General features: G+C 61.9%; 49 protein-coding genes, 1 other RNA gene and 1 riboswitch (1 of these 51 cut by a window edge). Of the genes, 17 read left to right on the forward strand and 33 right to left on the reverse strand.

All coding sequences use genetic code 11. The annotated features are described in order from the left end of the window. Positions 1–201: 201 nt before the first annotated feature. Together ahcY and OUZ45_RS02545 are read right to left on the reverse strand one after the other, a co-directional pair. Positions 202–1632: an adenosylhomocysteinase gene (gene ahcY / locus OUZ45_RS02540; RefSeq protein ID WP_266168348.1), complete on the reverse strand. Its 1431-nt coding sequence runs from the start codon at positions 1630–1632 to the stop codon at positions 202–204. A 38-nt stretch (positions 1633–1670) separates the two neighbouring features. Continuing rightward, positions 1671–1748: riboswitch (S-adenosyl-L-homocysteine riboswitch) on the reverse strand. Between the two features lie 105 nt (positions 1749–1853). Next, positions 1854–2327, reverse strand: coding sequence for a MarR family winged helix-turn-helix transcriptional regulator (locus OUZ45_RS02545; RefSeq protein WP_266168349.1), 474 nt, complete (start codon positions 2325–2327; stop codon positions 1854–1856). 211 nt (positions 2328–2538) lie between these two features. Between OUZ45_RS02545 and OUZ45_RS02550 the strand changes: the two genes are divergently transcribed. From OUZ45_RS02550 to OUZ45_RS02560, 3 genes are all read left to right on the forward strand, one after another. Then, on the forward strand, positions 2539–4506 hold the full coding sequence (locus OUZ45_RS02550) for a S9 family peptidase (RefSeq protein WP_266168350.1): 1968 nt from the start codon (positions 2539–2541) through the stop codon (positions 4504–4506). Positions 4507–4666: 160 nt separating this feature from the next. Then, positions 4667–7372 (forward strand): phosphoenolpyruvate carboxylase, encoded by a 2706-nt coding sequence (gene ppc, locus OUZ45_RS02555; RefSeq protein ID WP_266168351.1) that lies wholly within the window; start codon positions 4667–4669, stop codon positions 7370–7372. 79 nt (positions 7373–7451) lie between these two features. Further along, on the forward strand, positions 7452–8072 hold the full coding sequence (locus OUZ45_RS02560; RefSeq protein ID WP_266168352.1) for a TIGR00645 family protein: 621 nt from the start codon (positions 7452–7454) through the stop codon (positions 8070–8072). 545 nt (positions 8073–8617) lie between these two features. Here OUZ45_RS02560 and OUZ45_RS02565 read toward each other — a convergent pair. Then, entirely contained in the window at positions 8618–10492 is a 1875-nt protein-coding gene (locus tag OUZ45_RS02565; RefSeq protein WP_266168353.1) for an ATP-binding cassette domain-containing protein, read from the reverse strand. A gap of 346 nt (positions 10493–10838) precedes the next feature. Here OUZ45_RS02565 and OUZ45_RS02570 point away from each other — a divergent pair, with 346 nt between their 5' ends. Further along, positions 10839–11909, forward strand: coding sequence for a D-alanyl-D-alanine carboxypeptidase family protein (locus OUZ45_RS02570; protein WP_266168354.1), 1071 nt, complete (start codon positions 10839–10841; stop codon positions 11907–11909). Between the two features lie 103 nt (positions 11910–12012). Here the strand turns inward: OUZ45_RS02570 and metK are convergent, their stop codons facing one another. The 4 genes from metK to OUZ45_RS02590 form a co-directional block, all read right to left on the reverse strand. Further along, positions 12013–13212 (reverse strand): methionine adenosyltransferase, encoded by a 1200-nt coding sequence (gene metK, locus OUZ45_RS02575; protein ID WP_266168355.1) that lies wholly within the window; start codon positions 13210–13212, stop codon positions 12013–12015. A gap of 256 nt (positions 13213–13468) precedes the next feature. Further along, the gene (locus tag OUZ45_RS02580) at positions 13469–14299 is read right to left on the reverse strand and encodes a class I SAM-dependent methyltransferase (RefSeq protein ID WP_266168356.1); all 831 of its coding nucleotides are present in this window, start codon (positions 14297–14299) and stop codon (positions 13469–13471) included. A 163-nt stretch (positions 14300–14462) separates the two neighbouring features. Continuing rightward, positions 14463–15449 (reverse strand): tRNA dihydrouridine synthase DusB, encoded by a 987-nt coding sequence (gene dusB, locus OUZ45_RS02585; protein WP_266168357.1) that lies wholly within the window; start codon positions 15447–15449, stop codon positions 14463–14465. Between the two features lie 22 nt (positions 15450–15471). Continuing rightward, positions 15472–16743, reverse strand: a complete 1272-nt coding sequence (locus OUZ45_RS02590) for a nucleoside permease (protein ID WP_266168358.1) — start codon at positions 16741–16743, stop codon at positions 15472–15474. 237 nt (positions 16744–16980) lie between these two features. Here OUZ45_RS02590 and OUZ45_RS02595 point away from each other — a divergent pair, with 237 nt between their 5' ends. Then, positions 16981–17607, forward strand: a complete 627-nt coding sequence (locus OUZ45_RS02595) for a homoserine/threonine efflux transporter (RefSeq protein WP_266168359.1) — start codon at positions 16981–16983, stop codon at positions 17605–17607. 181 nt (positions 17608–17788) lie between these two features. Here OUZ45_RS02595 and OUZ45_RS02600 read toward each other — a convergent pair whose 3' ends face one another. The 26 genes from OUZ45_RS02600 to OUZ45_RS02715 all read right to left on the reverse strand — a co-directional run bounded on the left by OUZ45_RS02600 (position 17789) and on the right by OUZ45_RS02715 (position 45445). Next, positions 17789–19159 carry an FAD-binding oxidoreductase gene (locus OUZ45_RS02600; protein WP_266168360.1) on the reverse strand — a complete coding sequence of 457 codons (1371 nt, stop codon included), beginning with the start codon at positions 19157–19159 and terminating at the stop codon, positions 17789–17791. A 58-nt stretch (positions 19160–19217) separates the two neighbouring features. After that, positions 19218–20903 (reverse strand): type IV secretory system conjugative DNA transfer family protein, encoded by a 1686-nt coding sequence (locus OUZ45_RS02605; protein ID WP_266168361.1) that lies wholly within the window; start codon positions 20901–20903, stop codon positions 19218–19220. 140 nt (positions 20904–21043) lie between these two features. Then, on the reverse strand, positions 21044–22303 hold the full coding sequence (locus OUZ45_RS02610; RefSeq protein ID WP_266168362.1) for an XVIPCD domain-containing protein: 1260 nt from the start codon (positions 22301–22303) through the stop codon (positions 21044–21046). A 41-nt stretch (positions 22304–22344) separates the two neighbouring features. Next, positions 22345–22929, reverse strand: a complete 585-nt coding sequence (locus OUZ45_RS02615) for a hypothetical protein (RefSeq protein ID WP_266168363.1) — start codon at positions 22927–22929, stop codon at positions 22345–22347. Between the two features lie 156 nt (positions 22930–23085). Continuing rightward, positions 23086–24627, reverse strand: coding sequence for an XVIPCD domain-containing protein (locus OUZ45_RS02620; RefSeq protein WP_266168364.1), 1542 nt, complete (start codon positions 24625–24627; stop codon positions 23086–23088). After that, the gene (locus OUZ45_RS02625; RefSeq protein ID WP_266168365.1) at positions 24624–25151 is read right to left on the reverse strand and encodes a hypothetical protein; all 528 of its coding nucleotides are present in this window, start codon (positions 25149–25151) and stop codon (positions 24624–24626) included. Before OUZ45_RS02625 ends, OUZ45_RS02620 begins: the two co-directional genes overlap by 4 nt. Before the next feature lie 243 nt (positions 25152–25394). After that, positions 25395–26681 (reverse strand): XVIPCD domain-containing protein, encoded by a 1287-nt coding sequence (locus OUZ45_RS02630; RefSeq protein ID WP_266168366.1) that lies wholly within the window; start codon positions 26679–26681, stop codon positions 25395–25397. Between the two features lie 80 nt (positions 26682–26761). Beyond that, the gene (locus tag OUZ45_RS02635) at positions 26762–27271 is read right to left on the reverse strand and encodes a hypothetical protein (protein WP_266168367.1); all 510 of its coding nucleotides are present in this window, start codon (positions 27269–27271) and stop codon (positions 26762–26764) included. Positions 27272–27521: 250 nt separating this feature from the next. Beyond that, on the reverse strand, positions 27522–28652 hold the full coding sequence (locus tag OUZ45_RS02640; protein WP_266168368.1) for an XVIPCD domain-containing protein: 1131 nt from the start codon (positions 28650–28652) through the stop codon (positions 27522–27524). 21 nt (positions 28653–28673) lie between these two features. After that, positions 28674–29168: a hypothetical protein gene (locus OUZ45_RS02645; RefSeq protein WP_266168369.1), complete on the reverse strand. Its 495-nt coding sequence runs from the start codon at positions 29166–29168 to the stop codon at positions 28674–28676. 946 nt (positions 29169–30114) lie between these two features. Next, on the reverse strand, positions 30115–30666 hold the full coding sequence (locus OUZ45_RS20795; protein ID WP_425601660.1) for a DUF4189 domain-containing protein: 552 nt from the start codon (positions 30664–30666) through the stop codon (positions 30115–30117). 201 nt (positions 30667–30867) lie between these two features. After that, positions 30868–31368, reverse strand: coding sequence for a DUF4189 domain-containing protein (locus tag OUZ45_RS20800; RefSeq protein WP_425601661.1), 501 nt, complete (start codon positions 31366–31368; stop codon positions 30868–30870). A 10-nt stretch (positions 31369–31378) separates the two neighbouring features. Further along, on the reverse strand, positions 31379–32470 hold the full coding sequence (locus tag OUZ45_RS02650) for a TrbL/VirB6 family protein (RefSeq protein WP_266168370.1): 1092 nt from the start codon (positions 32468–32470) through the stop codon (positions 31379–31381). Positions 32471–32561: 91 nt separating this feature from the next. Continuing rightward, positions 32562–33341, reverse strand: a complete 780-nt coding sequence (locus OUZ45_RS02655) for a hypothetical protein (protein WP_266168371.1) — start codon at positions 33339–33341, stop codon at positions 32562–32564. Between the two features lie 45 nt (positions 33342–33386). Further along, positions 33387–35843 (reverse strand): VirB4 family type IV secretion/conjugal transfer ATPase, encoded by a 2457-nt coding sequence (locus OUZ45_RS02660; protein ID WP_266168372.1) that lies wholly within the window; start codon positions 35841–35843, stop codon positions 33387–33389. Positions 35844–36037: 194 nt separating this feature from the next. Beyond that, positions 36038–36346: a VirB3 family type IV secretion system protein gene (locus tag OUZ45_RS02665; protein WP_266168373.1), complete on the reverse strand. Its 309-nt coding sequence runs from the start codon at positions 36344–36346 to the stop codon at positions 36038–36040. Further along, complete coding sequence (locus OUZ45_RS02670; protein ID WP_266168374.1) at positions 36339–36764, reverse strand: TrbC/VirB2 family protein; 426 nt, start codon at positions 36762–36764, stop codon at positions 36339–36341. Before OUZ45_RS02670 ends, OUZ45_RS02665 begins: the two co-directional genes overlap by 8 nt. A gap of 199 nt (positions 36765–36963) precedes the next feature. Continuing rightward, on the reverse strand, positions 36964–37812 hold the full coding sequence (locus OUZ45_RS02675; RefSeq protein WP_425601662.1) for a lytic transglycosylase domain-containing protein: 849 nt from the start codon (positions 37810–37812) through the stop codon (positions 36964–36966). Between the two features lie 11 nt (positions 37813–37823). Further along, the gene (virB11, locus tag OUZ45_RS02680) at positions 37824–38864 is read right to left on the reverse strand and encodes a P-type DNA transfer ATPase VirB11 (protein WP_266168376.1); all 1041 of its coding nucleotides are present in this window, start codon (positions 38862–38864) and stop codon (positions 37824–37826) included. Positions 38865–38882: 18 nt separating this feature from the next. Continuing rightward, positions 38883–40154 (reverse strand): TrbI/VirB10 family protein, encoded by a 1272-nt coding sequence (locus OUZ45_RS02685; RefSeq protein ID WP_266168377.1) that lies wholly within the window; start codon positions 40152–40154, stop codon positions 38883–38885. Beyond that, the gene (locus OUZ45_RS02690) at positions 40151–40918 is read right to left on the reverse strand and encodes a TrbG/VirB9 family P-type conjugative transfer protein (RefSeq protein ID WP_266168378.1); all 768 of its coding nucleotides are present in this window, start codon (positions 40916–40918) and stop codon (positions 40151–40153) included. The genes OUZ45_RS02685 and OUZ45_RS02690 overlap by 4 nt, the downstream gene beginning before the upstream one ends. Further along, positions 40918–41886, reverse strand: a complete 969-nt coding sequence (locus tag OUZ45_RS02695; protein ID WP_266168379.1) for a VirB8 family type IV secretion system protein — start codon at positions 41884–41886, stop codon at positions 40918–40920. Before OUZ45_RS02695 ends, OUZ45_RS02690 begins: the two co-directional genes overlap by 1 nt. Positions 41887–41932: 46 nt before the next feature. Then, positions 41933–42427: a hypothetical protein gene (locus OUZ45_RS02700; RefSeq protein ID WP_266168380.1), complete on the reverse strand. Its 495-nt coding sequence runs from the start codon at positions 42425–42427 to the stop codon at positions 41933–41935. Between the two features lie 704 nt (positions 42428–43131). Continuing rightward, on the reverse strand, positions 43132–43278 hold the full coding sequence (locus OUZ45_RS02705) for a PDDEXK family nuclease (RefSeq protein WP_266168381.1): 147 nt from the start codon (positions 43276–43278) through the stop codon (positions 43132–43134). Then, on the reverse strand, positions 43275–43631 hold the full coding sequence (locus OUZ45_RS02710; RefSeq protein WP_266168382.1) for a YraN family protein: 357 nt from the start codon (positions 43629–43631) through the stop codon (positions 43275–43277). The genes OUZ45_RS02705 and OUZ45_RS02710 overlap by 4 nt, the downstream gene beginning before the upstream one ends. Further along, positions 43631–45445: a penicillin-binding protein activator gene (locus OUZ45_RS02715; protein WP_266168383.1), complete on the reverse strand. Its 1815-nt coding sequence runs from the start codon at positions 45443–45445 to the stop codon at positions 43631–43633. The genes OUZ45_RS02710 and OUZ45_RS02715 overlap by 1 nt, the downstream gene beginning before the upstream one ends. A gap of 88 nt (positions 45446–45533) precedes the next feature. On the opposite strand from OUZ45_RS02715, the gene rsmI reads away from it, so the two are divergent. The 12 genes from rsmI to murC form a co-directional block, all read left to right on the forward strand. Then, positions 45534–46367, forward strand: coding sequence for a 16S rRNA (cytidine(1402)-2'-O)-methyltransferase (gene rsmI / locus OUZ45_RS02720; RefSeq protein WP_266168384.1), 834 nt, complete (start codon positions 45534–45536; stop codon positions 46365–46367). Between the two features lie 67 nt (positions 46368–46434). Continuing rightward, positions 46435–46801: RNase P RNA component class A (gene rnpB, locus OUZ45_RS02725), an RNA gene on the forward strand. A gap of 323 nt (positions 46802–47124) precedes the next feature. Next, positions 47125–47571: a division/cell wall cluster transcriptional repressor MraZ gene (gene mraZ / locus OUZ45_RS02730; RefSeq protein ID WP_266168385.1), complete on the forward strand. Its 447-nt coding sequence runs from the start codon at positions 47125–47127 to the stop codon at positions 47569–47571. A 58-nt stretch (positions 47572–47629) separates the two neighbouring features. After that, positions 47630–48556 carry a 16S rRNA (cytosine(1402)-N(4))-methyltransferase RsmH gene (rsmH, locus tag OUZ45_RS02735; RefSeq protein ID WP_266168386.1) on the forward strand — a complete coding sequence of 309 codons (927 nt, stop codon included), beginning with the start codon at positions 47630–47632 and terminating at the stop codon, positions 48554–48556. Between the two features lie 41 nt (positions 48557–48597). After that, positions 48598–48825 carry a cell division protein FtsL gene (gene ftsL / locus OUZ45_RS02740; protein ID WP_425601666.1) on the forward strand — a complete coding sequence of 76 codons (228 nt, stop codon included), beginning with the start codon at positions 48598–48600 and terminating at the stop codon, positions 48823–48825. Next, a complete protein-coding gene (locus OUZ45_RS02745; RefSeq protein WP_266168388.1) occupies positions 48822–50654 on the forward strand; it encodes a peptidoglycan D,D-transpeptidase FtsI family protein in 1833 nt (610 codons plus the stop codon). The genes ftsL and OUZ45_RS02745 overlap by 4 nt, the downstream gene beginning before the upstream one ends. Then, positions 50651–52141 (forward strand): UDP-N-acetylmuramoyl-L-alanyl-D-glutamate--2,6-diaminopimelate ligase, encoded by a 1491-nt coding sequence (locus OUZ45_RS02750; protein WP_266168389.1) that lies wholly within the window; start codon positions 50651–50653, stop codon positions 52139–52141. Before OUZ45_RS02745 ends, OUZ45_RS02750 begins: the two co-directional genes overlap by 4 nt. Continuing rightward, a complete protein-coding gene (locus tag OUZ45_RS02755; protein WP_266168390.1) occupies positions 52138–53505 on the forward strand; it encodes a UDP-N-acetylmuramoyl-tripeptide--D-alanyl-D-alanine ligase in 1368 nt (455 codons plus the stop codon). Before OUZ45_RS02750 ends, OUZ45_RS02755 begins: the two co-directional genes overlap by 4 nt. After that, positions 53495–54700: a phospho-N-acetylmuramoyl-pentapeptide-transferase gene (gene mraY, locus OUZ45_RS02760; RefSeq protein ID WP_266168391.1), complete on the forward strand. Its 1206-nt coding sequence runs from the start codon at positions 53495–53497 to the stop codon at positions 54698–54700. Before OUZ45_RS02755 ends, mraY begins: the two co-directional genes overlap by 11 nt. Continuing rightward, positions 54700–55947 (forward strand): putative lipid II flippase FtsW, encoded by a 1248-nt coding sequence (ftsW, locus tag OUZ45_RS02765; RefSeq protein ID WP_266168392.1) that lies wholly within the window; start codon positions 54700–54702, stop codon positions 55945–55947. Before mraY ends, ftsW begins: the two co-directional genes overlap by 1 nt. Then, a complete protein-coding gene (gene murG, locus OUZ45_RS02770; RefSeq protein ID WP_266168393.1) occupies positions 55944–57038 on the forward strand; it encodes an undecaprenyldiphospho-muramoylpentapeptide beta-N-acetylglucosaminyltransferase in 1095 nt (364 codons plus the stop codon). Before ftsW ends, murG begins: the two co-directional genes overlap by 4 nt. After that, a protein-coding gene (gene murC, locus OUZ45_RS02775) for a UDP-N-acetylmuramate--L-alanine ligase (RefSeq protein ID WP_266168394.1) crosses the window boundary here: on the forward strand, positions 57035–57202 show its start. Its footprint extends 1275 nt past the window's final position; 168 of the gene's 1443 nt are visible here — the first part of the coding sequence; its start codon is at positions 57035–57037; the stop codon falls past the right edge of the window. The genes murG and murC overlap by 4 nt, the downstream gene beginning before the upstream one ends.

Here is a 57202-nt window from a genome sequence, read left to right on the forward strand (position 1 = left end):
GCAAGGGCTTACCCCTCCCCAATCCTCCCCTGCAAGCAAGGGAGGGAGCAGGTCGCCGCGAGCTTCTAGCTCCTCCCCTTGCTTGCAGGGGGAGGCTGGGAGGGGGTAAGCCCTTGCGACACCTTCTCTTTCCGCCGGCAAAAAAAAGCGCGCGGCTGACGCCGCGCGCTTCGCTTTACAGCACGCCGTAATGGCGAGCGATCAGTAGCGGTAATGATCCGGCTTGTAGGGACCTTCCACCGGCACGCCGATGTAAGCGGCCTGTTCGGGGGTGAGCTTGGTCAGCTTCACGCCGATCTGCTCCAGGTGCAGGCGGGCGACTTCTTCGTCCAGCTTCTTCGGCAGGCGGTACACGGTCTTTTCGTACTTGTCCCGGTTCGCCCACAGGTCGAGCTGGGCCAGCGTCTGGTTGGAGAAGCTGTTGGACATCACGAAGCTCGGGTGGCCATGCGCACAACCGAGGTTCACCAGGCGGCCCTCGGCCAGCATGTAGATGCTGTTGCCGGTGGCGAAGGTGTAGCGATCCACCTGCGGCTTGATCGTCTCGCGGCTCACGCCCTTGGCGGTGTTGAGGCGGTCGATCTGGATCTCGTTATCGAAGTGGCCGATGTTGCAGACCAGTGCGTTGTTCTTCATCGCCGCCATGTGCTCGAGCGTGATGATGTCCTTGTTGCCGGTGGTGGTGACGTAGATGTCGCCCATACCGAGGGTGTCTTCGATGGTGGTGACCTGGAAGCCTTCCATCGCGGCCTGCAGGGCGTTGATCGGATCGATCTCGGTGACGATCACGCGTGCGCCGAAGCCCTTCAGCGAATGCGCGCAACCCTTGCCGACGTCGCCGTAGCCGCAAACCACGGCCACCTTGCCGGCGACCATCAGGTCGGTGGCGCGCTTGATGCCGTCGGCCAGCGACTCGCGGCAGCCGTACAGGTTGTCGAACTTGCTCTTGGTGACCGAGTCGTTGACGTTGATCGCCGGCACCAGCAGCTTGCCGGCCTCCATCATCTGATACAGACGATGCACGCCGGTGGTGGTTTCCTCGGAGACGCCCTTCCACTCGGCGGCGATCTTCTTGAACCAGCCCGGACGCTCAGCGTGCACGCGCTTGAGCAGATCCTTGATCACCTGCTCTTCGTGGTTGCCGCTGGGGGTGTTGACCCAGTTGTCGCCGTCTTCGAGTTCCACGCCCTTGTGGATGAACAAGGTGGCGTCGCCGCCGTCGTCAACGATCAGCTGCGGGCCGAGGCCACCCGGATGGCTCAGCATGTCCAGCGTGCATTCCCAGTACTCCTCCAGCGACTCGCCCTTCCAGGCGAACACCGGCAGGTCACCGGCAGCCAGTGCGGCGGCCACGTCGTCCTGGGTGGAGAAGATGTTGCAGGAAGCCCAGCGCACCGAAGCGCCGAGCGCGCGCAGCGTCTCGGCCAGCACGGCGGTTTCCTTGGTGACGTGCAGCGAGCCGGACAGGCGCACGCCCTTCAACGGCTGGTCCTTGGCGTAGCGGGCGCGGATCTGCATCAGACCCGGCATTTCCTCTTCGGCCATGCGGATGCGACGGCGGCCGAGGGCGGCGAGGGAGGTATCGCGGACCTTGAAGTCCTGGGTGGCGGAATCTTTGGTAACTGCGTTCATGGCTTAGCTCCGGATGGTTGCGGCAGGGTTGCCGCATCGTTAACCGGGCGCCGTTACAGAATCGACCCGCCGAGCCTGGCCGTTCCTACATCACGGTCGCAGCGCCCCTCGGTGGGAATTTGTGAGTATAGCGGCTGTTTCAGACGAGTTCTGCCAGGGTCGCGGGTGTGGAGCAGGCGGATGTTGCCCTTGTGTCGCAAGGACTCTGAGGGGCGGCGCATTCAGGACAGTGAGGCGCCCAGTTTCTTTAGTAGTCGCGCGAGGTCGGTCCGCTCGGAGCGGGTCAACCCGGAAACCGCGTCGCGCGCCTCCGCAAACCGGACGACGACGGCTTTATCGATGAGCGTGCGCCCCTTGGGCGTCAGCGCAGCGATGAGCGAGCGGCGATCGTTGTCTTCCGGGCTACGCGAAACGAGCCCGGATTTCTCCAGGCGATTGAGGCAGGCGGTCATTGCGCCGGAGGTGATCAGCACGGACCGGCGCAAGGCCGTTGGCGTCAGCCGATACGGCGCGCCCGAGCGCCGCAGGGTGGCGAGCACATCGAGGTCGGTGTAATGCAAGTCCAAGTCACGAAGCACCGTGTTCGCCCGGGCTTCGAACGCGCGGCCAAGATGGAGTATCCGTCCGACCACAGCCATGGGCGCCACATCGAGCTCAGGGCGTTCCCGCCCCCAGTCACGCAGCAGGTGGTCCACCGGATCATCGTGGTGTGTATCGGATCGGAAGGGGTGGGTTCTTGGCATGCCTGGGTTTCTCACCAATTAATCTCAATGTAAAGTATCTTTGCATGAAGATAAATGCAGGAGTAGCATGCCTGCACTGTCGCCATCCCCCGTGGACGTCGGATAGAAGGTTGCATGGCCGTACGTAAGCGACGGGGCAAGCTCTTCCAATATGGGATGTGTCATGAACATCACTTGGTTGCTCGCTTCGCTGCTTCTGTTCAGTCCCACGGTCCTGGCCTCTAGTTCGGTCGGCCCTCCGCCTGTTATCCAACGCGTCGAGGTCGGAAACCGCATCACCGAAGGCGTACCAGATCTTCCGAAGGCGCTGATCGAGCGCATGCAGCGCTATCAAAACACACGAGCAGCCTCCTTCGGTGGATGGCTGGCGAATGGCCAGGGCATGCTCATTCGCACACGCTTCGCAGATACGCCCCAGGTGCACTGGGTGCAGTCGCCGGGCGGCGCGCGCCAGCAGCTCACGTTCTACGGCGAGCCCATCCAGGACAGCGAGGCCAATCCTGTACGCAATGGCTTCCTCTTCGGCATGGATACCGGCGGCTCGGAGTTCTGGCAGATCTATTACTTCGACCTCGATAGCCGGTCTGTACGTATGCTCACCGATGGCAAATCGCGCAATGAAAATGCCGTCTGGTCGCATCACGGCGATCGGGTCGCCTTCAGCACAACCCAGCGCAACGGTTCCGATGTCGATGTGCATGTCGTTGGGCTGGATGGTGGTGCTAGCAGGGCAGTGCTGGAACGTCGCGGCAACTGGTACCCCTTCGACTGGTCACCGGATGACCGTCAGCTATTGGTGAGCCAGTACGTTTCTGCGGAGGAATCGCGACCCTGGTTGGTGGACGTCGAACGTGGCACGGCGATGCCGATCTACGACGAAAAGCGCAAGGTCAATTACGACCAGATGAAATTCAGCCGCGACGGTAAGGGCATCTATTACACGTCGAACGAAACGGGCGAGTTCATCGCGTTGCGCTATCGCGACTTGGCTAGTGGAAAGACGCGCAACCTGACTGAAAACATTCCCTGGGACGTGGAAGACTTTGTGCAATCGAAGAACGGCAAACAGCTGGCCTTCGTGGTGAACCAGGACGGCATCAGTGTGCCGCACCTGCTCGATCTCGCTTCTGGTCATGAGGCTTCGCTGCCGAAACTGCCTGGCGGAGTGGTGGGTGCGCTGGCCTTCAGCCCGGATAATCAGCGTCTGGCTTTCGTGCTGAGTGCCGCAACTTCCCCCGGCGACGTCTACGCGCTGAACCTACACGACAATATGCTGGAGCGCTGGACTGCCAGCGAGGTCGGCGGCTTGGACGCGAGCCGCTTCGTCGAGCCAGAGTTGATCCACTATCCGACATTCGATCAGCTGGCTGGCGGTCCGCGGCATATCTCCGCTTTTTATTACAGGCCGCGGGGGCAGGGTCCTTTCCCTGTAGTGATCCAGATTCATGGTGGCCCCGAGGATCAGGCGCGGCCGAGATTTGATCCCCAGGTGCAGTTCTGGGTCAATGAAATGAACATGGCCGTGCTCATTCCGAATGTTCGAGGCTCGACCGGATATGGCAAGACCTATCTGTCGCTGGACAATGGACTCGGACGTGAAGGCCCTGTCAGGGACATTGGAGCGCTGCTCGACTGGATCGGGAGACGCCCCGAACTCGACGCGAAGCGTGTCGGTGTTTACGGAGGGTCGTACGGCGGCTTCATGGTGCTGGCATCAATGACGCACTTCAATGATCGTCTTCGCGCGGGCATCGAGCTGTCGGGCCAAAGCAACTTCGTCAGCTTTCTCGAGCACACCGAAAGCTATCGCCGCGACTTCAGGCGCGCGGAATATGGCGACGAGCGGAATCCGGAGATGCGCGCTTTTCTGGAGCGCATCGCACCGGCGAACAACGCTCGGAAAATCACCCGCCCGTTGTTTATCGCGGCGGGGTCGAACGATCCACGCGTCCCCGCCTCGGAAGGGAAGCAGATGGCCGATGCGGTGCGCGGCAACGGCGGAACTGTCTGGTACCTCGAATTCAAGGACGAGGGCCATGGCTATCAGAAGAAGCCGAACAGGGACTACTTCAACGCGGCGTCGGCCTGGTTCTGGCAGATGCAGCTGCTGCAAGGCGAAGCGCCCCGATAGGCCGCTTCCTCGTATAGGGTGTCGATCAGGCATATGCGGTGGCCGCTACGCTGGAGGGTGTCCCGGTTGAGCGTGCGCGAATCGTTTTGTGGCACTGCACAAAACCGTGGGTCCTTCAGGTAGTCTTGGACGTCCAGGCATCCGATCCCACGTGGCATTGATGAACCAGCAGCGCAGTCCTGAGTTCGCCCCGCACGACGCCCCACTGCGTGAAGACGTACGCCGGCTAGGCACTCTGGTCGGCAGCATGCTGGCCGAACAGGTCTCGCCGGATTTCTTCGATGAGGTGGAACGGATCCGCACCGCCGCGATCGCACGCCGCCACGAAGGTGCGCCACTGGCCTTGCTGGCTGGGCTGCTGACCGGGCTGGAGACGGAGCGCGCCGAAGCGCTCGCACGTGCGTTCGCCACGTACTTCCAGGCAGTGAACATCGCCGAGCGTGTGCATCGCATCCGCCGCCGCCGCGACTACCAGCGCACCGCGGGCGCGCCGCAGCCCGAGTCGCTGCAGGATGTGCTGATGCGCCTGAAAGAGCAGGGCGTGCAGGCCGGTGAGTTGCTGGAGTGGCTGGCGCGCCTGCAAGTAGAGCCGGTGTTCACCGCGCACCCGACCGAAGCGATGCGCCGTTCGTTGCTGGAGAAAGAGCAGGCCATCGTCCGCGCGCTGATCGACAACTTCGATCCCAGTCGCACGCCGCAGGAGCGCAAGGAGGACGAGGACCGCATCTTCATGGCGCTGTCGTCTGGCTGGCAGACGTCGGAGGCTTCGCCCATCCGCCCCAGCGTGCAGGACGAGCACCATCACGTCGGCTTCTACCTGGCCAACCCGATCTATCGCATCGTGCCTGCGCTATACGAGTCGCTGGCCGATGCGTTACAGCAGGTCTACGGCGTGGCCGTAGCGCTGCCGCGCCTGCTCAGCTTCGCCACCTGGGTTGGCGGCGACATGGACGGCAACCCGAACGTGGGCGCCGACACCATCGCCAATAGCTTGTCCACCCAGCGTGCCCACGTGTTGGAGCACTACGCCGCCGACATCGCCGGGCTGGCGCGCCTGCTCAGTCAAACCGAGGAGCGCGTTGCCGTCGATGAGCGCCTCGCGCAACGGTTGGCCGATTATCGGGAGCGTTTTCCGGGCGCAGCGGCCCAAGTGCGTCCGCGTCATGCTGATATGCCGTATCGCAGCTTTCTCACGATGGTCGAGGCACGCCTGCAGGCGACGCATGACGACGATCATCCGGAAGGCTATACCTGTGCGAACGAACTGCTCGACGATCTGAAGTTGATTGCGGACAGCCTGATCGATCACCGTGGTCTGCACGCTGGCGCCTATGCGGTGCAGCGTTTGATCTGGCGCGTACGCACCTTTGGTTTCCATATGGCACGGCTGGATGTACGCCAGGATTCGCGCGTGCATGACGATGCGCTTGCGGTGCTGCTCGCCGACCCAGCGTGGACGACCCGCGGTACCGAAGATCGCGTCGCGCGGCTGCACGCCTACGCCAGTGGCGAGCGTGCTTTCGATGAAAGCGCGGACGAAGGTGTCGGCGTGTTGCACGCAGTCTTCTCGACCTTGCGCGACTCTCGTGAACGTTACGGCGTCGAGGCCACGGGCCTGTACATCATCAGCATGGCGCGCTCGGCGGCTGACGTGCTGGCGGTGCTGGCGCTGGCGCGGTACGGCCAGCTCTCCGTGGATGGAAAGGTGCCGCTGGATATTGCGCCCTTGTTCGAAACCGTCGATGACCTGACGAATGCACCGGCCACCTTGCGCGCACTGTTCGACGATCCGGTCTATCGCACCCACCTCGCCTCACGCGGCGGCCGTCAATGGGTGATGCTGGGCTATTCGGATAGCGGTAAGGACGGCGGCACGTTGGCCTCGCGCTGGGGTTTGCAGCGCGCGCAGGTGGAGTTGCTGGAGGTGGCGAAGGAGGCCGGCGTGCGGTTGTCCTTCTTCCACGGTCGTGGTGGTTCCGCCAGTCGCGGCGGTGCGCGCATCGCCCCGGCATTGATGTCGTCTCCGCGGGGTTCGGTCGCCGGTGTGCTGCGTGTGACGGAGCAGGGCGAGGTGATTCATCGCAAGTACGGCATTCGCGCGCTGGCACTGCGCAATCTGGAGCAGACCGTGGGTGCCGTATTGCGCGCCAGCCTGCGGCCGCGCGAAGTCGAAGCGCGTGAGGAGGTATGGCGCGAACGCATGAGCACGCTCGCGGCGAATAGCCGGCAAATCTACCGCGCCCTGGTCGAGCGCGAAGGCTTCATCGACTACTTCCGCGCGGCGACGCCCATCGACGTGATCGAGCGGATGACGCTCGGCTCGCGGCCATCGCGTCGCCGCAGCATGCGTGGGGTTGAAGATCTGCGCGCCATTCCCTGGGTATTCGCGTGGACGCAGTGCCGCTCCATCATCACCGGTTGGTACGGCCTGGGTTCGGCGTTGGAGCAGGGGGCCGAGGCCTTCGGCGAAGACGCGTTGGCGGAGATGGCCCGCGAATGGCCGTTTTTCGCCAACATGCTGGACGACGTGGAGATGGTGCTGGCGAAGGCCGATCTCGATATCGCCGAAGCGTTCTCCCGGTTGGCCGGCCCGTTGCACGAGCCGTTCTTCCGCATGATTCGCGACGAGTTCGAGCGCACATCCCATTGGTTGCTGCGGCTCAAGGGCAGCGACGAACTGCTGCGCGACACGCCGAAATTGTCGGTATCGATCCGGCTGCGCAATCCCTACATCGACCCGATGAGCCTGCTGCAGGTGGATTTGCTGCAGCGCTGGCGCGCCGCCGGTAGCGAGGACGATGCACTGCTGCGCGCGCTGGTGGCTTGCGTCAACGGCGTCTCGCAGGGCCTGCAGAACACCGGCTGATCCTGCTGCAGTCGTTCGCTTGCGTAATTTCTCGCGAAGCCGGTAGGCTGGCCGTCCCCAAGCGAGTCTCGCACCTATTATGCAACCGACTTCACCGCGCCTAGGTCCGCTGCCGTTGCTCATCTTCGGCTCGCGCTGGCTGCAACTACCGCTTTACCTCGGCCTGATCGTGGCGCAATGCGTTTACGTGTTCCTGTTCGGCAAGGAGCTGTGGCACCTGATCCACGAGGCGCCGAAGATGAGCGAGCAGGAGATCATGCTGATCGTGCTCGGCCTGATCGATGTGGTGATGATTTCCAACCTGCTGATCATGGTGATCGTGGGCGGTTACGAAACCTTCGTGTCGCGCCTGCGCCTGGAGAACCATCCCGATCAGCCGGAGTGGCTGTCGCATGTGAACGCGTCGGTGCTGAAGGTGAAGCTGGCGATGGCGATCATCGGCATCTCCTCCATCCACCTGCTCAAAACGTTCATTGCCGCCGGTTCATTGCAGGGTCTGCCGTTCTGCTCGGCGGACATGTTGACGACCATCGCGGAAAACGCAGGCAGCGGCGCTGCGCTCAAGTGCGCCACGCTCACTCCCGAAGGTGTGATGTGGCAGACCATCATCCACATGGTGTTCATCGTCTCGGCCATCGGCATTGCGTGGACGGATCGCCTGATGCAGTCACACACGGCCAACGCCAAAGACGCGCATTAAGCGATGTCTTCGCTCCCTCTCCCCTCTGGGGAGAGGGTTGGGGTGAGGGGCGGGTGCTCGCGACACCGTTTCTACTTCGTCGTCCCGGCGTAGGCCGGGACCCAGTGACATATCGCTCGATTGTCGTGTCTGCGTGTTCTGGCTTACCTGCCGCGGGCTTTCGAACCGCTGCTGCGGTCCGAGTCACTTTTCTCTGTTTGGCCAGAGAAAAGTAACCAAAAGAGAGGCCACCCCGGTTACGCGCCCTTCGGGTTCGTGAGGACTGGCCGGGCTTTTCGACACGACGTCCCTGTCGTGTCGAAAAGGCATCGACGTCCTGTCGATGCCCCCCTTGGGGCCTGATCGTCCAGCCCTCACCGCTCCACAGGGGCCCCCAAGATCAAAAGCAGACCCTCGCTCATCTGGAGGTAGTCATATCCACATGGGTGGAAAAGGCGCTCCATGTCGACGCGAGATGTGCACAAGAGACAGGGCGCAGGCCGGGGTCCAGCACCGCCACTCTTCGGTGGTAGCGCTATCGCGAACGGCACTGCTCAGCTTATGCCTCAGGCATCCAACTCCGCCCAGCGCGCGTAAGCGGCATCCAGCTCCGCCTGCGCCTTCGCCAGCGCTTCGTTCGCCTTGATGATCGAGGCGCTGTCCTGCTGGAAGAAGGTCGGTTCGTTCATCGCGGCGCTGCGGGCAGCGATATCGTTCTCCAACGTCTCGATCAGCGCCGGCAGCTGTTCCAGCTCGCGTGCATCCTTGAAGTTGAGTTTGCGCTTGGGGGCCGCTGGGGCGACAGGCGCCGGCTCGTTACGGACCAGCCCCGGTTTTGCCACCGCCGCAGCGATCGCGGCGGCAGCAGCGGGGCGCTGGCGCAGCCAGTCGCTGTAGCCGCCCACGTATTCGCCGATCTGGCCGTTGCCTTCCAGCACCAACGTGCTGCTCACCACGTTGTCGAGGAATTCGCGGTCATGCGAGACCAGCAGCAATGTGCCTTGGTACTCGGTCAGTAATTCTTCCAGCAGCTCCAGCGTCTCGACGTCGAGGTCGTTGGTCGGTTCGTCCATCACCAGCAGGTTGGACGGCTGCGCGAACAGCTTGGCCAGCAGCAGGCGGTTGCGCTCGCCGCCGGAGAGGCGGGTGATCGGTGCGCGTGCTCGTTCCGGCGAGAACAGGAAATCCTGCAGGTAGCCGATGATGTGTTTGCGCTGGCCGTTGAGCTCGATGTATTCGCGGCCCTCGGCCACGTTGTCCAGCGCGTTGAGCGTGTCGTTGAGCTGCACGCGATGCTGGTCGAAGTAGGCGATCTGGATGCCGGTGCCGATGGTGGCCTCGCCGCGCTGCGGCTTGAGATCGCCGAGCATGATTTTCAGCAGCGTGCTCTTGCCCGCGCCGTTCGGCCCGATGATGCCGACGCGGTCGCCGCGCATGATGGTGGTGCTCAGATCCTCGATCAGCACGCGCCCGCCGTAAGCCTGGTGCACATGCTCCAGGTCGATCACCTTCTTGCCCGACGACTGCGCGTTGGCCAGGGTCATCTTGACCGAGCCGACCAGGTTACGGCGTTCGGCACGCTCGTTGCGCAGGGCCTTCAGCGCGCGCACGCGGCCTTCGTTGCGGGTGCGCCGGGCCTTGATGCCCTGGCGAATCCACACTTCTTCTTGCGCCAGCTTCTTGTCGAAAAGCGCATTGGCCTGCGCTTCGGCGTGCAGGCGTTCTTCGCGGCGGCGCAGATAGTTGTCGTAATCGCCAGGCCAACTGGTGAGCTGGCCGCGGTCGATCTCGACGATGCGCGTGGCCAGCGAGCGCAGAAAACTACGGTCATGGGTGACGAACACGATGCTGCCGGCGAACTGCTTGAGGAAGTTTTCAAGCCAGGCGATGGCTTCGATGTCGAGATGGTTGGTCGGCTCGTCCAGCAGCAGCACGTCCGGCTTGCGCACCAGCGCCTGCGCGAGCAGCACGCGGCGCTTCATGCCACCGGACAGCGCGGCAAAATCGGTGTCGGCTGGTAGTTCCAGCTTGGTCAGAACCTCGGTCACACGGCGATCGAGATCCCAGCCGTGCTGGGCTTCGATCTGCGTCTGCACTTCGCCGAGCGCGTCGAAGTCTCCCTCGTGCAGCAGGTGGTGATAACGAGCCAGCAAGTGGCCGAGGTCGCCGAGGCCTTCGGAAACCACGTCGAACACACTGCCGGACGTATCCTGCGGCACCTCCTGCGCCATGCGGGCGATGACCACGCCGCTCTGCAGCCGCACTTCACCATCGTCGGCTTTCAACTCGCCGGCGATGAGCTTCATGAGGGTGGATTTGCCTTCGCCGTTGCGACCGACGATGCATACGCGCTCGTTCGATTCGATCGAAAGATCGACATGTTCGAGCAGGAGGGGGCCGCCGATACTGAAGTCGACGCGCTGAAGTTGGATAAGAGACATCCGGGCATTTTAGGCGATGCGTCCCGGCATCGCCTCGTTATTCGCTACGACCGCGCATAGGCGAGGGCCAATGGGCTGGTGCTCAAGGGAAAAAAGATAGCGCCGATGACAAAAACTCTTTCGCCGTGCGCGGTTTGAGGGCAAGCTCGCTTGCAGCGTAGACAGAACCTTCACGGCGAGCTCTATGTTCGGAAGGCGTCACCGACTCTTCTGATATTTTAACGTCCATAAAAACATGGACTTATGTGGTTAAATTCAAGTACTATCTGTGCCCGTGGCAATGCGGTTGCAGCTCAGAATCTGTAACCGCGTGTGTGAAGCGGCGTGCCGGAAGCGAGGAAACAGGGTGGCCATCAAGTCCATAACGCCGGCCAGGGGGGCAACCTGGCGTCGAAGCCTGTTTGCACTGGTGCTTGGCGCCGTCAGCAGTGTCGTGGGCGTGGCTCACGCCGGTTATGCGGCCATCGTGGTCGACGAAAGCAGCGGCCAGGTGATTACCGCCGTCAATCCCGACGAACCCAACCATCCTGCCTCGCTGGCCAAGATGATGACGCTGTACCTGACCTTCCAGGCGCTGCAGCAGAACAAGCTCAAGCTGGATCAGGATCTGCCCGTGTCGTCCTGGGCCGCCAATAAGGCGGCCACCAAGCTCGACCTGCGCAGGGGGCAGACCATTTCGGTGGAAGACTGCATCCTGGGCATGATCACCAAGTCGGCCAACGATGCCGCTACGGTGGTAGCGGAAAGTCTTGGCGATTCGGAGAGCCATTTCGTCGAGCTGATGAACGCCGAGGCGCTGCGTCTGGGTATGTCCAACACGCATTTCGCCACGGCCTCGGGTCTGCCCGACCCCAAAGACACCACCACGGCCCGCGACATGAGCAAGCTGTCGATGGCGCTGTACCACGATTTTCCCCAGTACTCGCACTACTTCGCCACCAAGGACTTCATGTTCCGTGGCCAGCTGGTACGCGGCCACAACCGGATGATGGACAAATACCCGGGCATGGATGGGCTGAAGACCGGCTTCACCGATGCCTCCGGGTTCAATATCGCTTCGACCGCCGTGAAAGACGGTCGCCGCCTATTCAGCGTGGTGCTGGGTGGTCATACCGCTACGTCCCGCGACAAGCTGCTGGCGCGTCTGCTGGATGATGGTTTCGATGGTCGCGAAACCCCGGCGGCCTTGGTGGCGCAGGCCGCCGAGGCGCCGGCAGCGAAGGGGCGGCACGCCCATGGCGCAGCTGGGTCCAAGGCCACTGCGGTGGCCGCCGCCGGTACGAGTCCGCGACATCATCATCGCCACGGCAAGACAGGCGCGGTTGCTCGTGCTACCTGCTCGAAGAAGAAGGGCGCCGCCTGTCCGGTCGAAGTGGCAAGCACGGCGCAGAAGGCTGCTCCGGCCGCCGACAAGTAAGCGGCACCTGCTCCGGCTGGCGGGCGGCGCCAGACGGAGCCTCACAAGGCAAAAGAAAACGGGCCGCTTGCGCGGCCCGTTTTCGTGTGAGGCAAGCCCTGGCTTACTTCAACTTGGCATCCGCGCGCAGCGCGTCGGCCTTGTCCGTCTTCTCCCAGGAGAACGCGGTGTAGGTCTTGCCGTCCGGACCCTTCACTTCGTACGGCGAGCGGCCGAAGTGACCGTAGCTGGCGGTCTGCTGGTACATCGGGTGGATCAGGTCCAGCATCTTGATGATGCCGTACGGACGCAGGTCGAAGTGCTTGCGGATGAGCTTTTCGATCTTGTCGTCGCTGATCTTGCCGGTACCGAAGGTGGTCACCGAAATCGAAGTCGGCTCGGCCACGCCGATGGCGTAGGAGACCTGCACTTCGCAACGGTCGGCGATGCCGGCGGCGACGATGTTCTTCGCCACGTAGCGCGCCGCATAGGCAGCCGAACGGTCCACCTTGGACGGATCCTTGCCCGAGAACGCGCCACCGCCGTGACGGGCCCAGCCGCCGTAGGTGTCGACGATGATCTTGCGGCCGGTCAGGCCACAGTCGCCCACCGGGCCGCCGATCACGAACTTGCCGGTCGGGTTGATGTGGAACTTGGTGCCCTTGTGCAGCAGCTTGGCCGGCAGCACGGGCTTGAGGATGTACTCGCGCACGGCCTCGACCAGATCCTTCTGCTTGACGTCCGCATCATGCTGGGTCGAAAGCACCACGGCGTCGATGGCGACGGCCTTGTCGTTCTCGTAGCGCAGGGTGACCTGGCTCTTGGCGTCCGGGCGCAGCCACGACAACGGCGAGTTCTTCTTCTTGCGGACCTTGGCCTGCTGCTCGACCAGACGGTGCGAGTAGTAGATTGCCGCCGGCATGTAGTCCTTGGTCTCGTTGGTCGCGTAGCCGAACATCAGGCCCTGGTCGCCAGCGCCCTGTTCTTCCGGCTTCTTGCGGTCCACGCCCTGGTTGATGTCCGGGGACTGCTTGCCGATGAGGTTCAGCACGCCGCAGGTCTCGCCGTCGAAGCCGACTTCAGAGGAGTCATAGCCGATGTCGACGATAACCTTGCGGGTCAGCGCTTCCAGGTCGATCCAGGCGCTGGTGGTGATCTCGCCGGCGACGATGGCTACGCCGGTCTTCACCATGGTCTCGCAGGCCACGCGAGCACGCGGATCCTGCGCGAGGATCGCGTCGAGGACGGCATCGGAGATCTGGTCGGCGACCTTGTCCGGATGGCCTTCGGAGACCGATTCGGAAGTGAAGAGGAAGTTGCTCATCGCGGGTTATATCCTTCCTTACGGATAGAGAGATGAAAGAGATCCGGCATGATACATGCCGAGCCCCGGTTTTGCAGCTACAGCCTATGGGCGGGCCATGACGATTTCATGCTGATTCAGCCGTTTGGACGGCCAAGGGGCCGGCTTCAGCGCCTTTCCAGCCGGCCGTATGGGCTTTCCGAAAACGTCGGAGGATAGCTCAGACGGGTCGCAGCGGCAGGTGCGATCAATAGCAGTGCGCATACACCGCCGCGTCTCAATAAACGCTCGCCCGCGCTTGCACGAAAGCAAAGAAGAACACCGCGTTCGGGTCGTTGCGCACGGCCTGCAGCTCCTTGCGCATGCCTTCGACGGTTTCGCTATCGACTTTATTGCCCGCGATAAGAGGCTCAGCGGCCGAGAGCAGCAGTTCTTCCCAGAACTCGATCATGTGTTTGCGTCGTCCGGGTTGCCGGTTGTCCAGGTGGAAGCTCTTCACCTCGGTCCGCACGTCGTGGTAGCCGCCGGCAAGCAGCAGGTTGCCCAGCTTGGCGCCGATGAACGGGTCGCCGCCGCTGTCGTACTGATAGTCGTTGAACGCCATCCAGTAGCGCAGCAGATGTGGCGAGTAGGGGTCGAGAAAGAACGAAGAATTCAGCACTTCCGTCACGTAGATGATGGCGCCGGGGCTGAGCACGCGGCGCACTTCGCTAAGCACCCGCACGGGGCTGGGCATGTGTTCCAGCACCCAGCACAGATAGGCCGCATCGAAGCTGCGTTCGGAGAATGGCAGGTCGGTGGCATCGGCCAATTGCAGCGCATAGCGCGAGGCGCACCAGGCGGTATGGCCCAGGTTGCCTTCTGCGGCGGCAAGCTGCGCGGGGGAGCGGTCGATGCCGGTGACGTGCAGCTGGGGAAAGCGTCGCAGCAGAATTTCGGTCTGCGCGCCCACACCGCAACCTACCTCAAGCAGGCGTGTGGCGTCGCTGTAGTCGATATGGCTGAACAGGCTGGTTTCGAACATGCGTGCCTGCCGCACCAGGCGCGCCTGCTCTTCTGTCGAGAAGCCATGGATGTAGGGAAACTCGCCAGTGGCGGTGTTGCTCATGATCGGCCTCTTGTACTGAGGGCGCTATGGCGCCTGGCCGGGAGCTTAGGTCACACATTGCGTGCGAAAGGTGAGGGCGTTGCGCGGGTCGCCCACAGGGTGGGCTCCTACAGATTTCGTGTGGGAGCCCACCCTGTAGGCGACCGCTCGACAGCGATTCCCGTCAGGCCGCAGCCTGCAATCCGTCCACTTGCGCGTCGAAATATTCGCGAGTGAGTCGCAGCTGCTCCTCGGCAGTCTCGGCCCGGTTCACCACATGGCGGAACGCGGCGTTCTCCGGGCGATCCTTGGCATACCAGCCCAGGTGCTTGCGTGCGATGCGCACCCCCTGCAGTTCGCCGTAGAAAGCGTAGAGCTGCTCGAGGTGATCGACCAGGATGGCGCTGACCTCGTCCGGGGTCGGCTCGGCGAGAGTCTCGCCAGTGGCGAGGTAATGCGCCACCTCGCGGAAGATCCATGGCCGACCCTGCGCGCCGCGGCCGATCATCACGGCGTCCGCGCCGGTGACGTGTAATACGTGCTTTGCCTGCTGGGGCGTAAGGACGTCGCCGTTGGCGAGCACCGGGATACGCACCGCGGCTTTTACCGCAGCGATGGTTTCGTACTCCGCCTCGCCTTCGTATTTGTCGGCGCGCGTGCGGCCGTGCACGGCGAGCGCCGCGATGCCTGCGTCCTCGGCGATGCGCGCGATGTTGAGAGCGTTCTTGTTCTGGCGATCCCAGCCGGTACGGATCTTCAACGTCACCGGCACATCCACGGCATCCACCACCGCCTTCACGATGCGCGCCACCAGCGGCTCGTCCTGCAGCAGCGCGGAGCCGGACCAGACGTTGCACACTTTCTTGGCCGGGCAGCCCATGTTGATGTCGATGATCTGCGCGCCGTTGTCGGCGTTGTAGCGCGCGGCCTCCGCCAGCATGACGGGGTCGTAGCCAGCGATCTGCACGCTGACCGGTTCGGGCTCACCGGAGTGATCCATGCGGCGCAGTGACTTGCGGGTCTGCCACAGGCGCGGATCGGACGCGGTCATTTCCGATACGGCAAGCCCCGCGCCCAGCCGTTTGCACAGCAGGCGGAAAGGCTTGTCGGTGACGCCGGCCATGGGGGCGAGCACCACGGGCGGGTCAATGCGGTAGGGACCGATGAACATCGGCCTATTGTACCGGCGATGGTCAGTGGGCGACGCCGTTGGACGTAGCGCCTTGCAGCGCTGCTGGATCGTGCTTGTGCTTGAACAGAAACACGAACAGCACCGCCACGACTAGCGAGTACAACGAGAACGTGGTCCAGATGCCGTGCCAGTCCTTACCGTTGTGGGGATCGGTGAAGAACGCCTGGATGATCAGGCCACTCAGCGAGCTGCCCAGCACGGCGCCGATACCGTTGGTCATCAGCATGAACAGCCCTTGCGCGCTGGCGCGGATCGACGGATCGGCCTGGCCTTCCACGAACAGTGAGCCGGAGATGTTGAAGAAGTCGAAAGCCATGCCATACACGATGCACGACAGCACGATCATCCACAGCCCCGCGCCCGGGTCGCCGTAGGCGAACAGGCCGAAGCGCAGCGTCCAGGCCAGCATGCTGATCAGCATGACCGTCTTGATGCCGAAGCGCTTGAGAAAGAACGGAATGGCCAGGATGAACAACGTTTCCGAGATCTGCGAGATCGACATGATGATGGCCGGGTGACGCACGGCCACCAGGTCCTTGAATTCGTCATGCTTGGCGAAATCGTGCAGGAACGTGTCGCCGTAAGCGTTAGTCAGTTGCAGCGAAGCACCCAGCAGCATCGCGAACAGAAAGAAGATCGCCATCTGCGGATTGCGGAAGAGTGCAAACGACGTCAGCCCCAGCGTGTCCAGCAGCGATTGATGCGTCTTGCGCTCGAACTTCGGCGGGCACTTGGGCAAGGTGAACGCGTACAGACCCAGCAACAGCGCCGCACCGGAAGCCACGTAGAACTGGCCGGCCGAGGTCTCCAGGTACAGCAGGCTCACCGTCCACAAGGCGGCGATAAACCCCACCGTGCCCCACACACGGATCGGCGGGTAATCCTTGATGATGTCCTTGCCTTCGCCCTTCAGCGCGTTGTACGCCACCGCGATCGAGAGCGAGATGGTGGGCATGTAGAACATCATGTTCAACAGCATCACCCAGAACATCAGCCCGGGCGAACCGACCGTCGGCACGATGAACAGCACGATGGCGCCGCCGATATGCATCAGGCCATACAGCTTTTCCGCATTGATCCATCTGTCCGCGACCATGCCCATGATCGAAGGCATGAACAGCGAGGCGATACCCATCGTGGAGAAAATCGCGCCGAATTGCGCGCCCGACCATTGCTTGTTCTGGAACCAGTACGCGCCAATGGTCAGCAGCCACGAACCCCACACGAAAAACTGCAGGAAGTTCATGGCGATCAGGCGGAGTTTGATGCTCATCAGGGTGTCTTGATCCAATGAATGCGGTAGCTTTTCCACGGATGCCAACCCGGGCGCACGGAACGCCAGGCAACCAGCGGTGCTGGTCCTGCCTGTTCCGGCTACTCGGTGGTCCCCCGCGGGTGGCCGTGGAATGCCATGGCCCAGCCAAACGATTGGCAGCGTAGAGGAATCGGCTCGGCCGCGACAAGCTGCGGAGCCGCAAGTTATAGCGACGTCCTTGTTAAGGAGCCTCACATGAGCTTGTTTCTGACCATTGCCATCGTCCATCTGATTGCCCTGATCAGCCCGGGTCCGGATTTCTTCTTCGTCTCGCAGGCCGCAGTGAGCCGTTCCCGGCGGCAGGCGCTGTTCGGTGTCATCGGCATCACGTTGGGCATGGTGGCGTGGTCGGCACTCGCGCTGCTCGGCCTGCAACTGTTGCTTCACCGCCTGGTGTGGCTGAGCCAATTGATGGCTGTGGCCGGTGGGTTCTATCTAGCCTGGATGGGCGTGAAAATGTTGCGTGGCGCCTGGCATGCCCCAGCTGCTGAGTCTGCGGTGACGGCGCAGGTAGAACGCAGCGACCTGGCCACGCTCCGCGCCGGCCTGCTGACCAATTTGGCGAACCCGAAGGCGGTGGTGTACTTCGGCAGCGTGTTCTCCGCCCTGATCGGCGATAGCGTGAATGCCGCGACCCGCTGGGGCCTGTGGACGCTGGTGGTCGCCGAGACCTTCCTATGGTTCACCCTGGTCGCGGCATTCTTTGCGCTGCCGGCCATGCGGCGCGGCTACTTGAGGCTATCGCGCTGGATCGACGGTGTGGCCGGCGCGGTGTTCGTGGTGTTCGGGCTGCATCTGATCATCAACCGCCAAGCCCGCTGAGCATCCCTTAGGAGCGCACCCTGTGCGCGAAAGCCCTGCGTCAGCAGGGCCGGAGTTGTGAAGACAAAAGCGCGGCCCTATCGGGCCGTTTCACTCGGGCCATCCTTGGCCCTCACCCGATGGGCGGCTTACGCCGTGCAAACCGGCACTACTGCCGGTTTGTCGCGCACAGGTTGCGCTCCTACGGCAGCAGCTTTCCCGGATTCAAAATCCCATCCGGATCGAACGCGGCCTTGACGTTGCGCATCAGTCCCAGCGTCGCCGGCTCCAACGCCAGCGGCATGAATTCGCGCTTGATCAGGCCGATGCCGTGCTCGCCGGACAGTGTGCCTTCCAGGCGGATGACCAGCGCGAATACTTCGGCGAGGCAGGTGTGTGCGCGTTCGCGTTCGGCATCGTCGCGCGGAAGCAGGTTCACGTGCAGATTGCCGTTGCCGGCGTGGCCGAAGCTGACGATCAGCACGTTGTGCTTGGCCGCGAGTTGCTTGATGCCATCCACCAGTTCCGGCAAGTGGCTTACCGGCACTACCACGTCCTCGTTGATCTTGTTCGGCGAGATGGTGCGTTGTGCGGGCGACAGCGCCTTACGCGCGGACCACAGCGCCTGGGTTTCCTCGGCAGTCTGCGCGACCTTCAGATCTTCCAGGCCATCGCCGCGCGCGGCGCGCGATACAGCCTCCACGGCGCTGGGTAGCGTCTCCGGTTCGCCATCGACTTCGATCATCAGCATCGCACCGGCCAGCGGCACGCTGTCGCCGCCGTAGTCGCGGGCCAGCTTCAATGCGACGTCGTCGATAAACTCCAGTGCGCATGGTGTGACAGGCTGGGCCATGATGCGCGCTACCGCGCGCGCGGCGGCGCCAACGTCGCTATAGGTAGCGCGCAGCGTGCGCAGTCCGCTCGGCTTGGGCGTGAGTTTCAGTGTGGCCTCGGTGATCAGTGCCAACGTGCCTTCGGAGCCGATCAGCAGACGGGTAAGGTCGTAGCCCGTGGAGCCTTTGCTGGTGTAAGTGCCACAGCGAAAGCCTTCGCCCGTGCCTGCCACCGCGCGTAAACCGAGCGTGTTCTCGCGCGGGCTGCCGTACTTCACGGTGCGTGGGCCCGCCGAGTTGCAGGCCAGGTTGCCGCCGATGCTGCACCAGGGTGACGAGGTGGGGTCGGGCGGCCAGAAGAAGCCGTGCGGTTTCAGTGCTTGCTGCAAATCGCCATTGAGCACTCCCGGTTCAACAACCGCAAGGCGATTGTCCGGGTCGATGCGCAGAATGCGGTTCATGCGTTCGAAGCTCACCACCACGCCACCCGCCACCGGCACCGTAGCGCCTGTGGTGTTGGTGCCACGCCCGCGCGCCACCACCGGCACGCGATATTCGCGGCATGCGCGCACCAAGGTTTCGACCTGCTCATGCTCGGTGGGAAACACCACCGCATCAGGCAGCGCGTTGCGGCGCGAGTTGTCGTAGGCGTAGGCAAGGCGCTCACCTTCTTCGACCGAAAAGCCATCGGCGGCGAAGGTGGCGCGCAGAAGATCAAGCAGGGCAGGGGGCAGCGTCATGCGCCAAGTCTAGCTCTGAAGCTGCTCCGAGCCGCAGCGCCCAAAACGGGCGCCCGATCTAGATCGCCAGGGCGGGGATGTCCACCTTCGGCAGCAGGCGCGAGGTGAAGTATTTGTCCTGGTAGTAGCGGATCTTTTCGCACATGACCGGGTGCGGAATGCCTTCATACAAGAAGACCTCCTTCTCCGTGCCCATGGCTTTCAGTTCCTGCGGCAACATCAGGGCGCGGCGTTCCTCGGTCTGGCTGCGCGAGACATCGCCTCGCTCTCTGCCGCGCGTAATGTTCTCCTTGCGCACGGTCGTATAGCCGAGCATGTCCGAGTAGTCGTTGGCGTCCTGCTGCTCGCGCGGCGCGTAGATGATCTGCAAGGCATGGTTGGTGATCAGTGTGCGCGAAACATCCTTGCCGTAGGTGGCATCCAACTGCGCCATGCTCTGGATGATAGGCAGCAGGCGCACGTTGTAGCCGGCCATGTACGACACCGCTGAGGCGATGATCTCCACCTTGCCGATCGAAGTGAACTCGTCCATCAGTAGCAGGCATTGATGCTTCAGCGCCGGGTTGTTCTGCGGCAGCTCCTTGGTGTTCTGGTTGATCAGCTGACTGAAGAACAGGTTCACGATCAGACGGCTCTCCGCCAGCTTGTTGGGCTGGATGCCGATGTAGATCGTCATGCGCTTCTTGCGTACGTCCGTCAGCAGAAAATCGTCCTCGCTGGTCGCCGCGTCCAGCACCGGATTGATCCAGGCATTCAACGGTTCCTTGAAGGTGCCAAGGATCGAAGCGAAGGTTTCGTTGGCCTGCGACAGGAGGTTGGCGAAGGCGGACTGGGCATGGCCGCTGAGAAACAGCTGCTGCGACATCATTTGGTAGAGCTGGCGCAGATCCGAACCGTCGCCGGACGACAGGCGATAGACCATACCCAGCGTCGGCTTGTCACGTAGCGTGAGTGGCAAACCCTTCTTCTCGTCGTGCTCCCACTTCTCGAACAGATACAAGGTGAAGGCCATGAAAGCATTGCGCGCCTGGCTGATCCAGAATTTCTGATCATCCGAGCCATCCGGATAGAGCATCGCGGCAATGCTCATCAAATCGGATACGCGGAAGGCTGGGTCCTTCGATACATAGCTCAGCGGATTCCAGCGATGCGAGCGCCGGTCTTCCGCAAACGGATTGAACAGATAGATCTCCTGACCCTGGCTGCCGCGCCACCCACTAGTCAGCTCGTAGTTCTCCTGCTTGATGTCCAGCACCACCATCGATTCCTGGTACTCAAGCAGGTTGGGAATCACCACACCCACACCCTTGCCTGAGCGAGTGGGAGCGGCGAGGATCACGAACTGCTGCCCGCTCAGGCGAACCAGGTCGCCCTTGAACTTGCCGATCAGGACGCCGTTGTCCGAGGGTTTAAACATGCCGTGTTTGTTCAGATCGCCAGCGTTGGCAAAGCGGGCGTCGCCATGCATGGACTGCTTCTTGCGCCTCATGAGGAAGTACAAGGCGATCAGCCAGGCCATGAGGGGGAGGCCAAAGCCGATGATCCCGGCGGCCTTGATCCGGCCCGTATAGGGTTGGACCTGTGGCAGATCCAGCGCGCGTAGATAGCTCCAATAGGTGCCAAAGCCAAGGTCATGCACCCCCAGCTTCAAGAAGACGAGAACGAGCCATCCCGAGAAGTACTCGCCTATGGCCAATGCAGCCAGCGCCAAGCCACCCGCCCAATACCACTTGCTCTTGCTCATTGATCCACCCTGTGACTATTCCTTAAAGGGGCTTTCCTGGATTGGCAAATCGCCATGTCCCGCCCTTTACCCTGATCCACCATCAGCGGTCTCGGGGGAGAGAAGTGACTGTCCCCCCCCCCGAGACACATCTTCTGGACTTACATCCCGTGTGGTGCCTGTCCGCGCGTATGAGCCTGTTCTTGCTGCGGGAGCGTTGGTGCTGGCGTCTGGGCCTTGTGCTCCGATAACTGCTGCACGCTGCGGCTGCTCTGCTCGATGGATGTGGCGGTGGCCTCTGGCGTCGATACATCCGCGATCTGCTTGAACGGGGAGCGCAGATCGCCTTGAACTGCATAGGCGCGTGAGCCATTGTCATTGAGCACGACATGATTGATCTGTGTCATGCCGTCCTTTCGAGCAGCAACGACTAACGATGCGGCCAGGTTGGCGCTGTGTTGATCGGGCGCGCGGTGATGCTGCGCGTCCAATCGATGTACGGCCGAGAGTGCCTGTTCGTATAACGCATGATCGGGATGGCGTGCATCGTCCAAGCGCGGCGTAGTAGCCACAGGCTTGTGCGTCTGATGCGTCACCGCTTCAAGGCGCTTGAGTGTCTCGGGGCCGGCTACGCCATCCGCCTTCAAATGATGCTCGCGCTGGAATGCCTCCACCGCATGCCGGGTGCTGGCGCCGTAGTCGCCGTCGACCTTTAGCGGCTGGCCGGATGCGTCGCGATAGCCGCTCTCATTGAGTAGCTGCTGCACGCGGCTGTTTTCTTCACGCGATGCGCCGCCGCGACCGTGGGCGCTCGGATCGGGGCCGCCGGGCACGTAGCCATGGGTGAGCTTGTTCTCCCAGGCTGCCGCTGCAACGCGTCGTTCGTGCAAGCCTTTCTCTCCACCGTTGATGTCGTGGCAGGCGCCACGTACATCGTCCTGATGATGGTTGGGCACGACGCGCGATTGCCAGTAGTGCACAGCGATTTTGGCCGCGACCTCACGGTCTTCTGCGAGTTCGGGATGTTTGACGAGATCCAGTCCCAGTTCCTTGCCGGCCTGCTCGTAATTAGCGCGGCCGGTCAGCTGCACATAGCCGCGGCCATGATATTTCCATCCATCGCCCGGCTCGGTGTTGCCCAGGTTCTTCTTGCCCCAGGTCCCACCATAAATGGCATTGGCGACGACGTCTGGACCGCCGGCTGCGATCTTGTTGGCTTCAGAGGCGGTATCCATACCGTTGCGGCCCGGGAAGACCTCCAACAAGCGGCTGCCGGAGTAGCCGAGGTTTTCGCTCATGCGGGAGTATCCGCCGCATTCCACCTGCATCTGGCCCATGAAGTTGGCCAGCTCTTTAGGGTCCTTGATACCACTCTTGGTCGCGACTTCCATCAGGTAGTCGGCATTTTCTTTGGATGACATGATTGCGTTCCTTATTTATGTCATGACTCGCGCGACCGAGGTCAATGCGTAGCCGGAAGACCGTGCTGTTCGATGACGGCATCGCTCTTCCATTTGAGCGTGGCATCGATGAGGTCATCCTTGTTGGTGTCGATCACCTTGCCCGATTCGCATGGCATTTTCTTCGCTGCATGTGCGTCACTTTCGCGCTGCACGATCACTCCACCGTCCTGCAGGTCGCGTTCGCCCGATATCGAATAGACGATGTACTTGTAGCCACCGTTGGAGAAGGCATAGGCATATCCACCGGTATTGCCGGCGAAGCCGAGGTGTGTGCGCGTGAAGCTGCCGGCGCCCTGATCCTTCCCGGGGTAGACGAGCTCGGGTGCGGCCGCATCGCGGCCGTAGGCATAGTAGAAGCGACCGGCATTGCGAGTGACATCACTGGCAGCACACATCGAGACGACTTTCTTGCCGCCAGCCAGTGGGCACGAAAACACCACCTCATCCCCTTTGGCGCACATGGACGTGGGATGGGGGGCGCTATGCGAGGCGACGGCCTTACTACTATCGGTGGCCGCTTGTGCCGTAGCGGCTATGGTGAGCAGAGCCAGGCCGATAGCAGTGGTCGTAAACGTGGATTTCATAGATGGTTCCTTGTGGGATGCCTGAAAATCATTGGGCCCAGCCATTGGCTGACAACCAAGCTCATGAGGAGCCTGAATCAGTGCGCATAGGGCGCCTATTCGGGGCGCCCCACGGCCCACTGTTGATGGCTTGTGGGCAGACCCTGGTCTATCCAGTTACACGCTTGGTGCTGGCCCCGATCGCTGTTGCGCAGGCTGATTCAGCTCCTGGTTTGCGACCTGCTCGTTAATCAAAGTTTGCTGCTTTTGGGCCACGACCTGATCCCAAGCAACGCTGCTTTTATCGATAGAGGTATTCACTGCCTCCTGCGTCGATACTTCGGCATAGCGCCTGAAAGGCGATGACGGTTCACCCTGGATGGCATAGGTTCGTGACTTATCGTCGCTCAGCGTGGCCTGATGGATCTGTTCCAGGCCATCTCGCCTGGCCGCAACCACGAGGGCCGCCGCCAGATTGTCGCTTCGCTGATCGGGGGAGCGTTGATGCTGCTCATCCAGACGATGTACGGCGCCAAGTGCCTGCCGATACATGCCGTGATCGGGATGCGTCGTGTTATCCAGGCGAACCGGTGGTGCTTTCGGGTCGGTAGTGTGCTCGAACCAAGAGCCGGGATGTCGCAGCACGTCCAGTGCATGGGAGGCTTTATCCCCGAAGGATTCGGCGGCATGTTCGATCGCCTGCGCTCCCTGTGAAAACTTCTCCGACACCGTCTTGCCAGCTTCTTCCAAGGTGTGCCCGATGGTGTGGACGGTTTCCCGCGCTTTCTCGGCAACCTGGTGGATCTGCTCGTTGGCCACGTCGCGGACGATCTCGTACGTCTTGGCGATCCGCTCGCCCGCCGTGCGACCGAAGTCTTCCACGGTATGGGCGATAGCCTTGGGCAGCTCCCAGGAAGCCGAGAGCCCGGTGCGCGCCAGCATGATGTCGTCGCGATAGCGATCGATCATGCCGTGGTGAGCGCGATAGCGGGCAGCGTCCTCCGCGTTCATGATCGAGGCGCCGTGCTCTTGGTTGTCGGGCGCGAAGTTGGTGATGCGGTGCGCGTCGAAGCTGATGCCCTTGATCGGATTGCGCAGGCTCAGCGGACCGCTGTCGTCGCGGTATCCGGCCTTGGTCAGCTGATCGATATCCTCCTGGGTGGCGTAGACGCGCACCTCGCCAAAATGGCGGCTGGCCGCACTGACGAAATCGGTCGCACGCACGTGATCGATCACTTGGGAGCCGCCTTCCGGGATGCCGTACATCAACCCTGCCGCGCCGTAGGCATTGAAGGTTTCGCCATGCAGGCCGAGCCGGTAGGCCGTGATCTCAGCGAGAGTGCCGCCCAATGAGTGGCCGGTGACGGTCACGTCCAACGGGTGCCCGTACTGTGGCTCGCGGTCCTTCGCCATGGCCACCACCTGGCCGGCAAACTCAAGCGCATCGTTCGCCTGCGAGTTGTAGCCGGTGAACACCATGCCGCCGTCCGCAATCACGCCGTCGCGTAACGGCTCACGATTGAACTCGGTGCCACGACTGGCGATGACGATCTCGCCCGTATCGATACGTTGATAAGCCGTGCCCTGATAACCGGACGGACGGTCCATATGGGCGATGGCTTTGTACTGTACGCCATCAATATAGAAGTTCTTCTCCAGCGCGCGGTCGTTATAGGAATCCTTGGCGAGTTCGGCGTAATCCATCGAGCGCAGGGTCATGGAAAGACCTCCCTGGCTTCGAACGTCACCGAGAAGAAGTCATCGCGGTGCGCCTTGATGTGGTCCGATAGAGGAACGCCCGCGAAGACCGAATCCTTCACGCTGTTGTGCGAGTAGTTGCCCTTGTAGAAGTAAAGCGTCTTGCGTTCTTGCGCCGCCAGTTCGTCAAGGCTCAAGTCCGGTGAGAACGTGGCCTCTTTGCCTTGCAAGCGGCCGATGGCGGAAATCAGCGACCACTTGCAGACGCCGAGACCGTAGTAGTCCTCGTTCTGCAGCAGGTCGGCATAGACCACACCTTTGTAGACATTGTCGGAGACACGCTCGAAGTGAATCGGCGGGTCGGACATCGGGTGTTTCTTGGCGCCGCTGACCGGGTCTTGCATGGGCAGGCAGCGATCGTCGAGCACTTCGTACTGCATGAAACCGGTCACGGCTTCGAAGGGGCCCGGCGCGCCTTCGATGGTCAGGGTGACCTCGTAGCGCATCTGCGGGTGCGGGTTCTGCTTGATGTCAGGAGTGTTCATAGGCATACCGTAGGCGGAGGTGGCGAGAGTCAGAGCGAGAGCGAGTGCCGTAGAGGGTGAGGGTCGCTGGCTTGGCATAAGGCATTTCCTTCTGTAGGCGCATCGCCGCGATGGTGCAGTGGTATCGCTGGTGGCGATCCGTTGTGCACGGTGATGGCTTGATGGATGACGGGCATGCCGAGGGAACCGGATTTGCCAGCTCCTTCGGTGCGTAACTTGGCCAATGAAAGGGCCATGCGTGCGCTACATGCCGTGCGTATGCGCTTGTGCTTGCGTCTGCTGTGGCTGGGAGTGTTGCTGCGCGGCTTGTTGTTGCCGTGCGGCTTGTTCCCCCCATGCCTGACTGCTTTGTGCCACAGGGGTATCAAGCGCCTGCGTGGTGGGGACGCTCGCCACTTGCTTGAACGGAGAGTTCGGAGCGCCCTGCGCCACGTAGATATGCGACGCATCCTGGTCGGCGGTCACATGATCGATCCGCGACAGCCCGTGCCCGCGCGCCGCTACGACCAGCGCTGCGGCGAGTTGCTCGCTCCGGGTGTCAGAGGTGCGGGCATGTTGTGCGTCCAGTTTGTGCACGCCATCCAAGGCTTGCTTGTACAGCTCGTGATCGGGATGGCGGGAATCGTTGAGCTGGGGCTTGAATGACTGCTGTGCCAACTCATGAATCTTGGCCATGGTCTGCTTGCCGGCCACGCCGTCAGCGGTCAAGCCGTGGTCACGCTGGAAAGCCTCAACGGCGTGCTTGGTGTTAGGGCCGAAATGCCCATCGGCCTTCAGCGGCGGATGGTTACCGCCATAGCCGAGTGCATGCAGTTGATCCTGCAATTCGCGCACGGCTGGTCCCTGATCCTTTTCGCGCAACGATGCACCGGCAGCCTGGTGTTCGGTCTTGGAGGGGGCCGGAACGGAAGGCGCGTGCGGCAGGCCCATCTGGCCCTTGGTCAGGCGCTCCATCACTTCAGGCGTCAGTTTCCTTTCCCATTCGGCGAAGCGTGTCTCGCGATCCGCCAGGCCGTTAAGCTTGCCGTTGACGGCGCGGGTAGCCTCGCGGACATCTTCGTGCGCCTTTTCCGGTACGCGATTTTCCCAGTACCACACCGCAATCTTGGCGGCGTTCTCGGGTTGAGCGGCCAGCTCCGGGTGCTTGACCAGATCCAGATGCAGCGCTTCGCCCGCGGCGCGGTAGTTGTCTTTGCCGGTGAGCTGAATATAGCCGCGGCCATGATACTTGTAGCCGTCGCCCAGCTCGTTATTGCCGTTGCGGCCGCCATACATCAGTTCGGCCAGATGCTCCGGCTTACCCTGCAGGGCTTCCTTGCGCGCCGTGTCGAGCTCGGCCTCACCTCTGCGCCAGGCAGATTCCACCGGAATCTGGTTGACGCTCTTGGTGTAGCGGAAACTTTCGTCGAGGCGGTTCAGCCCGTTGGATTCATGGGTGACCTGCGCCATGAAATTCGCCAGCTCGCGGGGTGACGTAATCCCTGCCGCCACAGCGGCGTTCAATACCTGTGTTTCTCGATCCATAGCCATGGTTACAACTCCTGGTTGGCTTCTTTAAGAGCGACTTCATTCCGTGTCTTGAGTCATGCCGCCGTCATGGCGCGCATGTTTCAGGGCAATACGACCTCGGGCAGCTTGGCCGGGTCGAAGTCCTTGAAAGTGATGTCGCCGAAATCCCTCGGCGTGAGTACGAGTTCTTTGTGCGCGTCCGTTTCCTGGTCGACTACGCTGCGCGACACTTTGTCCAGTAGCCAGTCCTTCTTGGCGGCGGAATACTTGAAGGCGAACTCGTCGCTCCAATGCTCACGACTGCCGCCGCCATTGCGAACAGTGAACTGGCCAGGCTCCACGTGGACAAAGCCGTATGGGTCTCCCGATACGCCGCCACAGGTCGCGCAAGGCACCACCTTCTGGTTGCTGGCGGCTTCATGCAGCTGGCCATCCTCGCCGCGGATCAGCAAAAGCACCGTGCGCGGCGCCCCTTCGCCCAGCTTCTGCGAACTGTCGGCGGGCGGGTCGAGTACTAGCAGGGCATCGGGCTTGCCGTCGTTGTTGAGGTCGCCCGTGAGCGAATCCATGATTCGCGCGCCGTTCGTGGCGAATGCTTGCAAATCGTCCATCTTGGATCCTTGTGATGCGGAAGCCGAGGCGGCAGGAACGGGGGAGGCAGTAGCTCGAGGAGCCGCAGTTGTTGCCGGATGCGTCGACGCAGTGGATGCGGGCGGCTGGCCGGAGGCAGAGCTGCTGCCATTGCAGGCGGCGAGCGCCAGTGCGGCGATGGCGGCGGTCAAAAGTGATGCTCGATGCCTCATGGCGAAACTCCTGAAATAAAAGGAACGGCAGCAATCAAGATGCCGCCATGTCCGCGCCTCACATGGTGGGAGCTTGGGACTGCTGCTGTGTTTGCTGATGAGGTTGGCTTGTCTGCTGCACCGATGGCTGATGGATCTTTTCCCATTGCTGGCTGCTATACGCCATCGGCGTCTCCAGTCCGGTCATCGTGGGTACGCTGGCGATACGCTTGAGTGGTGAATCGAGCGGTCCCTGCGCGGCGAAGACGTGTTCTCCGTTCGTGCCGAGCGCAACCAGGTCGATCCTGCTGAGACCCTCTTGTCTGGCGGAAACCGTCAGTGCAGCGGCCAGTTGTTCGCTGCGCGCATCGGGAGCTCGCCCATGCTGGGCATCCAGTTTGTGTACGCCGTTCAGCACCTGCCGGTACATGGCGTGATCGGGATGGGCGGAGTCATTGAGTAGTGGCGCCTGGCCCGTATGGGCGTGCCGCTGGCGCAAGGCCTCGCTCAGCTTCTCCAGGGTCTGCGGTCCGGCGACACCGTCTATCTTCAAGCCATTCGCTCGCTGGAAGGTTTCCACGGCATGCCGCGTATCCGGACCGAAGTGCGCATCGTCTTTGAGGGGCTTGCCGTCGCGTCCCTCGTAACCGAGTTGAGCCAGTTCGCGTTGCAACGCGCGCACCGCTTCGCCCTGGCCACCATGGCGCATCACACCATCTGGATGGCCAGGTATTGCCGTACCTTGCCGAGCTGGCGGATGGGTCGGCGCATCATGAGTGCGCTGGGCCCAGAATGTCTCCGGATTTACCGGATGCCCCTGGCTATCCTTCATCTGATCGTGCACATGCTGCGCATACTGCGCCGCGCCGTGCGGACCGCGGCCACCCATGGTGCCGATGACGTCGCCAGTTTCGATACGCTGGCCTTCCGTCACCGATTGGCTCTGCGTATGCAGAATTTCGTGGCTGTTGCCTTCTGCGTCGCGGATCTTGATCGTGCCGTATTGCCCGCCCACGAAGGTCACTACGCCGGCTACCGGAGAGTGCACGGTAGGATGCCCGAGGTTCGTGCCTTGCTGGCCGCCCTCGTAATTGAAATCCGAGCCACCGTGCGGACCATTGGTGCGGTGCTCGCCGTAATGGCCGGTGATATGGGCCGAACGATCGTCCTGACGAGGCAGGATGGTGTTCATTACGTCCTGATACGACATGGTGGATGCTCCTGCGTCCGTTTACAGCGAATCGTCCCGCGTCTGGTACAACTTCCAGCAACCATCGTTCTGGAACAAGAAAATCAGCTGATAGTCCGTATCTGGCTTGACCAGTTTGACTTCGATATGAGCAGGGTCCACGACGGTTTTGCTCAATTGCAGCCCGTCCTGAGCTTGTTGTTGTGGAGAAGGTATCAGCGGAAATTTCAGATCCGCCAGCGGCAGCATCTTGGTGACGGGCTTCGGCTCTGGCTCAGCGTTGGGATCTACCGTTTCGCTTTTCAGCGGCAGAGCGACGTGGGTCTTTTGTACTTCAACGTTGCCCATGAAAGCGGTCAGGAACTGGTCGAAATCCTGCGCCGGGCACGACTGTGCTTCATCCGGTGCCTTGGTACCTGCGGCAGAGCCGGTTGTGGCCAAGGGAGTGCGATCCGTCGACGCTTGCCCCCCCGCATTGCAGGCGGTGAGCGCGAAGGCCAGAACGGAGGTGACCAAAAGAGATGTTTTGTTCTTCACGATAAAGCTCCTGCAACGGCGAGACGCCGCGGGTATTCGTGAATGCCGCGATTCATATCCGTTTGGTACCAACCTGCACAGTGCTTCCGAGCGTGGTTGGATTTACTGCTAGTAAAAGGCATGCCTTTGCCTATATCTCAATGTGGTATCGGAGCTTGGCTTCCGTCGCCAGGGCCTGTCCAGACGCCTGGCGTTATGGCGAGTGGGCATACGCTCTCATAGAGGCTGAGCGCCAGCCAGTCGCGGCCAGTCCAGGAGCGCCCGTAATAGTTCGGGGGGTCGCATAAGCCGGTATACATCCATGTGGACCCCGTGTAGGGCGGCAGGGGCACCCAGCACATCTCTGCCCAGGTGAGTTCATAGCCTTGGGTGCAGAACACAAAAGGATCATTAGCACGAAAGGGCGCAACGGATTGGGCACCAACGGGTAGTGCGATGCCCAAGGCAAGTAAAACCATCCATGATCTCTTCATCGTCTGGTCCTTAACGTGAGTGTTCGTTTGTTTGCGTGAGTGCTTCTGGCGAGTGACTTCGCGAGCCTTGTGAGCATGGCCAGGCGATCTGGCAGAGCCACAGCCAGCGGCCCTGAGTGACCGTGCCAAGCGTGAGATAGCTGACGTCTGATCCGTGGCGATACGCATGGCGGAGTCCTCTACATTGGTGGGCTATGGCGCGGTGCATGCTGCTACGCTATCGATTGTGTCTGTGCGTGCACCTGTTCTGACGGCCCATTTGACTGGTTGAAGGGCTTGTGACTGCTGTTACGTTTGTGGCAGGTGTTTTGGATCGGGTAGGTAAGTAAATACACCGTTGCTGCTCCAGGGATATGTTCCGGAGGGGCAGTCCTGCGCGTGTGCTGGCAAATGGTGGAGCCCCAAAGCACTCAGCAAAAACAATGTCGATTTGAGTCGGCGCATGATCGAATTTCTGCGGATATGCTCGATATTTAAGAGATACCGGACAAGCGCGCCGCTTGACTGCAACTGGTGAAGTAGACATGGCAGCCAGTATCGGACGCTGTACACACAGTCATCGCCTTCTGAATTGCCTCTTTCTCCGAGCCCCCCCAGTTAAGGTTAAAAGTCTTGTCGCCGACTAGTAGGGCGCCGCAACCGTTGGAATAAGAAAGCTGCAGCTTGCAATTGGATCCTCCCTTGGACTTGCAATCTTCGATGGCCTTGCGCTCAGCCTTCTCTGCACTTCGCACTCCACTTGAGGACCCAACGACTCCATGGGGTTCATCAGTCGCGATGGCCCCCCAGTGCGACTCCCACGCTCGGACAGGTGTGGGAGTCGCGCTCTGTGGCGACTGTTGTTGCTGGTTGTAATTTGGATCTGGCAGACAGGTGAATACGCCATTTCCACTCATGGGGTACGTGCCGGCAGGGCAGCCTTGTGCATGTGCCGGCGCGCAGTGAAGCGCCAGCGCACTCAGTGAGAAGACTGTCAATTTGAGTTGCCGCATACTCAAATTCCTATGGAGGTGATCCGTACTCATAAGCTATTGGGTTGGCACTGCTTGGCTTCAACTGTTGAAGTAAACGTGACAACTGGTATCTCAAGCACTGTAAGCCTCCATGCTTGATTGAACCGCTTTCTGCTTTGCTGCAGCGCGATCAACATTGAATCGTTTATCGCCGATCTACACCCGAATTAAGTGGTATAGGGCAAAGAGCTGTTGACGTTTCGCGACACGGGTTCAACGAACTAGTACCGCTTGAGTGCAGTTGGTGTAATAGGTGCGGCAACTCCGATTGTCCGCACTGCACGCGTTGGTTGCGTTCCTAATTGCCTCATCGTTGTTCGCCCCTGTCCTTATGCTGTAACCGTTGTCACCCACGACCATAGCGGCGCAGCTGTTGTCATAGGCGATGTCAAGCACGCATTGGGTGCCACCCTTCGCTTTGCAGTCCTTAATTGCTTCCTTTTCGGCGCTGGAGCGACTGGACATATTGGTGGTCACTCCGAGGGCCCCATGATTACCATCAGTCGCAATAGCCCCCCAGCGTGATTCCCACCTCCCGGGTGGCAAGGGTGGACTGCTCTGGGTTGATTGTTGTTGGTTATAACTTGGGTCGGGAAGGCAAGTGAATATGCCATTGCCGCTCCAGGGATACGTGCCCGCCGGACAGCCCTGTGCATACGCAGGCACCTGAAAAGCTAGCAAGCCAAGTAGAGTGGCAAAGATGAGGGGCTTCATAATCTGCGGCCTATGTTCGATATTTCATTTCGTCTTTGTTTTCAGTGGCCTGTGCGTAGCTACGCTGTGGCTGAATCACTTGGTTCCCGAATCCGGTTTGAGCTCTATGATCCGCGCCGCTGTTGGGTGATGTAGTAGACGACGGCGGTGGAGTCCAGCCATATGAACCCGCCGGCTGTCCCTGCGGCCCCGGTCGGCCAACTCCACCACCGCCCACCTGAGCAAACGGAACAAATTGCCCCAAGGTTCCGTTGAACAGCATCCCCGCCATCGGCGGCGTGGAGATGATCAGCACCGTCATCAATAGGCCAACACCGCCTTGCTGCAGGGCCTGACTGTTGAAGCCCTCTGCCGAAGTGTTAGTGATATGCATGATGGCCTGCGAAACCCATAGCGCTTCGGCGGTATTGATGCTGGCCTTGAGCGCGATGGCTACCACGGCGTTGAGCACTGCCATGGAAAATAATGTGCTTACCGTGAACATGACCCATCGTCGAAACAGATCCTTGGTCTGGTCGAAGATCAGGCAGAGGATGAATAGCGGAGCAAGGCCGACCACCAAGGCGATGGCCACCTGATAGAGCAGCAGCATGGCGCCGGCCGTCATGGCCGGGCCAGCAGTGCCCAGGGTGGCGATCATCATGGTGCGCGCTTTTTCGTTGGCGGTGTTCTCGTCGCCGTATGGCACCTGCACCGTGTCGATGGCGGCCATCGCCATCTGGGTGTAGGCAAGGTTCTTGTCGATGGTGTCGGTCATCGAGGAAGACGATCCGTTCACCATATAGTTGATGGCGTTGCTCATGTCCTGGGTGACGAAGGTGCGCACATCGTTGTTGACCAGCGAGACCGTGGTAGCGAAGGTAACCACCAGGGCGATCTTGATCATGTTGCTGACGACCGTCATCGCCGACTCGCGCATCTGGCCCGTGACCAAGCGATAGCCCTGCAGAAAGACCCACAGCGTTACCAGGATCAGCGCGAAGAAACTGATCCATTGGACGGTGTTTTGCACCATCTGCTTGCTGAGGTTGTCAATTTCCACGCCCATCCAGTTATAGATGAGGCGGAAATACAGGTAATCGGTGAGATTGGTGGGGGTCATGGCATCCGTGCTCCGGAATCGGAGTGTGCCGCTACCCTGTATTGGGCAGCGGTGTCGAGGCGATCAGTGGTCATCGACGGTCCGCGTGGGATCAATGCTGCGAGAATGCGGCGGCGAAGGCACCGGCCTGGATGAGCTGGCCGCCCAGGGCGCCCAGTCCGCCTGAGTTGCTGCCCTTGAGGGCGACGTTGGCAAGCAGCGACTGCTGGTCTTTGAGCGCGGCGATGGTGGCGTCGACGGCCTTCAGGTGTTGCTCGACGTTGGCCATTTCCGTGGATAGGGTGGCCTGGGTCTGGGCGTTCTGGTTCTGCAATGCCTGGCGATCACCGATGCCGTTGGTGAGGTCGCCAACCAAGTTGTTTGCCGTAGTAGCCATATTCTGCAGCCCGGTGAAGTAATCGTTCATGTGGTTGAGCATTTTGGCAACGGTGTTGTACTTGTCGACCTGCAGCATGACGATCTGAGCGCAGATAACGCGCTGCTGGGTCACGATCTGGCCATCGACCATCGAAGGATCCAAGCCCAGTGCACCGAGTGCCATGCCCGGCAGCGAACTGGCGCCTGGGCAGGCCTGCGCCACCTGGCTGGAAGGGTCACTGATCAGGGTGAGATGGTTGTTGACCGGCTGGAAATTGAGGTTGAGGCTCGTCAGTGATGTCAGCATGGCCTCGTACTGCTTAATCATCTGGAGGTACTGCTCTACCGTCTTTCCGTATTCCAGTGCCTGATCTGCATGGTTGCTAGTAATGGCCGATTCGTCGATGACCTGCCATTGCGCGTGGGCCTGGCCCGTCATGACGCCGGTGACCAAAAGGACTGCCATCGCTGCGCCGGCTTTGCGCAAGATGCGTTGCAGAAGCTGATTGATCATGGTGAATTCCTTTCTTCGAAATGAATAATGAGGCGCGAGGTTGTCTCAGCGTGCTGCGCGTCGCAGCGGTGGCGTATCCGATTTCGATTTGCCACTGCCTTTGCGCTGTTCGTAGAACGTGGCAAGCCATTGCTCGGGTTTCAGATCGTCGACGCCGACATCTTCTGCCGCCGCGCGTTCGTCGAGGATGCGGTGCATGATCTCGATGTTGTCGGTGGACGCCGAGATCACGGAAAGCGCGTCGTCCATGCCGCGCAGGTTCAATTGACAGACTGCGGAGGCGTGGCCCTGCTTGACCAGGAAGCAACGCGAGCGCTCGTCCAGGCTCACCACCACACGATATTCGGCGTCGGTGAGTTTCAAACCTTCCACGTAGTCTTCGCGGCTGGCGTTGGGGTTGGGCAGAAGAATCATGGTGGCCGTCTGCTCGATCAGCGCCGCGGCGATATCGCTGGCCAGCGCGTCCTCCGGACTCTGGGTGGCGAAGATGCCGAGACCGTTCTGCTTACGGATGGTTTTCTGTTTGTTCTTGGCGAATTCCTTGAGGCCACCGGCGCCGTCCAGGATTTTCCAGAACTCGTCCATCACGTAGATAAGTGGGCGGCCATCGATCAGTTCCTCGAGGCGGTGTAGCAGGTAGTTGATGACCGGCACGCGCACTTCGGGATTGTCGATGATGTCGGTGTAGTCGAAGCCGATGATCGGCGCCTTTTCCAGGTCGATCGTATCCACCGGGTTGTCGAACACCCAGCCCAGCGAGTGTCCAGCCGTCCACTTGCGCAGGCGGATGAACAGGCCATCGTCGCCCATGTTGGGCAAACTCTTTTGGAAGTTGGTCATGCTGCGCAGGTGTTTCGGCGTGTCCAGCATGTTTTCCACCGCGCGGTAGATGTCCTCTTCTTCGCGCGAGCTATAGACGCTCTTGCCGGCCAGCACCTTGATCAGATCGGCCAGGAACTGCACGTTGGCCTCGTTGCGCTCGCAATGGAACGGGTTGAAGCCGGTGGGCTGGCCATTCTCCAGTGCCAGGTAGTTGCCGCCACAGGCGCGCACGAAGATCTCCGCGCCACGGTCTTTGTCGAAGAAGAAGATGGTCGGCGTGGGCGACAGCTTCTGCACCTGACTCAACAGGAAGTTGATGAGCGCGGTTTTACCGGTGCCCGACTTACCGATCACCATGGTGTTGGCAATGGCCTTTTCGCCCAGCGAGTTTTCGCCGGGGTGAGTGGCGTGGAAGTTGAAGTAGTAGGGCTGGCCGTTGGTGGTCTGCAGGGTGGTGACGCAATGGCCCCACGGATTGTTTTCCTTCTTGCCGAGGGCGAAGTTGTGCAGCGGCGAGAGGCCAAGGAAGTTGAGTGAGCTGACGTTGGCCAGCCGCGTGCGGTATTTCCAGTTGCCGGGGAACTGCGCGTAGAACGCGGAGGCTACCGCCAGGTCTTCCTTCACCGACACGAAACCGGCATTGGACAACTCCGCGCGCGTGGCGGCGAGTTGCTGGGCGAGCTGCTCCTGGCTGGGCGCGTATACCGCCAGGGAGAAGTGATACTCGCCGAGTACGAAGTTGCCCGACGCCAGCTGGTCCATGGCGTAGTCCATCTCGATGATCTGGCTCACCGCCTTGTCGCCGGAGGAGATCATCATGCCCTTGGTGCGCTCCAGGGCCTTGAGCGCATCCTGCCTGCCCATGGGGCTGAAGGAGTGGGTCATGACGTACTCGAAGTCCAGGTACTTCATGCCGTTCAAGATGCCCGGGAAGGTTCCGTCCGGGTATTCCTTGAGGTTCAGAATGGCGCCGAAATGGTTGATGCCGTTGGGCGTAGTCAGCACAAAGTCGCCGCTCTTGGCCGAGAACCGCTGGCGGCTGACTGGAAGATAGGCTGGCACCGGAGCAGACAGCACCGGTACGGGTTCATCGATACGGTTGAGCAAATAGCCGAACAGCTCCAGCGTTTCGGAAAACACCAGACCGTTGGCCGCTTCGTACATGCCGAGGCGATGCGGGGCGTAATCTTTCAGAACCGCCTCCACGTTGCCGGCCAGCTCGTTGACCGTGGCAACGGCATGGGCCTGCTCGGCCTCAAGCTGGCTGACATTAGAACTCTTCTCAGCCAGGCGCTTGCCGGTGACGACAGGTCGGTAGATCAGCGTGAGGTAGAGCTCGTTCTGCATCAGCTTCTGTGTCGACAGCGCGCTGTAGTACGTGTCGGACATCTGCTGGTTGAAGGCTTGGCCGAATTTGCTTTTGTCCGTCAGCCGCCGGCGGCGGCGCAGGTCATGCACCCAGAAGGCGACGTTGGTGAAATCCGGCGCACGCAGGGTTTGCAGCATGCGGTTGAAACTGTTGTGGCGGTGCTCCAGCTCCCACTCCTCGCGTCCGACGAACGGCAGGCCCTCCAGGCGCCACGTCATCAGGTAGTCGCCGCCGGTGGTCTTGAGCACGGTGGGCGATACATGGGCGGATAGCGGTATGAAGGCGCTTATGGGGGCGTCAGGCGTATACATAGGGTTACCAGTTCGTGGATCTGATGGAGGCTCGCTTGATCCGCCATGTCGATATAGACCGGAGATGCCGCGATGCTATGCGACATCTCCGGGAAGTTCGGTCCTAGGTCGGCTTACGCTCAGGGAGCATGTACAGACCTGGGCCGTGCGCTCGTGCGACGTGTTGCTTGCCGCGCGAGCATGTATGGCATCGCTTACTTTTTCTTGGCACGCGGGTCGCGGTATTCGTTGGGGGTGAACGCCCACATTCCGTCGTGCAGCGGCAGGTTCCTCACGCGTGTGCGAAATTGCAGGCGCAGGCCAAGCAGGCGAAAGATCATTTCGTCGCGCTTGGCCATGTGTCGCATCACCATGATGACCGGCGGTATCAACAGCAGGAACAGAAGGTGGAAGTACATCGCAAGCAACAGGCACCCACCCGCACCCAAGAAGAAGGGCACATAAGGCACGCCCATGAACATGGGCGGGCGGGTGCAACCGCGGAACAGCGCGTTCTTATGCATAGTGCTGGATGAACTGCACGGCGGAGTGCAGGTGGTCCATCAGCATGGTGGTATTGAGCGATGTGCCTCCACACTGGTTGCCGGTGTTGGAGCCACCGATGACCATTTTGGCGATCTGAGCGGCCGCGCCGATGAGTACGCCGCCAATAAGCGCTGGAGCGACGTCCGAGATTCGCTTGTGCGCGAAGGCGATCTGATAACCCGAGAAGATGATAGCGATGGTTACTACGACGATCGAGGCCACATTCAGTAGGTTGTTGATGGTGGTAAGAACGCTGCAGATGTTGGACTGAGCATCATCGGCTGAGGCGATTCCGGGAAGAATGATCACTGCCGTAACAGCCATGAGAACTGCACGGTTGAGCATCTTCTGGCGTTGAGCGGCCGTGCTGACGAAGGGCTTGATCTTGATTGTCATAGTGAGACTTCCTTTTGGGGTCGATTGGGATGGATGTGTCGGGCGTGGGACCGGTTGCGAGTTGCTCCCGTAACACCGACCTCGCTTACTGTTGCAGTTGTTTCAGTAGTCGCCGAAATGCTCCCGGCGGCGTGTCGATCGAAGAAACGATGTAGTCCGTGCGATAACGCCTCCTCTGTTCTTTCGGCGCATACCCGTGTCAGAAAACGAATGCGTCGTCACGTCCCTGAAGCCGTAGGTCGGCCTGGTCAAAGACGGGCTGGGATGGTTGATTGTTTTGCTTGGCAGTGACGACGCCGTCGTTCGGGCCACGCACCTGCGGCACGAAAACTTCGTTGGAAGGCGCGGTCGCTGCTATGGGCTGGTTATCCGGCGGCATCGGAGCCCCTATGGGGGGCGGTGCGGATACGGGCATTGCAACCGGGGCGCCGGATGGGATCGGTGCGCCTGGGTTGCGACTCTGCAGCAGGTTGCTGGCCAGTGTGGCGCCGAGGTCGTCGATGGCCGAACTGCGCATGTTGACTAGATACTGCTCCGCCGACGCGGGCTTGGGTGGCCTTGTCTGCGCTAGCTGAATCGGAATGGCGCGCGCCGCGATTGCCTGGTACGGCGATGCGCGGTTGATGGAGTCGTAGACCTTCTGCACGTAGCCGTCGTCATAGCCCTTGGAGAAGTTGCCCGAGTAGTAGCAGCTGAACGACTTGCCCCAGTCGCCGCCGGCCTGGGCATAGCACTGCGCAAGGATGCGCGTGCCGGCCGTGAGGTTGGGGCAGACGTCGAAAGCCTTCTCATAGGTTTCCAGGCCGTATTTGGCCAGGTTGTATCGATTGACCTGAGCGATACCGAGCGAGAAGTTGTAGCCCTGGCTTTCCAGCATGCGGGCGGTGGCCACGGCCTCGTCGAGGTTTTGCGGTTGCCTTTCGAGGTGGGCGCCCACGACGCCGATGGCGAAGGGGTTGTTGCCCGATTCCACGTGGACCACGTGCTGCATGACCTCGGCCGGTACGGCGAGGTTGGGGCAGGTTGCCATGTTGATTATTGCGGGCATCAAGGGCTCCTTTAACCGTCGCTGCCATTCACGTGGCGGCTTGGGTTGAAGTCGATACCGGTGATGTAGCGACGCCCGGCGTGGGCCTTGATGTGCACCACGATGTCGATGGTCATCATGAGCAGGCGCTTGATGGTGGAGAACTCCAGGCCCGAGCCTTCTGCAGATGCTTTGACCATCAAAGCAAGCTGATCCCAGGTCTGCTCGGTGCTGCCGGCGTGGCAACTGGTGATGGAGCCAGGGTGGCCTGACGCGCAATTGCGGATGAAGTAGAACGATTCGTCACCACGAAGCTCGGCCAGGATGATGCGATCGGGCTTCATGCGAAGGCAGGCCTCCATGCAGCTCTTGGCGGTGACGTTGCTGGCGCTCTGGCCGCCCTTGGAGTAGAGCAGGTGCACTACGTTGGGCTGATCGATGAAGAGCTCGCGGGCATCCTCGATCGTCACCAGCCGCTCGTTGGCCGGAATATGGTGCACCAGCGACTTCATGAAAGTCGTCTTGCCGCTACCCGTGGCACCGGACACTACGATGTTCTTCTTGTTGAGCACGGCCTGGCGGAAGAAATCCGCGTAGCGGCGCTCCGATCGCAGTTGCAACAATTGGCGATCCTGTTCGCTGATACCGGCGGCATCCTCGAGAATTTCGTTGAAGAAGCCATCTTCCTGATACTGGGCCAACGTCTTGGTCTGCTTGGACGGCAAGCGGATCGTGATCGAGATGCTTCCCGCTTCCACCGCAGGCGGTATGACGAACTGCGCACGCTGCCCGGTGGGGAACGTGAGGGATACCACCGGGTCGACGTCGGTGATGCGCTGGCCGGTGTTGCTCTCGTTCACCACCGCGGTACAGAACTGTCGTGCACGGTCAAAGGTGAGCGTCGGCAAATCCACCCGTTGCCAGCGCCCACCGGCTTCCAGATACAGCTCGCCAGGACGGTTGACGCAGATCTCCGTGACCTCGGGCGAGGCCATGAACTCCCGGATGCCCAGCACGGAGTACTGGTAATCCAGGAATTCGTTGGGGATATCGGCGATGGTGTCGTCAACCATGGGCTTGGATCTCTAAGATCAGTTACGGGCGAGCACGCCGGTGAAGTCCACGTCCTTGGCGACGTAGATGGTCACGACGGTGCCCTGGTTGATGGTGACCGTGGCCGGGCGGTTGGCGGCACGCCGCACAGCCTGGTCGGCAAGGTTTTGAATGGTTTGCGCCGTGTTGCTCTCGAACGGCTGCTGCACCACGGTGCCGTTGGCGCCAATGGTGCTGGCCTTGGGGCCATGCTCGGCGGCTTCATATTTAAAGGCGTCACTGAGCAAGCTGATCAACAAGGCGGAACTGATGCGACTGCCCCAGTGCGCGTTGTAATAGCCGGGATGCCCGGCGCCGCCAAGATTGTCGATGCCGGGGCTTGCCATGTTCACGTCGATGCCGGAGGGCGTGACGATGCGATCCCAGATCACGGCTACGCGGGGGCCATTCGGCTCCTGGCTGTATTGGCCGAGGACTTTGGAACCCTTGGGCAGCAACAGGTGCTTGCCGTTGAATGAATACACCGGCTCGGTAACGATGCAGGAGGTGAAGCCCGGGATGTCAGTGATGATGTGGGTTTCCAGCACGCAGCGGACATAGGTGCCCCGCAGCATGAGATTGTCCGGATGCGTGAGCGGCTGGGCGTTCGAGACGTCCGGCAGCTTATTCGCGTTGTTGTAGTTAGCGTTGGCCGGCATGCGGAACTGGTTGGTTCCATCATTCATGCCAGACATGCCAGGGAGGCCAGCCATGCCTGGCGGCATCCCGCCGTTGTTTGCTGGGCCGCGACCATAACCAGAACCGCCGCTATCGACGCCATTGCTGGCTGATCCGCCTTCGGCGGCAGCGATACGGCGATCTACCAGGCTTGGAACTCGGGGGGCGGGTCGGCCCGCCGGCTGAGGGTTGGACTTCGGCAGCGGCGGAGCCACCGGGATCGGCTGGGCCTGCTGCAGAACGACAGGCCGGGTCGGCGGTAGCGGCGGCGGCGCTTGCGGAGCGTCTGGCACGCTGACGGTTTCCTCTTTCTGTGCCTTGGGCTGTGTGTTGTTGCGCGAACTGGTGGAGAAGAACGCCCACAACACGCCGAAGACCAGCAGCGCCGCGAGCGTCCCCAGCATAAGGATGGCGTTGCGGTTCGCTCGGCGGGCGTCGTTCGATTTCAGCTGGGGCGCACCTGCATCGAGATCGGGCGCGGCCTGCTGTTGATATTGCGCGGCGTAAGGGTTGCTTGCGCCGCCCTGTTCGTGAGGCGGCACGCCCTGTCCTGGGCCGCCGTTACCGGGTTGTTGTGCTTCGTACTGGTTCATTTGGCGGTGTTCCTGCGCAAGCCCACAACGTTGTCGCCGTGACGAATGACCAAGTAGGGATACGTCCCATGGACAATGATCGTGTTGCCTTCCACGGTCGTGTTGATCACGGCGTCCTCGCCGTGCTCTTTCTCGCGCATGTAGACGGCAGGGAAGTTCCCGGTGGGGAACTTCGTCATATCGCTCAACTTGATGTAGGTGAACCGGCCATCGTCATACACATTGACGGGAACTAGCCATGGCGGTGTACGACTCCGCATTGCATAGTCGTAGTTGAAGTTGTAGGCGCGCCCACTGACCAGTGCGGTGCTGAGTTCAGGCGTTTCCGCGACCTTGGTGGCCTCGCTGGCGAAGGCCGTGTCCGCGGGATAATTGAAGGCGATCTTGTACTGCACGCCCTTGGTTCGCGCCTGGTCGAGGGTCCGCCAGTCGGTGGCTACCACCTTGAGCTCGAAGATGTAGGAGTGAGTGGCGGTGCGGATCATCAGATTGGTGTCCACATCCACGTTCTTCGGCTTGATGTAGAACACGTTGTCGCGACGGGATAGGTCCCAGCCGTTGCTGAAGCCGGTGCTGTAGTCCAGGATTTTTTCGTTGGGGCTGAGTTCGATCTGCGTCGTGATGCCCAGGCCGGTGCGTATCTGGTACACGCGGTCGGGCTGGTACTCGTATTGCTGTACGGCCTGGGCTGCCGCGCCGCGCGGAGCGGCGGCTGCCGCGAAGCACAGGGCAACGGTCAGGGCGAGTTGACTAGTCCGGTTCATTAGCGGCGCACTCCTTGCACATCATTTCGCGGCGCGGCAGTTGGTGCGCGCGTCGGCGCTGGCGGCGGCGTCTGCGCGGGCGCGGGCATGCCGTTTTCGGACATCGGTGGTCGCGGGGCTAGGTTCGACTGCAACACTTCGCCAGTGCCCGCTTCCGGCGGCGGTGCTGCTGCAGCGGGTTCGGTGGGTTGTGCAGAGGCCTCGTCATTGGATGGCTGAGGTGCGGCAGGATTTTCTTCCGGAGGCGTTGTGGCGTAGTCGCTATCCACGCGATAACTGGTGACCTGGAAGCCGAGTGGGTTCTCTATGCGGTACTTCTCGTCCATCTTGAGGTTCGGCTTATAGGTGAACTCCATCGTGGCGATCTTGCTGTCGAGCGGGCGGCTGCTACCGTTCAACTTGTCGTACAGGCTGCGCTGGAAGCGCACGGTCGCGCCCTTCGGGGCGGCATTGGGGCCGCCACCGATGAGCACGGTGCTGAGGATCTTCACGCGGATCGCGGTATTTCGGCCGTAGATCTTGTAGGGGTTGCTCGGATTGCTGGTCGAATAAAGGTCCGTATAAGCGGCAGCCACGCTGGGTGACGACATCGTCAGCACAACAGTCCAGTCGCGCAGGTTCATCATCGCCACGTCATAGGACTCACGTGCGAGGATGAAATGCGCAATGTTGCTGCGATTGATCGCTTCACTGGTGGTGATGCGGTTGTCGAGGAAGTCCTGATTGAGGCGTGCGACGGTGCTGGTGCCGGTATAGGCATCAGCCATGACGACGTAGGGGACTTTTTCCTTGAGCGGCAGCATGTAGAAATAGCCGCCGGCCAGGATGAGCGACATGGCGATGGCGCTGAAGGCAACCCACCAGGCACGGCGCTCGCTGCGCTTGGCGAGGTCCGCCACGGTGACCTCGTAGTTGACCGACTTGGCTACGGCCTCGTCGATTTTTTGACTGGAAGTTCGCTTGAACATCAGTGAAAGCCCGTTTCGGTGATCACAACGTGGATCCTTGTCGTCGTCATTTGGCGCTGGCTGGTGCTTCGGTCGCTGGCGTACCTGTTGTCGGCGCGCCTGCTGCTGATTCGGTCGGCTGAGGTGCTGCTTCGGCACGTACGGCGCTAGCCGAGCGCACCTGGATCTGACGATTGTCCGCAGTGACGAAAACATCCTGCGCTGCGTAGATCGAGTTCAGCTTCGTCGCAGCGTCTTGGATGTCCGTGGTCTGCAATTGAGACACGGGCTTGTAGAGCGTGAAATCAGACTGCAGCTGATAGGAAAGCTGCATGCCTGAATCCTTCGCCCATCGCGACAGCATGGTTTTGAGCGTGCCGTCCATCGGTGCGGCATAGAAGGTGTACGTCTTGGCCAGGGGGATTTCCGATGGTGCGTCCTGAAAGCGGTTCACCGGCTTCCAACGGCCGCCGAAGTCCTTGGCAGGAGGCGTTCCGCAACCTGCGAGCGCGAGAGTTGCAAGTAACGAAGTGCCCATCAGGGCCCGTTTGAAGAAATCCATTTTCACGTCATACCCGCAAGTTGTAGGGAAGCTTCAGAGATCGCGCAGGGTCAGCTGCGGACCTTTCGCGCATCCGCATGTTGGACACGCGAAGGGGCGCCCGCCGGACCCGGCGGCGTTGAGTCAGTACAAGAGAGGATGAAGTGCTGCAAAGCGCAGCAACGAACGTTCAAACGACCCAGGATGCGTGCTGGCGAAGCGCCCGCACGAACCTCTTTGTCGCGTCACGTTGATAGCGGGCAACTGTGGCGCCCGCGAAGCGAAAAATAGTGTCGATTCCATTCAGACTCCCTGTCTAGTCTGGCTTCTTGCTACCGGCCTTAACCTTCAGTCCGGTTCGTCGCATGCCCGAGATCGGGATGTATGCGCAGTCGTTGCGCAGTAAAGCGCACTTGATCCTCGAGGAGCCAGACCTCGAGCGTCAAATTGTGACGCAGTACGCTCAATTTTGCCAGGTTTGAGGTGCTCGGCTGGTTTGCTTTTCGTTTTAAACAATGTAGTGAAATCGCAACACATGGAGGCTTTCGAGCAATGAAGGAATATTCCTACACGTCATTGCGGCATTGCCCTACAGACTTATCTTGCGAGTCAGGCTAGCTCGAGTGCATCACGCCACCAGGTCATGTGCGTGTTTTCAACAGGGCTGGTGTAGCACCGGCATCGAAACGGCGAGGCGTTTTTGCATGTGGCGGATGCGAAGCCAGTCAGTAGCGCGTGATGTCGTTGCGCGCGATCAGAACCAAACCGGCACGCTGCAGTTCCTTGCGCGCACGCTGCTCGAACGCAGCACACTCCGCCCGCATCAGTTCGGGTTTGTCTGATCGCTGGAAACCGGTGGCGCTTGGCTTCAATGTGCTTCGAATGCCGCGCGCAACCATGTCATCTGCGCATGTTCTGCGGGGCCGTCATAGCACACGACATCGAAACGGCAGGGGCGCTGTGCGTGGTGTGGATGCGCGGCCAGCCACAATTCCGCAGCACGGATGAGTTTGACTTGCTTGCTGCTTGTTACGGAGTTGGCGGCGTCGCCATGATTGGCACGCAAGCGATGGCGTACTTCGACGAACACCACGGTGTCGCCGTGGCGCATCACTAAATCCAGTTCACCATGTCGAGTGGTGAAGTTGCGTGCGATCAGGGTCAGGCCCGCTCGCTGCAGCTCGTCGCAGGCGCGCTGTTCGAAAATCGCGCCTGCTGCACGCATCAGCCCTGGTTCGTCTGATCGTTGGAAACCGGTGGCGCTTGAGCCGGTGCGCTATCCATCTGCAGGCTGCCATTGAGCGGGTGAGCCAGGCCGTCTTCGAACTTGGCCCACACCAGCACGCGGCGCACGCGACCGAATTGATCGGCAGTGAGCTGCCCGCTGGCGCCCGGGAGATAGCTGCCCGCGTGGTCTCGCAGCCAGTCGATGTAGGGCACCAGGTTCCAGGCGTCCATGCCGAACGCGAACAGGCGCGCAGAGGTGCCGCGAGCTGCAGGCAGCTGCGAGGCGACATCGGCGTGGTTGGGTAGGCCGGGTTGGGCATCGAACAACCAGGGCGAGTCGCAAAACTCCACGCCGTCCAAGTCGTGGTTGGCGCCGGCTTCATCGACGCCGCCATAGATATGCGAAGTTCCGAACACTGGCAGATTCACGCGCGCCAGTTTGAGCTGGGGCAACAATAGGCGTGCCTGCTGTGGACGCATACTGATGAATACACCGGCATCGCTATCTGCGTTTGAGGCGTTGAGGCTGTTGATGATCGAGGCGTAGTTGACGCTGCTGCCGCTGAGGCTGGCTGAGCCGGCGACTTTGCCGCCACGCGCTTCCAGTTCGGCCTTGAAGGCGTTCGCGGCACGCTGACCGAAATCCTCGCCAGCCACGATCATGTAGGCGGTGCGCAAGCCGCGCTCGACCATATGGTCGGCGGCTTGCGCACCCTCGGTTTCCGGCAACAAGCCGAACTCGGCTACGCCATTAGCAGGCAGACTTTTGTCGTCAGGATGATTCAATGCCAGCAGTCGCGCGGGCAGCTGTGGCAGGCCGAATAGGGCGGAGACTTCGCCGCGCGTTAGCGGGCCGACCACCAGCTTGGCGCCATCGTTGACGGCCTGCTGGTACGCCTTGACTGCGCCGGCGGCCGTGCCTCCACTGTCGTATACGCGCACCAGTGGACGTGGGGCGTGGTTGCGTGAGGCGTCGGCGTAAGCGGCAAAAAAACCTTCGCGAATGGAGGCGCCGGCAGCGGCGTAATTGCCGCTGCCAGGTACAAGCAGGGCGATGCGTTCGGGCATGTTGTAGCCCTCGCGCACGTTGGCGTCCTGCCCGGGAATCATGGTGCCGACCTGCTGCTCCAGCGTGGGTTGTGGTCGCGCCACGGCTACGCCGAGTTGGCTCAGTGCTTCATTGACCCAGGGCAGCATGCGATCGCTTTGCTGCATGGCGGCCGCGCGCTGCTTGAGTGGGTCGGCGCCGAGCTTGGTGAGCTGGGCCAGGATCTGCTTGCGGTTCTGCGACTGATCCAGGCCACTAAGTTTGTCGTCCATCTCCACGCGGCTGCGGGCGGCGCCCCAGAGGTCGCCGCTGGCGTCCATGGCCTTGGCGCGCAGTTCCAGCAGACGGAGTCGCAGGCCTGCCGGCACAGCGACTTCAGGCTGCGTGGTGAGCTGCAGGGCGCGATGTGCGTCGTGCTGATTCAATGCGAGCTCGGCTTGCAGTAGGTCGAGCCTGACGGGTTCGTCACCCTCCAGCCTCTGGCGCTTGATGCCGGTAAGGAATGGAACGGCCTGATCGAGGCGGCCTTCCTGCCTGTAGGCCTCGGCAGCGCGCAGGCGGTAGTGATCGGCGTGTGCGGGCGCGGTTTGCGCCAGTGCCAGAAAAGCCTGTGCAGCCTGTTCGAACTTACCTTGTCGAGCCAGTATGCCGGCATCGTTTTCGGCGGAGATTTCGGCCGGCGAGCGCGCTACCTGGGGTGGTGCGCAGCCGCTGAGAGCCAGCGAAATCAGCAGGCCGATACCTGCGGCGCGAGTCAGGCGCATGAGACGTCCCTTGAATCTGTGGACACAATGAGCAGATGGGCGATCATAGCCGATCGTATCGCTGGCTCGTCGCCGAGGAACACCACGAATGTCACATGTTCAACCCGGTTGCCTATGGGTGGTCGCAACGCCTATCGGGCATCGCGACGACTTTTCCGCGCGCGCCGTCGAAACCTTGCGCTCCGTGACCGTGATCGCCTGCGAGGACACCCGGCACAGCCGGCCCTTGCTCATGCACTACAACATCGCCACGCCGCTGACTGCGCTACACGAGCACAACGAGCGCGAAGTGGTGGACGCCATCGTGCAGCGTTTGTTGCAGGGCGAATCGGTGGCCTTGATCTCCGACGCGGGCACGCCGCTGATCAGCGACCCGGGCTTTCGGCTGGTGAGAGCGGCGCGCGCTGCCGGCATACGGTGCGTGCCGGTACCGGGTGCATGCGCGGCTATTGCCGCCTTGTCGGTATCAGGCCTGCCCAGCGACCGCTTTGTGTTCGAGGGCTTTCTGCCGCCAAAGGCTGCCGCACGTCGTGCGCGCCTGCAGGAACTTGCGGGCGATTCGCGCACGTTGATCTTCTATGAGTCATCGCACCGCGTCGCCGAAAGCCTGGCAGATATGCGTGATGTGTTCGGCGCGGCACGCGAAGGTGTGCTCGCACGCGAGCTGACCAAATTGTTTGAAACCGTGCTGGGTGATCCGCTTGAGGCGCTTGCCGCACGGGTGGCGGCTGATCCCGATCAGCAGCGCGGCGAATGCGTCATCCTCATTCACGGTCGTGGCGAAGAAGTGGATGAGCGCGTGATCGAGGGGCAGCGCATCTTCGCCATCTTGCGCGACGAATTGCCTCCGGCGAAGGCGGCGAAACTGGCGGCGGCGATCAGTGGGGCGCCGCGCAAGGCGCTCTATTCAAGTCAGGAGTGAATGAGGGTGAAGTTCGTCTTTCACCTTCGCCGTACGACTCGGGTGCCCTTCCTATAGAATGTGCGGTGGAGTCGGCCGGACAGTCGCGTCGCGCGCAAGCGCATCGAGGAAAGTCCGGGCTCCATAGGGCAGAGTGCCAGGTAACTCCTGGGCGGCGTGAGCCGACGGCCAGTGCAACAGAAAGCAAACCGCCGAACGGCATCCTCGGATGCGCGTGGTAAGGGTGAAACGGTGCGGTAAGAGCGCACCGCGCGCGGGGCTAACGCCGCGTGGCACGGTAAACCCCACTCGGAGCAAGACCAAATAGGGGAACGATAACGCGGCCCGCGTTGTTCCCGGGTAGGTTGCTGGAGCCTGGCGGTGACGCCAGGCCGAGAGGAATGACTGTCGCGCCGCAAGGCGTACAGAACCCGGCTTATAGGCCGACTCCACCTCTTTCCCTCCGACGACACCCTTGGCGCGCGCAGACGTGCCGAGGGTGTCGCGTGAGATTTATCGAAAGGATTCGGTGCATGAACGGAGGTTCATGCGGCGCCTTCGTGGGCGCGGTTTGCGGGTGCTTTGTGATGCGTGGTGGCGCACAAAAAATCCCCAGCATTCAAGCACCTTCGAATGCTTCCTCAGAAAAGGCTGGAAATACTGCCACACCATTGCCTTTCTCATTGATTCACAAGCAAAAATCCCTTGACAGTCTCAAGGGGCGAGACTATCGTGGGTTCCCGTGTGAAATCGTGGGAATTAGTGGAGTCTTACGACCGTGTTCCAAGGCGAAACCGCCATCACCGTTGACGACAAAGGCCGCCTGGCCATCCCGACTGCATATCGGGAGCAGGTGGCTGGCGAGTGCGCCAATCGTCTGGTGATCACCTACAACCCCTTCGAGCCGGGCTGCCTTTGGCTGTTCCCGTACGCGGAGTGGGAGCAGGTGCGCGATCAGGTCAATGCGCTACCCAAGGTCAAGGCCGCCCATCGCGACATGCAGATGAAGCTGGTGGGTGCCGCGGCCATCGTCGAGCCGGATACCGCTGCGCGCATCCTGCTGCCGGCCAGTCAGCGCGCGGCGGCGGGTATCGAGAAGAAAGCGGTTCTGCTGGGTATGGGCAACAAGTTCGAGCTTTGGAGCGAACAGGCCCACCTCGCCAAGATCCGCCAGACCATCGGCGAAGACGACATCACCAATGAAATGGCAGACCTGCGTCTGTAACCGGCCACGGTAGCGGCGTAGAGAAAAGCAAAAAACGGAACGAGAGCGGGAGTGCGGCATGGCCGAGCAACAGTTGCGGCACATCCCGGTGATGCTGGGTGAAGCAGTGGAGGGTCTCGCCGTGCGGGCAGGCGGGCGTTATCTGGATGGCACCTTCGGACGCGGCGGTCATGCCCGCGAAGTGCTGTCGCGCCTCGGCCCGGATGGGCGTTTGCTGTTGATGGATCGCGACCCCACCGCCATCGCCACCGCACAGGCGGAATTCGCCGCCGATTCGCGCGTGTCGATCCGCCACGCCAATTTCTCCAGCCTCGCCGAGTGGGAAGAAACCGCGGCCGGCCTCGATGGCATCCTGCTCGACCTCGGCGTGTCCTCCCCGCAGCTGGACGAAGCCGCCCGTGGCTTCAGCTTCATGGCCGATGCGCCGCTGGACATGCGCATGGACACCACGCAGGGTGAGAGCGCGGCGGATTTTCTCGCTCACGCTGACGAGCGCGAGATCGCCGACGTGCTGTGGGCCTATGGCGAAGAACGTTTCAGCCGCAAGATCGCCCGCGCCATCGTGGAGCGCCGCGCGGAGCAGCCGATTACCCGTACCGGCGAGCTGGCGGCGCTGATCGAACGCGTAGTGGGTCGCCGCGAGCCGGGCAAGCATCCGGCCACGCGCAGCTTTCAGGCACTGCGTATCCGCGTGAACGGCGAGCTGGATTCGCTGAAGCAGGGACTCGAAGCCGCTTTGGAGCGCCTCAACGTCGGCGGCCGCCTCTCCATCATCAGCTTCCATTCGCTGGAAGACCGCGTGGTGAAGTTGTTCATCCGCGATCACTCGGGGCGCGTGCAGGGCAGCCGTCGTGGTCCGCCCGTGGTTGCGGCGCCGGCACGCCTGGCGGCGGTCGGCAAGGCGCAATTCCCGTCGGATGCCGAGCTGGCCACCAACCCGCGCGCGCGCTCGGCGGTCTTGCGTGTGGCGGAGAAACTCTCGTGAAGGCACTCGGCGTGGCCTTCCTGCTGATCCTGCTCGGCGCCATGCTGGCCAGCGCGATCGGTGTGGTGTGGACGCGCCATGAGAGCCGCGTGTTGTTCGTCGAGCTGACCCGGCTGCAAAACCAGCGTGACGAACTGAACATCGAATACGGCAAGCTCGAGCTGGAGCAAGCGACTTGGGCCGAGCCGCGCCGCGTGGACAGCGAGGCGCGCCAGAAGCTCGGCATGGTCAATCCCAAGCCGCAAGACATTCAGCTGGTGCGCCGATGACTGTGCGCCCCCGCTTCCCAGCCCAGTCACCCTCACGCCGCCGTGGTAATGGACCGAGTGCACGCCGCCGCATGGTGGTGGTCGCGGGCCTGCTGTCGCTGGCCTCGCTGGGTCTGGTAGCGCGCGCGTTCGACCTGCAGGTGGTGCGCAAGCAGTTCTATCAGAACCAAGGCGATGCCCGCTTCTTGCGCGAAGTGCCGATCGCGGTGTCGCGCGGCACCATCTTCGACCGCAATGGCGAACCGCTGGCCGTGTCCACGCCAGTGGTTTCGATCTGGGCCAATCCCTCCGAAGTGCTGGAGAACGAGGACAGCATTCCGAAGCTGGCCAAGGCTCTCGGTGCCAATCCCGACGAGATCAAGCAGTACTTGATGCAGCGCTCCGAGCGCGAGTTCGTCTACCTACGCCGCCAGATGAGCCCGGATGCAGCGCAGGTCGCGCTCGATCTGGGCATTCCTGGCGTCAATGGGCAGCGCGAGTTTCGCCGGTTCTATCCGTCAGGCCCGGTGATGGCGCACATCCTTGGGTTTACCAATATCGACGACCACGGCCAGGAAGGCCTGGAGCTGGCCTTCGACGAGTGGCTGGCCGGCAAGCCGGGCGCCAAGCGCGTGATTCGCGACCGCATGGGCCATGTGGTGGAAGACGTGGAGCAGGTGCGCGCGCCGCAGCCGGGCAAGAGCCTCACGCTGAGCATCGACCGTCGCATTCAGTTCCTTGCCTACAACGAGTTGAAGAACACCTTGGAGCAATCGCAAGCCGATTCCGGCTCGATGGTGATCATTGATACTCAAACCGGCGAGGTGCTGGCGATGGTCAGCCTGCCGACCTACAACCCCAACGCGTTGCGCAGCAGCACGCCAGATCAGCGGCGCAACCGTGCGATGACCGACGTGGTCGAGCCCGGCTCCACCATCAAGCCCATCGTGATGGCTGCGGCCTTGTCCAGTGGTAAGTTCACGCCGACCAGTCCGATGATCGACACGGGTAACGGACATTTCTATTACCTGGGCAAGGACATCCGCGACACGCATGCCAATGGCTGGCTTTCGCCGACCGGCATCATCGCCAAATCGAGCAATATTGGAGCGGCGAAGATCGCCATGTCGCTCGACACGACGCTGATGTACGACACCTATCGCGCGTTCGGTTTCGGCAACAGCACCAATAGCGGCTTCCCCGGCGAGGTCTCCGGTCTGCTTCAGCCTGAAAGAAAATGGGGCCTGCGCGGAAAGGCGATCATGGCCTATGGGTATGGTTTGAACGTGACCATGCTGCAGCTCGCGAATGCCTACGCGACGATTGCCGATGGCGGCGTGATGCACGCACCGACGTTCGTCAAGGGATTTGGTGGCGAGTCCAAGCAAATCATTGCGCCGCAAATCGCCGGCCAACTGGTGCAGATGTTGGTGGCCGTCACCCAGCCAGGCGGTACCGGCGCACCCTATGCGTGGATCGCCAACTACGCGGTAGCTGGCAAATCCGGTACTGCGCATAAGGCCACGGCTGGCGGCTACGCCAAGAACAGTTACAGCGCCGCTTTCGCGGGCATCGTCCCTGCCAGCAATCCGCGCATGGCAGCGGTGGTGGTGATCGACAATCCAAAGAAGGGCAGCTACTACGGCGCCTTGGTATCGGGCCCGGTGTTTTCGAAAGTGATGGATGGCGCATTACGCCTGCTCGATATCCCTCCGGACAATATCGGCCGCTGGTATGTCGGTGGTCCCATGCAAGGTCAGAACGGCCTGACCGGGAGCAAGCCTCCGGATGTCGTGCCGGTCGATGATGCACCGGTGGATGATTCACCGGGTGAGGAGGCGACGCCATGACCGCCCAGCGCCTCGATCAATTGCTGAAAGGTATCGCCGACACCTCGGGTGTCGGCGCCGACGTTATAGGGAGCATCGTTGTTTCGGGCTTGTCGCTCGATTCGCGCCAGGTGCGCGACGGTGATGCCTTTTTTGCCCTGCGCGGCACGCGCGGCCACGGCATCGAATTTGCCGCTGGCGCGGTGCAGCGCGGCGCACGCGTGGTGTTGGCCGAAGCGCCCGCCGCAGTAGTTCCCGCGCTGGATGTGCCGGTGCTGTGGATCGACGGCCTGTATGCGCAGGTCGGCGAAATCGCCTCGCGCTTCTTCGGTCGCCCGACGGAAGCCATGCGCGTGATCGGCGTTACTGGCACAAACGGCAAAACATCTACTGTGCAACTGCTGGCGCAGGCGCTGGAGCATCTGGGCCATCGCGCGGCAACTATCGGCACGCTGGGCGCGGGTTTGCATGGCCGGCTGGAAGAAGGCGAGCGCACCACGCCAGACGCGATCAGCGTGCAGAGCTTGTTCGCCTCGTTCCGCGAACAAGGCGCGAGCCGCGTGGCGATGGAGGTTTCCTCGCACGCGCTCGAACAGGGGCGCGTGGCCGCGGTGGCGTTCGAGGTGGCGGCGTTCACCAATCTCACCCGCGACCATCTCGACTATCACGGCAGCATGGAGGCCTATGGCGAAGCGAAGGCCAAGCTGTTCGCCTGGCCGGGTCTGAAGTCCGCAGTCATCAATATCGATGATGCCTTTGGCCGCGATCTGGTCGCCCGCATGCCGCAAGGTGTGAACACGTTGCGCATCAGCGCGACCGGTGATCACGACGCTGACATTACGGCGGCAGCCATTGCTACCTCGGCCGAAGGTCTGTCCTTCGTGCTGCGTACGCCCTGGGGTTCGTATCCGTTGCAGAGCCGTCTGCTCGGTCGCTTCAACGTCGAGAACCTGCTCACCGTGGTGGCTTGCCTCGGTGCGCTGGGTGAGCCGTTCGAGCGCATCGTCAGCGCTGTCGAAGCACTGCAGCCGGTCAGCGGACGCATGAACCGCCTCGGCGGTTTGCACGGGATGCCGCTGGTGGTCGTGGACTACGCGCATACGCCAGATGCGCTGGAGCAGTCGCTCTCTGTGTTGCGTGCGCATTGCGCGGGCCGGTTGATCTGCGTGTTCGGCTGCGGCGGTGAGCGCGATGCGGGCAAGCGCCCGTTGATGGGCGAGATCGCCGAGCGCTTGGCGGATATCGCCATTGTCACCGACGACAACCCGCGCGGCGAAGATGGCGATGCCATCGTCGCGCAGATTGTGGCTGGTCTGGCGCACCCGCAAGACGTGCTCGTAAAGCGCGATCGCGCGGAAGCGATTCACCAGGCCTTGAAGTTGGCTAAGACCGGCGATGTGGTGTTGATCGCCGGCAAGGGCCACGAAACCTATCAGGAAGGCGCCGCCGGCAAGCGGCCTTTCGACGATCTTGCAGTCGCTCGTGCAGCGCTGGAGGTGCATGCATGATGCGATTGACGACCATTGCCCTGTGGACTCGCGGACGCCTGATCGGCGACGACGTCGAGGTGACTGGCGTGAGCATCGATACGCGAAAGCTCGGTCGCGGCGATCTGTTCGTGGCGATCAAGGGCGAGCGTGTCGATGGCCATGATTACCTGGCCCAGGCCGCTGCAAGCGGTGCCGTGGCGGCCTTGGTCGAGCGCAAAATCGATGCGCCGATCGCGCAGATTGTGGTGAACGATACGCAGCTCGCGCTGGGCGATCTGGCCAGCGCGGTGCGTGCGCAGGGCAGCGTGCGGGTGGTCGGCATCACCGGCTCCAACGGCAAGACCACGGTAAAGACGCTGGCCGCGTCGATCCTGTCCCGTCATGGCCGCACCCATGTCAACGCCGGCAACTACAACAACGAACTGGGGCTGCCGCTGACCTTGCTGGCGATGCCGCAGGATGCCGACTATGCCGTGCTGGAAATGGGCGCTGGCAAGCCGGGCGATATCGCCTATCTGGCGGCCATTGCCCGGCCCGATATCGGCCTCGTCAACACCATTGCGCCGGCGCATCTTGAGCGAATGGGTAGCGTGGAAGGCGTGGCCGAGACCAAGGGCGCGCTGTACCAGGCGCTGCCGGTGGACGGTGTAGCGATCATCAATGGCGACGATGCATTCGCCAGCTTCTTTGCTGGCCTTGCGATGGGCCGCCGTCAGTTGCGCTTTGCGCTGGATCACAAAGCCGACATCGGTGCTGACATCCTTGAGCAGCGCGTGGACGGTTCGCGCTTCGTGCTCAGCACGCCCGTGGGCGATGCCGAAGTCTCCTTGCCGCTGGCGGGTCGCCACAATATCGCCAACGCCATGGCGGCCGCCGCGATTGCCATCGCACTGGACGTGCCGCTCGATACGATCGTCGAAGGTCTCGAGCAGGTACCTGGCGTAGCCGGTCGACTGAAGTATGAAGCCATGCCCAGCGGCTGGACCCTGATCGACGACAGCTACAACGCCAACCCCGGTTCGGTAAGCGCGGCCATTGACACACTGGCGCTGGCCGACGGTGAACGCTGGTTGGTGCTGGGTGACATGGCCGAGCTCGGTGCCAACGCGCGCACGCTACATGCCAGCGTAGGTGAGCGCGCCCGCCAGCGCGGCATCGACCGCTTGTTCGCGGTGGGCCCGTTGGGCGTGGCAACCGTCGAGGCATTCGGTACCCAGGGCGAGCACTACGCCGACAAGGCCGCGTTGATCGACTCTCTGAAGAAGCAGATGCACGGCGGCGTCACTTGCCTGATCAAGGGCTCGCGCTCGGCCGGGATGGAGCAGGTGGTCGCTGCACTCAAGAACAACCCACCGGTGGAGGGCGCATCCGATGCTGCTTGAACTCGCAGACTGGATGGCGCGGCACTTCACCGCCCTGCACCTGTTTCAGTACATCACCTTCCGCACCATCATGGCCGCGCTCACGGCGCTGTCCATGTCGCTGCTGCTCGGTCCCGTGTTGATCCGCAAGCTGGCCGCGCTCAAAGCCGGGCAGGTGGTGCGCAAGGATGGTCCGCAGACCCACTTGTCCAAGGCCGGTACGCCGACCATGGGCGGTGTGATGATCCTGCTCGCGGTGGCCATCGCCACCTTGCTGTGGGCGGATCTGCACAACCGCTATGTGTGGGTGGTGCTGGCGGTACTGATCAGCTTCGGCGTGATCGGCTTCTACGACGACTACAAGAAGCTGGTGCTGAAGGACAGTCGCGGTCTGGCTTCGCGCTGGAAGTATTTCTGGCAATCCGTGTTCGGTTTGATCGCCGCGCTGTTCCTCTATTTCACTGCGCCGACCACGCCGCCACCCTGCGCCAAACCCGTCGTTGCCATCGTGCAGCATGTGGAAACCACGGCGACGTCGCTAAGCAACCGCATCATCACCGAACCTGCCGCGGCTACGCCGGTATGTGCCAAGGAAGTGGCCGAGACGGCGCTGTTCGTGCCGCTGTTCAAGCAGGTGGTGGTCCCGCTCGGCTTGTTCTTCGTAGTGCTGACTTACTTCATGATCGTGGGCTTCTCGAACGCGGTGAATCTCACCGATGGCCTGGATGGTCTGGCGATCATGCCGACGGTGCTGGTGTCCGGCGCCCTGGGCGTGTTCGCCTACCTGGCCGGTAACCGTGTGTTCTCCGAATACCTCGGTATTCCCTCTATTCCCGGTGCGGGCGAGTTGGCGATCTTCTGCGGCGCACTATCCGGCGCGGGCCTGGGCTTCCTGTGGTTCAACACCTATCCGGCCCAGGTCTTCATGGGCGACGTCGGTGCGCTGGCGATCGGTGCTGCGCTGGCGGCCATCGCGGTGATCGTGAGGCAGGAGATCGTGCTGCTGATCATGGGCGGTGTGTTCGTGATGGAGACGGTCTCAGTGATGCTGCAGGTGGCGAGCTTCAAGCTCACTGGCAAGCGCATCTTCCGCATGGCGCCGATCCACCATCATTTCGAGTTGAAGGGCTGGCCCGAGCCTCGGGTGATCGTGCGTTTCTGGATCATCAGCGTCGTACTGGTGTTGATCGGCCTCGCCACGTTGAAGGTACGCTGATGCTCTTCGACACCACCCAGGCAAAACGGCGACAGGGACCGCGGGGCAGCTTCGATCTGCCGCTGCTGGTCGCGCTCGTCGGTCTGGCCTGCGTGGGTCTGGTGATGATTACCTCGAGTTCCATTGCGGTGGCGGACAGCCAGCACATGGGGCCGTTCTATTTCCTCAAACGACACCTGATATTCCTTACCATGGGAATGGTGCTGGCCGGCGTGGCGATGCGCACCGAGCTGAAACTGCTGGAGAAGAACGCCTTCCTGCTGATGATGCTGGCCTTCATCCTGTTGCTGGCGGTGTTCCTGCCGTTCTTCGGCATGCGCCTCAACGGCGCGCGGCGCTGGCTCAATCTGATGGTCACCAGCTTCCAGCCGGTGGAGGCAGTGAAGCTGATCCTGGTGGTGTACATCGCCAGCTATCTGGTGCGGCACCGCGAGAGCGTGGAAACGCGCTTCCTTGGCCTGCTCAAGCCCATCATGGTCGCCGGCATCATCGTGCTGTTGCTGCTGGCGCAGCCGGACTTCGGCTCGGCCACGCTGGTGATTGCGGTGACCATCGCGATGGTGTGGCTGGGTGGCGCGCGGCCGATCTTCCTGTTCGGCATGGGCCTGCCGCTGATGCCGCTGCTGGCCATCGCGGCGACCAGCGAAAGCTATCGCGTGAAGCGCCTCACTTCGTTCATGAACCCGTGGGAGCATCCGTTCACGGACGGCTTCCAGCTGACCCAGTCGCTGATGGCGATCGGTCGTGGCGAGTGGATGGGTGTGGGGCTCGGCTCCAGCGTATTGAAGTTGTCCTACCTGCCGGAAGCGCACACGGACTTCATTTTTGCCGTGATCTCTGAAGAACTCGGCCTGGCCGGCATCGTGCTGGTGATGAGCCTGTTCGCCCTGACGGTCGGGCGAGGCCTCTACATGGGCTTGAAGGGTGCGGAGGTGGGGCAGCGCTTCGCCGGTTACGTAGCCTTCGGTATCTCGCTGATGCTGGGCTTTCAGGCCATGGTGTCGATTGGCGTGAATCTTGGTGCGTTGCCGACCAAGGGCCTGACCCTGCCGTTGATCAGCTACGGCGGTTCGTCGATGGTGCTGACCTGCGCCATGGCGGGTGTGCTGTTGCGCGCTACCTACGAGATCAACCGCGCGTTGGATGCTCGCCATATGGCGACCCGCTCGCCTGCCGCCGCGGTACCTGATGCCAACGCTGCTGTCGCCACCGCGGCCGCGCGTGAGCACGAAATGGTGACCGCATGAGCGCGAACAAGGTGGCACCCGTGTTGATCATGGCCGGCGGTACCGGCGGCCATATCTTCCCCGGCCTGGCTGTGGCGGAAACGTTGCGCACGCAGGGTGTGCCGGTCGTGTGGCTGGGGGCCGTGGGTGGCATGGAAACCAAGGTGGTGCCGGGGCACGGCATCACTCTCAAAACGGTGCCGGTGGGTGGCTTGCGCGGCAAGGGCCTGAAGACGCGCTTGCTGGCGCCTTTGATGCTGGCGCGCGCGCTGTTCGCTTCGCTGCGGGTGATGCTGTCGGTAAGGCCGCGCAGCGTGCTGTCGATGGGCGGCTACGTGGCCGGCCCTGGTGGGGTGGCCGCGTGGCTGCTGCGCCGGCCGTTGCTGGTGCACGAGCAGAATCGTGTGGCGGGATACACCAATCGCAAGTTGGCCGTCCATGCGCAGCGCGTGCTGGCTGGCTTCAGCGATGTACTGCCGAATGCCGAGTGGGTGGGCAACCCCGTGCGCAGCGCGATCGCCTCCCTGCAGGTGCCGGCCGTACGCATGGCTGGGCGTCAGGGAAGTGGGCGCCTGTTGGTGCTTGGTGGCAGCCTGGGCGCACGTGCGCTCAACGTTTCGCTGCCGCAGGCGCTGGCTCAGCTGCCGGCCGCGCAGCGCCCTGAAGTGCTGCATCAGTGCGGTAGCCGTGGCATCGACGAAACGCGCGACGCCTACGCTAAGGCGGGGGTTGCGGCGCAGATCGTGCCCTTCATCGAGGACATGGCCGGTGCCTACGCCTGGGCTGACCTTACCGTTTGCCGGGCTGGCGCACTGACCCTGGCCGAACTCACTGCTGCCGGCCTCGGCGCGGTACTCGTGCCTTTCCCTTATGCGGTGGACGACCACCAGACCCGCAACGCCGAAGCCTTGGTGGCGGTTGGTGCGGCTGAAGTGATGCAGGAGTCTGCTCTGAAAGATGAACCATTGGATGTACAGCAACTCGCGCAGCGCCTGCACGCGCTGCTGGAAAATCGCCCGCGGATGCTCGCCATGGCCGAGGCGGCGCGCACGCTGGCCAAGCCGGATGCAGCTGCTGTGATCGCCCGTGCCTGCATGGAGGTGAATGCATGACGCCGCGTCGCTTGCTCTCACACGAAGATTTGATGGCCACGTTCCAGCGCGTGCACTTCATCGGCATCGGCGGCGTCGGCATGAGCGGCATCGCCGAGGTGCTGCATAACCTCGGCTACGCCGTCTCCGGTTCCGACAAGTCAAATTCGCTGATCGCGCAGCGC

The sequence above is a fragment of the Dyella subtropica genome, assembly GCF_026283965.1.
GTDB classification, from domain to species: Bacteria; Pseudomonadota; Gammaproteobacteria; order Xanthomonadales; family Rhodanobacteraceae; genus Dyella_D; species Dyella_D subtropica.

What these genes read in the sequence shown, in the direction of transcription:
- ahcY (WP_266168348.1), bottom strand. Translation starts at nt 1,632, where the DNA reads ATGAACGCAGTTACCAAAGATTCCGCCACCCAGGACTTCAAGGTCCGC.
- OUZ45_RS02550 (WP_266168350.1), top strand. Translation starts at nt 2,539, where the DNA reads ATGAACATCACTTGGTTGCTCGCTTCGCTGCTTCTGTTCAGTCCCACG.
- ppc (WP_266168351.1), top strand. Translation starts at nt 4,667, where the DNA reads ATGAACCAGCAGCGCAGTCCTGAGTTCGCCCCGCACGACGCCCCACTG.
- OUZ45_RS02560 (WP_266168352.1), top strand. Translation starts at nt 7,452, where the DNA reads ATGCAACCGACTTCACCGCGCCTAGGTCCGCTGCCGTTGCTCATCTTC.
- OUZ45_RS02565 (WP_266168353.1), bottom strand. Translation starts at nt 10,492, where the DNA reads ATGTCTCTTATCCAACTTCAGCGCGTCGACTTCAGTATCGGCGGCCCC.
- metK (WP_266168355.1), bottom strand. Translation starts at nt 13,212, where the DNA reads ATGAGCAACTTCCTCTTCACTTCCGAATCGGTCTCCGAAGGCCATCCG.
- OUZ45_RS02580 (WP_266168356.1), bottom strand. Translation starts at nt 14,299, where the DNA reads ATGAGCAACACCGCCACTGGCGAGTTTCCCTACATCCATGGCTTCTCG.
- dusB (WP_266168357.1), bottom strand. Translation starts at nt 15,449, where the DNA reads ATGTTCATCGGTCCCTACCGCATTGACCCGCCCGTGGTGCTCGCCCCC.
- OUZ45_RS02590 (WP_266168358.1), bottom strand. Translation starts at nt 16,743, where the DNA reads ATGAGCATCAAACTCCGCCTGATCGCCATGAACTTCCTGCAGTTTTTC.
- OUZ45_RS02595 (WP_266168359.1), top strand. Translation starts at nt 16,981, where the DNA reads ATGAGCTTGTTTCTGACCATTGCCATCGTCCATCTGATTGCCCTGATC.
- OUZ45_RS02600 (WP_266168360.1), bottom strand. Translation starts at nt 19,159, where the DNA reads ATGACGCTGCCCCCTGCCCTGCTTGATCTTCTGCGCGCCACCTTCGCC.
- OUZ45_RS02605 (WP_266168361.1), bottom strand. Translation starts at nt 20,903, where the DNA reads ATGAGCAAGAGCAAGTGGTATTGGGCGGGTGGCTTGGCGCTGGCTGCA.
- OUZ45_RS02610 (WP_266168362.1), bottom strand. Translation starts at nt 22,303, where the DNA reads ATGTCATCCAAAGAAAATGCCGACTACCTGATGGAAGTCGCGACCAAG.
- OUZ45_RS02615 (WP_266168363.1), bottom strand. Translation starts at nt 22,929, where the DNA reads ATGAAATCCACGTTTACGACCACTGCTATCGGCCTGGCTCTGCTCACC.
- OUZ45_RS02620 (WP_266168364.1), bottom strand. Translation starts at nt 24,627, where the DNA reads ATGACCCTGCGCTCGATGGATTACGCCGAACTCGCCAAGGATTCCTAT.
- OUZ45_RS02625 (WP_266168365.1), bottom strand. Translation starts at nt 25,151, where the DNA reads ATGAACACTCCTGACATCAAGCAGAACCCGCACCCGCAGATGCGCTAC.
- OUZ45_RS02630 (WP_266168366.1), bottom strand. Translation starts at nt 26,681, where the DNA reads ATGGCTATGGATCGAGAAACACAGGTATTGAACGCCGCTGTGGCGGCA.
- OUZ45_RS02635 (WP_266168367.1), bottom strand. Translation starts at nt 27,271, where the DNA reads ATGGACGATTTGCAAGCATTCGCCACGAACGGCGCGCGAATCATGGAT.
- OUZ45_RS02640 (WP_266168368.1), bottom strand. Translation starts at nt 28,652, where the DNA reads ATGTCGTATCAGGACGTAATGAACACCATCCTGCCTCGTCAGGACGAT.
- OUZ45_RS20795 (WP_425601660.1), bottom strand. Translation starts at nt 30,666, where the DNA reads ATGAGTACGGATCACCTCCATAGGAATTTGAGTATGCGGCAACTCAAA.
- OUZ45_RS20800 (WP_425601661.1), bottom strand. Translation starts at nt 31,368, where the DNA reads ATGAAGCCCCTCATCTTTGCCACTCTACTTGGCTTGCTAGCTTTTCAG.
- OUZ45_RS02650 (WP_266168370.1), bottom strand. Translation starts at nt 32,470, where the DNA reads ATGACCCCCACCAATCTCACCGATTACCTGTATTTCCGCCTCATCTAT.
- OUZ45_RS02655 (WP_266168371.1), bottom strand. Translation starts at nt 33,341, where the DNA reads ATGATCAATCAGCTTCTGCAACGCATCTTGCGCAAAGCCGGCGCAGCG.
- OUZ45_RS02660 (WP_266168372.1), bottom strand. Translation starts at nt 35,843, where the DNA reads ATGTATACGCCTGACGCCCCCATAAGCGCCTTCATACCGCTATCCGCC.
- OUZ45_RS02665 (WP_266168373.1), bottom strand. Translation starts at nt 36,346, where the DNA reads ATGCATAAGAACGCGCTGTTCCGCGGTTGCACCCGCCCGCCCATGTTC.
- OUZ45_RS02670 (WP_266168374.1), bottom strand. Translation starts at nt 36,764, where the DNA reads ATGACAATCAAGATCAAGCCCTTCGTCAGCACGGCCGCTCAACGCCAG.
- OUZ45_RS02675 (WP_425601662.1), bottom strand. Translation starts at nt 37,812, where the DNA reads ATGCCCGCAATAATCAACATGGCAACCTGCCCCAACCTCGCCGTACCG.
- virB11 (WP_266168376.1), bottom strand. Translation starts at nt 38,864, where the DNA reads ATGGTTGACGACACCATCGCCGATATCCCCAACGAATTCCTGGATTAC.
- OUZ45_RS02685 (WP_266168377.1), bottom strand. Translation starts at nt 40,154, where the DNA reads ATGAACCAGTACGAAGCACAACAACCCGGTAACGGCGGCCCAGGACAG.
- OUZ45_RS02690 (WP_266168378.1), bottom strand. Translation starts at nt 40,918, where the DNA reads ATGAACCGGACTAGTCAACTCGCCCTGACCGTTGCCCTGTGCTTCGCG.
- OUZ45_RS02695 (WP_266168379.1), bottom strand. Translation starts at nt 41,886, where the DNA reads ATGTTCAAGCGAACTTCCAGTCAAAAAATCGACGAGGCCGTAGCCAAG.
- OUZ45_RS02700 (WP_266168380.1), bottom strand. Translation starts at nt 42,427, where the DNA reads ATGGATTTCTTCAAACGGGCCCTGATGGGCACTTCGTTACTTGCAACT.
- OUZ45_RS02710 (WP_266168382.1), bottom strand. Translation starts at nt 43,631, where the DNA reads ATGCGTGCAGCAGGCGCGATTTTCGAACAGCGCGCCTGCGACGAGCTG.
- OUZ45_RS02715 (WP_266168383.1), bottom strand. Translation starts at nt 45,445, where the DNA reads ATGCGCCTGACTCGCGCCGCAGGTATCGGCCTGCTGATTTCGCTGGCT.
- rsmI (WP_266168384.1), top strand. Translation starts at nt 45,534, where the DNA reads ATGTCACATGTTCAACCCGGTTGCCTATGGGTGGTCGCAACGCCTATC.
- rsmH (WP_266168386.1), top strand. Translation starts at nt 47,630, where the DNA reads ATGGCCGAGCAACAGTTGCGGCACATCCCGGTGATGCTGGGTGAAGCA.
- ftsL (WP_425601666.1), top strand. Translation starts at nt 48,598, where the DNA reads ATGCTGGCCAGCGCGATCGGTGTGGTGTGGACGCGCCATGAGAGCCGC.
- OUZ45_RS02745 (WP_266168388.1), top strand. Translation starts at nt 48,822, where the DNA reads ATGACTGTGCGCCCCCGCTTCCCAGCCCAGTCACCCTCACGCCGCCGT.
- OUZ45_RS02750 (WP_266168389.1), top strand. Translation starts at nt 50,651, where the DNA reads ATGACCGCCCAGCGCCTCGATCAATTGCTGAAAGGTATCGCCGACACC.
- OUZ45_RS02755 (WP_266168390.1), top strand. Translation starts at nt 52,138, where the DNA reads ATGATGCGATTGACGACCATTGCCCTGTGGACTCGCGGACGCCTGATC.
- mraY (WP_266168391.1), top strand. Translation starts at nt 53,495, where the DNA reads ATGCTGCTTGAACTCGCAGACTGGATGGCGCGGCACTTCACCGCCCTG.
- ftsW (WP_266168392.1), top strand. Translation starts at nt 54,700, where the DNA reads ATGCTCTTCGACACCACCCAGGCAAAACGGCGACAGGGACCGCGGGGC.
- murG (WP_266168393.1), top strand. Translation starts at nt 55,944, where the DNA reads ATGAGCGCGAACAAGGTGGCACCCGTGTTGATCATGGCCGGCGGTACC.